The sequence below is a fragment of the Chitinophaga filiformis genome, assembly GCF_021646545.1.
Taxonomy (GTDB): Bacteria; Bacteroidota; Bacteroidia; order Chitinophagales; family Chitinophagaceae; genus Chitinophaga; species Chitinophaga filiformis_A.
Window position 1 is genome coordinate 288,358 of sequence record NZ_JAKIRP010000005.1, and the last position, 57,671, is coordinate 346,028.

The 57,671-nt window shown below is 46.2% G+C and carries 44 protein-coding genes (1 of these 44 running past the window's edge); 21 read left to right on the forward strand and 23 right to left on the reverse strand.

Features of this window, described 5'->3' with window-relative positions:
• Positions 1–85: 85 nt before the first annotated feature.
• Together L3C95_RS15730 and L3C95_RS15735 are read right to left on the reverse strand one after the other, a co-directional pair.
• Positions 86–973 carry a hypothetical protein gene (locus L3C95_RS15730; protein ID WP_236388972.1) on the reverse strand — a complete coding sequence of 296 codons (888 nt, stop codon included), beginning with the start codon at positions 971–973 and terminating at the stop codon, positions 86–88.
• Between the two features lie 678 nt (positions 974–1,651).
• Entirely contained in the window at positions 1,652–2,050 is a 399-nt protein-coding gene (locus L3C95_RS15735) for a hypothetical protein (protein ID WP_236388974.1), read from the reverse strand.
• 223 nt (positions 2,051–2,273) lie between these two features.
• Here L3C95_RS15735 and L3C95_RS15740 point away from each other — a divergent pair, with 223 nt between their 5' ends.
• The gene (locus tag L3C95_RS15740) at positions 2,274–3,311 is read left to right on the forward strand and encodes a hypothetical protein (protein WP_236388976.1); all 1,038 of its coding nucleotides are present in this window, start codon (positions 2,274–2,276) and stop codon (positions 3,309–3,311) included.
• A gap of 132 nt (positions 3,312–3,443) precedes the next feature.
• Here L3C95_RS15740 and L3C95_RS15745 read toward each other — a convergent pair whose 3' ends face one another.
• Positions 3,444–3,770, reverse strand: coding sequence for a DUF4870 domain-containing protein (locus L3C95_RS15745; protein ID WP_236388978.1), 327 nt, complete (start codon positions 3,768–3,770; stop codon positions 3,444–3,446).
• 294 nt (positions 3,771–4,064) lie between these two features.
• Here L3C95_RS15745 and L3C95_RS15750 point away from each other — a divergent pair, with 294 nt between their 5' ends.
• Positions 4,065–5,789 carry a LuxR C-terminal-related transcriptional regulator gene (locus L3C95_RS15750; protein WP_236388979.1) on the forward strand — a complete coding sequence of 575 codons (1,725 nt, stop codon included), beginning with the start codon at positions 4,065–4,067 and terminating at the stop codon, positions 5,787–5,789.
• A 28-nt stretch (positions 5,790–5,817) separates the two neighbouring features.
• Here the strand turns inward: L3C95_RS15750 and L3C95_RS15755 are convergent, their stop codons facing one another.
• The 4 genes from L3C95_RS15755 to L3C95_RS15770 all read right to left on the reverse strand — a co-directional run bounded on the left by L3C95_RS15755 (position 5,818) and on the right by L3C95_RS15770 (position 11,337).
• Entirely contained in the window at positions 5,818–6,825 is a 1,008-nt protein-coding gene (locus L3C95_RS15755; RefSeq protein ID WP_236388981.1) for a WG repeat-containing protein, read from the reverse strand.
• Positions 6,826–6,976: 151 nt separating this feature from the next.
• Positions 6,977–7,546, reverse strand: a complete 570-nt coding sequence (locus tag L3C95_RS15760) for a hypothetical protein (protein ID WP_236388982.1) — start codon at positions 7,544–7,546, stop codon at positions 6,977–6,979.
• A gap of 394 nt (positions 7,547–7,940) precedes the next feature.
• Positions 7,941–8,825, reverse strand: a complete 885-nt coding sequence (locus tag L3C95_RS15765; protein WP_236388983.1) for a RimK family alpha-L-glutamate ligase — start codon at positions 8,823–8,825, stop codon at positions 7,941–7,943.
• 22 nt (positions 8,826–8,847) lie between these two features.
• Complete coding sequence (locus L3C95_RS15770) at positions 8,848–11,337, reverse strand: glycosyl hydrolase family 95 catalytic domain-containing protein (protein WP_236388984.1); 2,490 nt, start codon at positions 11,335–11,337, stop codon at positions 8,848–8,850.
• Between the two features lie 551 nt (positions 11,338–11,888).
• On the opposite strand from L3C95_RS15770, the gene L3C95_RS15775 reads away from it, so the two are divergent.
• Both L3C95_RS15775 and L3C95_RS15780 read left to right on the forward strand, forming a co-directional pair.
• Complete coding sequence (locus tag L3C95_RS15775) at positions 11,889–15,974, forward strand: two-component regulator propeller domain-containing protein (protein ID WP_236388985.1); 4,086 nt, start codon at positions 11,889–11,891, stop codon at positions 15,972–15,974.
• A gap of 11 nt (positions 15,975–15,985) precedes the next feature.
• The gene (locus tag L3C95_RS15780; RefSeq protein WP_236388986.1) at positions 15,986–16,546 is read left to right on the forward strand and encodes an SMI1/KNR4 family protein; all 561 of its coding nucleotides are present in this window, start codon (positions 15,986–15,988) and stop codon (positions 16,544–16,546) included.
• Positions 16,547–16,604: 58 nt separating this feature from the next.
• Here L3C95_RS15780 and L3C95_RS15785 read toward each other — a convergent pair whose 3' ends face one another.
• Positions 16,605–17,681, reverse strand: coding sequence for a WD40 repeat domain-containing protein (locus tag L3C95_RS15785; RefSeq protein WP_236388987.1), 1,077 nt, complete (start codon positions 17,679–17,681; stop codon positions 16,605–16,607).
• A 176-nt stretch (positions 17,682–17,857) separates the two neighbouring features.
• Between L3C95_RS15785 and L3C95_RS15790 the strand changes: the two genes are divergently transcribed.
• Complete coding sequence (locus L3C95_RS15790; RefSeq protein WP_236388989.1) at positions 17,858–18,328, forward strand: VOC family protein; 471 nt, start codon at positions 17,858–17,860, stop codon at positions 18,326–18,328.
• Between the two features lie 61 nt (positions 18,329–18,389).
• Here L3C95_RS15790 and L3C95_RS15795 read toward each other — a convergent pair whose 3' ends face one another.
• Together L3C95_RS15795 and L3C95_RS15800 are read right to left on the reverse strand one after the other, a co-directional pair.
• Complete coding sequence (locus tag L3C95_RS15795) at positions 18,390–18,560, reverse strand: hypothetical protein (protein ID WP_236388991.1); 171 nt, start codon at positions 18,558–18,560, stop codon at positions 18,390–18,392.
• Entirely contained in the window at positions 18,550–19,077 is a 528-nt protein-coding gene (locus tag L3C95_RS15800; RefSeq protein WP_236388993.1) for a hypothetical protein, read from the reverse strand. Before L3C95_RS15800 ends, L3C95_RS15795 begins: the two co-directional genes overlap by 11 nt.
• A 594-nt stretch (positions 19,078–19,671) precedes the next feature.
• Here L3C95_RS15800 and L3C95_RS15805 point away from each other — a divergent pair.
• The 8 genes from L3C95_RS15805 (at position 19,672) to L3C95_RS15840 (ending at position 29,685) form a co-directional block, all read left to right on the forward strand.
• Positions 19,672–22,527, forward strand: a complete 2,856-nt coding sequence (locus L3C95_RS15805) for a TIM-barrel domain-containing protein (RefSeq protein ID WP_236388995.1) — start codon at positions 19,672–19,674, stop codon at positions 22,525–22,527.
• Positions 22,528–22,633: 106 nt separating this feature from the next.
• The gene (locus tag L3C95_RS15810) at positions 22,634–25,747 is read left to right on the forward strand and encodes a SusC/RagA family TonB-linked outer membrane protein (protein WP_236388997.1); all 3,114 of its coding nucleotides are present in this window, start codon (positions 22,634–22,636) and stop codon (positions 25,745–25,747) included.
• A gap of 18 nt (positions 25,748–25,765) precedes the next feature.
• Positions 25,766–27,331, forward strand: a complete 1,566-nt coding sequence (locus L3C95_RS15815) for a RagB/SusD family nutrient uptake outer membrane protein (RefSeq protein ID WP_236388998.1) — start codon at positions 25,766–25,768, stop codon at positions 27,329–27,331.
• Between the two features lie 26 nt (positions 27,332–27,357).
• Complete coding sequence (locus tag L3C95_RS15820; RefSeq protein ID WP_236388999.1) at positions 27,358–28,122, forward strand: hypothetical protein; 765 nt, start codon at positions 27,358–27,360, stop codon at positions 28,120–28,122.
• 219 nt (positions 28,123–28,341) lie between these two features.
• Positions 28,342–28,794: a DUF6934 family protein gene (locus tag L3C95_RS15825; protein ID WP_236389000.1), complete on the forward strand. Its 453-nt coding sequence runs from the start codon at positions 28,342–28,344 to the stop codon at positions 28,792–28,794.
• Positions 28,795–29,031: 237 nt separating this feature from the next.
• Positions 29,032–29,241 (forward strand): hypothetical protein, encoded by a 210-nt coding sequence (locus L3C95_RS15830; protein WP_236389001.1) that lies wholly within the window; start codon positions 29,032–29,034, stop codon positions 29,239–29,241.
• Positions 29,242–29,264: 23 nt separating this feature from the next.
• Positions 29,265–29,462: a hypothetical protein gene (locus L3C95_RS15835; protein ID WP_236389002.1), complete on the forward strand. Its 198-nt coding sequence runs from the start codon at positions 29,265–29,267 to the stop codon at positions 29,460–29,462.
• Positions 29,463–29,484: 22 nt separating this feature from the next.
• Positions 29,485–29,685 (forward strand): hypothetical protein, encoded by a 201-nt coding sequence (locus L3C95_RS15840; protein WP_236389003.1) that lies wholly within the window; start codon positions 29,485–29,487, stop codon positions 29,683–29,685.
• A 170-nt stretch (positions 29,686–29,855) separates the two neighbouring features.
• Here the strand turns inward: L3C95_RS15840 and L3C95_RS15845 are convergent, their stop codons facing one another.
• From L3C95_RS15845 to L3C95_RS15855, 3 genes are all read right to left on the reverse strand, one after another.
• Positions 29,856–32,894 carry a carbohydrate-binding protein gene (locus L3C95_RS15845; protein WP_236389004.1) on the reverse strand — a complete coding sequence of 1,013 codons (3,039 nt, stop codon included), beginning with the start codon at positions 32,892–32,894 and terminating at the stop codon, positions 29,856–29,858.
• 489 nt (positions 32,895–33,383) lie between these two features.
• Positions 33,384–33,770: a hypothetical protein gene (locus tag L3C95_RS15850; protein WP_236389005.1), complete on the reverse strand. Its 387-nt coding sequence runs from the start codon at positions 33,768–33,770 to the stop codon at positions 33,384–33,386.
• Positions 33,771–33,866: 96 nt separating this feature from the next.
• The gene (locus tag L3C95_RS15855) at positions 33,867–35,873 is read right to left on the reverse strand and encodes a glycoside hydrolase family 19 protein (RefSeq protein ID WP_236389007.1); all 2,007 of its coding nucleotides are present in this window, start codon (positions 35,871–35,873) and stop codon (positions 33,867–33,869) included.
• Between the two features lie 105 nt (positions 35,874–35,978).
• Here L3C95_RS15855 and L3C95_RS15860 point away from each other — a divergent pair, with 105 nt between their 5' ends.
• From L3C95_RS15860 to L3C95_RS15890, 7 genes are all read left to right on the forward strand, one after another.
• On the forward strand, positions 35,979–36,839 hold the full coding sequence (locus L3C95_RS15860; protein ID WP_236389009.1) for an alpha/beta hydrolase: 861 nt from the start codon (positions 35,979–35,981) through the stop codon (positions 36,837–36,839).
• Positions 36,840–36,961: 122 nt separating this feature from the next.
• Positions 36,962–38,212, forward strand: a complete 1,251-nt coding sequence (locus L3C95_RS15865; RefSeq protein WP_236389011.1) for a PAS domain-containing sensor histidine kinase — start codon at positions 36,962–36,964, stop codon at positions 38,210–38,212.
• A 14-nt stretch (positions 38,213–38,226) separates the two neighbouring features.
• Positions 38,227–39,285: a response regulator gene (locus tag L3C95_RS15870; RefSeq protein ID WP_236389013.1), complete on the forward strand. Its 1,059-nt coding sequence runs from the start codon at positions 38,227–38,229 to the stop codon at positions 39,283–39,285.
• 87 nt (positions 39,286–39,372) lie between these two features.
• A complete protein-coding gene (locus L3C95_RS15875; protein ID WP_236389014.1) occupies positions 39,373–39,756 on the forward strand; it encodes a hypothetical protein in 384 nt (127 codons plus the stop codon).
• A 94-nt stretch (positions 39,757–39,850) separates the two neighbouring features.
• Positions 39,851–40,285, forward strand: a complete 435-nt coding sequence (locus tag L3C95_RS15880; RefSeq protein ID WP_236389015.1) for a MauE/DoxX family redox-associated membrane protein — start codon at positions 39,851–39,853, stop codon at positions 40,283–40,285.
• A 90-nt stretch (positions 40,286–40,375) separates the two neighbouring features.
• Positions 40,376–40,594: a hypothetical protein gene (locus L3C95_RS15885; protein ID WP_236389016.1), complete on the forward strand. Its 219-nt coding sequence runs from the start codon at positions 40,376–40,378 to the stop codon at positions 40,592–40,594.
• Between the two features lie 58 nt (positions 40,595–40,652).
• Positions 40,653–41,714 (forward strand): hypothetical protein, encoded by a 1,062-nt coding sequence (locus L3C95_RS15890; RefSeq protein WP_236389017.1) that lies wholly within the window; start codon positions 40,653–40,655, stop codon positions 41,712–41,714.
• Here L3C95_RS15890 and L3C95_RS15895 read toward each other — a convergent pair.
• The 8 genes from L3C95_RS15895 to rmuC form a co-directional block, all read right to left on the reverse strand.
• A complete protein-coding gene (locus L3C95_RS15895; protein ID WP_236389018.1) occupies positions 41,708–43,060 on the reverse strand; it encodes a RagB/SusD family nutrient uptake outer membrane protein in 1,353 nt (450 codons plus the stop codon). The genes L3C95_RS15890 and L3C95_RS15895 overlap by 7 nt on opposite strands.
• 12 nt (positions 43,061–43,072) lie before the next feature.
• Positions 43,073–46,312, reverse strand: coding sequence for a SusC/RagA family TonB-linked outer membrane protein (locus L3C95_RS15900; RefSeq protein WP_236389019.1), 3,240 nt, complete (start codon positions 46,310–46,312; stop codon positions 43,073–43,075).
• A gap of 52 nt (positions 46,313–46,364) precedes the next feature.
• The gene (locus L3C95_RS15905; protein WP_236389021.1) at positions 46,365–47,588 is read right to left on the reverse strand and encodes a FecR domain-containing protein; all 1,224 of its coding nucleotides are present in this window, start codon (positions 47,586–47,588) and stop codon (positions 46,365–46,367) included.
• 50 nt (positions 47,589–47,638) lie between these two features.
• Complete coding sequence (locus tag L3C95_RS15910; protein ID WP_236389022.1) at positions 47,639–48,157, reverse strand: sigma factor; 519 nt, start codon at positions 48,155–48,157, stop codon at positions 47,639–47,641.
• A 136-nt stretch (positions 48,158–48,293) separates the two neighbouring features.
• Positions 48,294–48,674 (reverse strand): response regulator, encoded by a 381-nt coding sequence (locus tag L3C95_RS15915; protein WP_236389023.1) that lies wholly within the window; start codon positions 48,672–48,674, stop codon positions 48,294–48,296.
• Positions 48,675–48,695: 21 nt separating this feature from the next.
• The gene (locus L3C95_RS15920) at positions 48,696–52,295 is read right to left on the reverse strand and encodes a response regulator (RefSeq protein ID WP_236389024.1); all 3,600 of its coding nucleotides are present in this window, start codon (positions 52,293–52,295) and stop codon (positions 48,696–48,698) included.
• A 14-nt stretch (positions 52,296–52,309) separates the two neighbouring features.
• A complete protein-coding gene (locus tag L3C95_RS15925; protein WP_236389025.1) occupies positions 52,310–52,993 on the reverse strand; it encodes a basic secretory family protein in 684 nt (227 codons plus the stop codon).
• A gap of 73 nt (positions 52,994–53,066) precedes the next feature.
• A complete protein-coding gene (rmuC, locus tag L3C95_RS15930) occupies positions 53,067–54,485 on the reverse strand; it encodes a DNA recombination protein RmuC (protein WP_236389026.1) in 1,419 nt (472 codons plus the stop codon).
• A 301-nt stretch (positions 54,486–54,786) separates the two neighbouring features.
• On the opposite strand from rmuC, the gene L3C95_RS15935 reads away from it, so the two are divergent.
• Positions 54,787–55,392, forward strand: coding sequence for a porin family protein (locus L3C95_RS15935; protein ID WP_236389028.1), 606 nt, complete (start codon positions 54,787–54,789; stop codon positions 55,390–55,392).
• A 90-nt stretch (positions 55,393–55,482) separates the two neighbouring features.
• Here L3C95_RS15935 and L3C95_RS15940 read toward each other — a convergent pair whose 3' ends face one another.
• Together L3C95_RS15940 and L3C95_RS15945 are read right to left on the reverse strand one after the other, a co-directional pair.
• Positions 55,483–57,180: a DUF885 family protein gene (locus L3C95_RS15940; protein ID WP_236389029.1), complete on the reverse strand. Its 1,698-nt coding sequence runs from the start codon at positions 57,178–57,180 to the stop codon at positions 55,483–55,485.
• An 8-nt stretch (positions 57,181–57,188) separates the two neighbouring features.
• Positions 57,189–57,671, reverse strand: the end of a protein-coding gene (locus L3C95_RS15945) for an NAD(P)/FAD-dependent oxidoreductase (protein ID WP_236389030.1). 765 nt of this gene lie beyond the right edge of the window; 483 of the gene's 1,248 nt are visible here — the last part of the coding sequence; the start codon falls outside the window, past its right edge — the gene reads right to left on this strand; the stop codon is at positions 57,189–57,191.

A 57,671-nucleotide genomic window follows, 5' to 3' on the forward strand; every position in this document is an offset into this window, starting at 1 on the left:
ACCATTTTGGGGACAGATGTATAGTGTCAACCAGCACTGGTATATTAATATATTAATATATTAGTGCTAATTGACACCATTAGTTTTACTTGACTACCTTCAGGTATTCAAATTTGTAAGTGGCATATACCGACCCATTACTCCTATCAATACATTTTTGTTCAACCGGATACGGGAAATCTGGCAGGTATTTATATTCAAAGCTAACACCTTTGGGATACCAAAGATTAAGTGTTGCATGAGCAATATCAACTTTTATCGGGTTATGCTTTGACACAGTAAACGCAAATGGTCGCATTCCTTTGTATTGTATCTCCAAAAATGCTCTCGCAAAGTAGGGACTATTTTCTATGATTGGCCATATCGGATTGATGGTTGTATCATATGAGAATACCTCCTCATAGTGAAAATCATATTCCATGTATTGATTTCTGAAGTATTTCCGGTTGTAAAACCTGGTCAAGTCATTTCCTTCCATTGTATACAGGGAGTAGTCCAGCGTCTGAAGGGAAAGCCCGGGATAAAGTGTCGTATCCTTATCGCCGGTATGAGTGATCTTGTCCGGACGAATAATTCCCATATGCGACCTGAGCTGATCATTAACATACACTAAAATCGTGTCGGCCTGGTACACAACTTTACCGTCAGTGGCTAATTTATTGTCTCTGAGTGTATAGGTCAATTCCCGGATAACTTGTGCTGCTGCGTTGTATTCATAATCGATCCGTTGCCCGGGATTTACGGTCGCCGTGTCGGAAAGAGAGTATATATAAATACTCTTTATCTTTTTATCAGCGTCATAATCGATCCGCTGAGCAAGCTTTCCATCAATGTATAAGTCTCTGAGCAAGTTTGTCTGGACACTGTCCTTAGGAATGATATCTTCCAGGCCCGCATTGCTACATGAAGTAAAAAACGTTGCCAAAGCACAAGCAAGCCATAGGAATACAGGAATACGAATAGTTTTGATCATAAATATAGGTATAGGATATTACGCTGATTATATTGCAAGTTACAACATTTATCCGCATATCCGTGAGGTAAGCTTTCTGCCGGAGGCTGGACAGGCCTTATTAATTTGCTGCTAATCCTCGTCGTGTTACGGATGACGTTTGTCAAAGTGCATGACCGTGGTCTTAAAGATTGTTGTTGATTTTTTAACTGTTCTGCGAAAACTACTTCTCTGTGCAGTACAAACCTTTGTTTAATCTCACTACTATCATTACCATTAATCGCAAACACCTCAATGGAAATAGAATCTGGCAGTGATATCCCCTCAAGATTCTTATATACACTGTACGACGACCAACACCCACTAAAGCCTCTAATAGCCCAAACGTTTCCATAGTCCTGCAGTCCGTCTCTAGTGATAATAACCAATTGCGATCGACAACAATTGATTACCTTTGGACGCAAAAATTTGTCTCTACGCCGAAATTGCTTTTCAATAAATACGGAATTGATCTTAAACCCGTTGAGTAAACTATCAGTGGAAGTATACTCTGCTAAAAAGGTGTTATGTGACTTAGACTCCTCAACCGAAAAGCTCATTTGTGGCCCAGGCCTATCATTAATACTAAAATCACAGGACGTTAGCATAAAAACTGTCCACATGGTTAACAACAGATATCTAACTTTACATTTCATGTTTTCAAGGGTTTGCAGAACGAGTAACGCTGCTCACCGGTTTACGTACCTCTATACGTAAAAAAGAAATGTAGTTAAAACCGGCCGCTATAAAAACCAACCCAACTACTTGTGCTTTCAGCGAGCAAACGCAATATATACCGAACAGTGCGAGTATCAGTCCCATGCTGGCTACTCTTAAATTTGTGAGTTCAACATTTTTGCCAGAGATGCGGATCGTCTTTTTCGGGAAACGGAACCGCTTACTAAAATCTGTCCTATAAGTCAGGATGACATTGATAATGGAGCAGCAGGTGATCAGGCCAGCTACCAGAGATGCCTGTACTATTGTAAAGTCAATAAAAAACACAGCAGCCTGTGACAGGAGTACGATAGCTAGGGCAATGTACAGATAGATCTTCATCGGGTGTATTGGTTAATGCCCGAAGCTACATCTATAATTTGAAAAAACTATGCGTTTACGTCGGTAGGCAGGATACCGTCGTGTACTGCTGTCTAAATATTTGGTCGAATACATTAAAATTGAACAATAGAGCCCTTTATGTGACAGCGTCGGCAGACCGTCATTGATCTTATCGAAACACCTTATATTTGTATGCCCGCGCCTATTGAAGCGCATATACCCTATGATAATCAGAAAAATAGCAATTCTCGCCCTGCTGCTCTTGTCTGTTTGTGAGATCAGCACTGCGCAGACAACTATAACATTTGAAGTGCCGGAAGGAAAAAATGTGATTGACAGCATAAAGATCCAAAGCTTCACCAATAACAAAGAATGGACAATTCCCTTTACAAACAACGTCCACATATCATTTCCGGAAAAATACCCCGACTTATATACGTTCCGTTATGTTGAAGGGAACAAGACGCGAAAGAGATGGGAGTACTGGATAGATACCGGCAACATTAAAATAGTAGTAAAAGGAGGCGACGCTGGTGATTCGGCCTATAGGACTGTAACTGACACGGTAATTGGATCACCGCTTACCTATAAAGCCATTGATTTCTGGAAGCAATATCGTTCCCTCGTGAATGCAAATGATACTGCTGCACTAAACGAATATTTAGTGCGCACCTACAAGGAGAACATGAACAATCCCTTCTCCTTTGTTGCAGGAAAGCATTTCTATGAATGTCATTGTGGTGCGTTTACACAGATCAGTTCACTTGATGAATTGCAAAACGATATTATCAAAGAGAATGCTTTTTATGCATTGATGCTCCGCAACAGACTCAGGAGCTTTCAGTTCTCGTTTATCCATTTTTTTAATGAACAGTCTTTTAAAAAAATACGTGGAGGAAAGACAAAAGGTCGCTTCCGGCGCTCAAATCCGGGCATTGTTTTTTTTCTGAACACCAAGACACCAACCTCTCTTCAGGAATTAACGAACCTCGAAAAGGCACTTCCACGCATCATCTCTGAAGAAATTTATTTATTGATTGCTGTTAACAAGGCTCATTATCCAGCATGGAAAAACAGATTGAAGAAACTTAAATTTAAGAATATTATTCTGGTGGATGGCGATGCTCTTTTAAAGCAAACAACATTCTATCCCCTTACGAAGTTCTATTTTATCGAGTTCGGCAGCATGATCACCGGCTATTATGACTCCTTCGACGACGTGAAAAAGATCTATTCCAGCCATTATGAAGGTTCTCTGTAAGAGAAGTGATGCATTCGCTGATACATCTTTTCATAGCAAGAGCCGGTCAGTTTCCCGACCGGCCCTTTCAGCTATTATGTACACGACAATTAGAGGGGTTAACATCAATGAGTGCCAGACCTGCTGCCTCAGTTATAGGTTAAACTTCCCCTCCACAAACTTACCTATCAATGGTATAGGGCGCTGCGCCTCGTTGGACGCTGTGATGATTCCCATCAGCATCAATACAAACGGGCACAGCGAAATGATATAGAACAAGGTGGCCAGTGCAGGCAGTATTCCTACCAGTATACCACTAACAATGCTCAACACTATAGAAAAGATTATAATGCCTATTGATTGGGTAAGGTGATATCCCACCAATGGACTTTTATCGTTGGACTTACGATATGACAGATAGGCAACCACCCATCCGATAATAGTGATATAGGCAACTATGGCCATTGTGCGGTTCGTCATGATATGATGTTTTTTTGTACGCTGCAAACCTAGTCAGTGTTGCAGTGAAAACCATAAAAACAGCAGCTACAATGAGGCTACATGAACAACCGGAAGCGTCTACAAAGCGTCTACGAAAAACTATAACTTATATGATTTTCAATTGGTTGGTATTTTACCCCTTTTTTAAACCTGATTCTTTTCCCTATTTTTGAAGGGATGTTACGACGTATCATAACCATATCATTATTAATCTGTTTACCTACACTTACGTTTGCCCAACAACGGTATAGGGATTCTCTTGAACAAAAACTTTTGCAAGCCAATTTGTCAGGCTACGAGAAAGTGATGGTTCAATGTAAGCTGGCAAGAGCCTATTTTGAAACGGACCTTGACAAGGCCATCGCGCTCACAAACAATGCAGCCAATGCTCCCGGAGCAGATGCGAAAGCCTGGCTCTATGCCACCCGGATACACCTGCTTGTACAAAAAAAGAATAAACCGGCTGCATATGCCGCCCTGGATAGTGCGCTTCTTTATGTAAGCCAGGCGAACGATTCCCTGGCGAAAGGTATGGTCTGGCTGAGGAATGGATGGCTGGATATTATTGATAACGAAAATGATCTTGCTGCGTCTAAACTGCTGAAGGCGGTGGATTGCTTTAAGACACCCGCCGGAGCGCCTTATGCAGCGCTCAGCTATCACTATCTCGCCAGCATTTATAGTTACGGGACAGATACCGCCAGACAGGGAAATTATGCGAGAGAATGTTATGTCCAGGCACTGAAGAGTGGCGAACCGGATGTATTGAACACCGCTTACTACACCATGGGGCAGTATTTCCATGACTGCTATAAACTAAACAACCGCCAGCCATTGCTTGATTCAGCATTATCTTACTATAACAGATCAATTGCGCTTAGCAACCATGAAAGTGGCCGGATAATCATTCGCAGCAATACTGCCGCTGTTGCACTGAATACGGCCAATATCTATTTCCAGCATTACCCATCTTCTTTCCGGGACAGTGTATACCGTTATCTGGACATTGCCGAGCAGATTGCTACGGCAACCCGGCTCACCGAAATACTGATCAATTGTTATGGCATGCGTAGTGAATATGCCCTCCGGAATAACAGGGTAAACGAGGCAGAACAGCTGCTGTTGACTGCACTCAGCGAAACGGAGGGTTCCGCGGTTAAAATGCCGCTCACCCGGTCCAGGATATATCGTGCACTGGTAAGAGTGGCAGAACAGAAAGATGACCCGAGACTCGCCTTGTCATACATGAAAAGTTATGTATCCAGTAATGAAGAAGCGTTTAACCAGGAAAAGATCAACAATGCCCAAAAAATAGATGCACGATACCGCACAGCACAACAGGCACAAAAAATTGCCCTGCTGGAGCAGGAAGCCGCTTTCCGGGAAAAACGTAACCTCCTTTATATTGGCCTGGGGGCTGCAGGCATTGCTGCTCTCTCCTTCCTGCTGATCTCTTATAACTACAAGCTGAAAGCATCTATGCGGAAGCAGGAACTGATAGACAAAGAGAAGGAGGAAGTCATTCTGAAGGTGAAACTGCAGGAAGCAGAAACTAATCAGCTGCTGGCAGAACAGGCACTGTTACGCGAGCGGCAGCAGCGGCTTGAGAAGGAACTGCTCGCAGAACAACTGCAGAAGGAGGGGAAAAACCAGATCATGGAAATACTGGCCGATAAGGATACCAGCAGCAGTGAAGAGATCAAAAAACTGATCAAACGTCAGCAACAACTGGATGAAGAATATGAAGACCACAAAACTGACTTTGTGGAGGTCCATTCCAGCTTCTTCGAACAGCTGCAGCAACGCGCCGGCAATTCCCTTACAAGACTGGACATGAAGTACTGCTCCTATATACTGATGGGACTATCCAATAAGGAGATCTCAACACGGCTGAATATAGAGCCCAAAAGTATCAGGATGGCCAGATACAGGATCAAACAGAAATTAGGCCTCGGAAAAGATGATAGCCTCGATAATTTTATAAAAACTTTAGGCTAAGGCAGATCAATTATGTAGCCGTCAACATTCAGAACCTGGAGAGATATTCCTCCACGTTGAACCGGTTCGGCATATGCGGGCTTTTTTCGAGAAAATCTCTGCACGATTCCAATTCTTCCTTTAGCCATACCTGGTAAGGTTTTATCTCATCGAAATAATCGATGTGGAACCACTCCCCTTTTTCATTTACCAGGAAGCTCATATTATCGTGTGCGTTATAGCCCTTACTCCAGTCGTAGGCCAACAACCTATAATAAGGGAATCCTGCGTAAGGCCGTTCAACTATTTCAAACTGAAGCCGGGCCTCACGTCCTTCCACAGGACCAGCATAATTTACGAAGGCTGTTTTGCTGAGTACTTCCTGATGGTTGAAGCTGTCCACCAGCTGTTGCTCAAAGGCGGAATAATGAAAGGGGTAAGGCAGATATTTTCCATCTACATACTGGTCCTTTTCGGAAGAAGGCTTGTCTGAAAGTGCTACTCTTTCTCCCTGGCTATTGATATAAAATTCATCAGTGGCACCCCTTGACTTTAAAGGCGGATGCTCACTGTCTGCTGCCCGGTCCCAGTAATAGGAACCTGCACCAGCCTGCGCATAACCATAATTAAACGGCGTAGCCCAGCCCCATTGAGGCCTGATCAGTATTTCGCCGCGGCGGTTTACAAAGCCAACTTCGCCGTTTGCTACGCAGCGGGAAAGGCCTTCCTGAAAATAGTCGGGGCCGTTATCAAAAAATAAGGGATGGTACAGGAATTTACCCTGCCTGTTGAATGCGTCTCCATAGCTTTCAGCTGCTGAAGAATCACTCCTGTTGAAGTCCATCATAAAGATGATCTCACCCTTTATGGCTGATGAATCAGTCACACCCATATCCCTGTAGCGGGCAGGTATAATGATTTTACCGGCGCCGGTTTTAACCCCTAAGAGCGAATCAGCGGGATTAATGAAATAGTATAAGTGATCTGCAACCTGGGCAGCTACCCGGATGGTACTGAATATAAAGGCCAGGCAGACAAAGAATGATCTCCTACTCATATTTGAGATAGTTAATATGATGCCACAAAGATATCTTCTCTGACCGGTTGCAGGTAATTCAGTAGCACTACAATGAGACTACGGATCAAAACGTAGCGTCTATAAAGTGTCTACAGGCAGGATTATTCGAACGGGGGGGGCCTATGTCAGTTTACAATACCCTTTCTTCGAATGTCTGGTTGCCGGGCAGGTCTTCCGCCATGGCGCGCACCTTGCCTCCTATGTACTCAGGATTGTCATTCCGGGCAGTATAAATCCATTCTATGCCATTTCTGCCCTGTAATGCGTTCCCCTCTTCAATCAGAGTTCCATCGGCCGTATAGATGCTTACAACGACCTGGTACACCCTGAAGTCGTCGGTAGCACGAATACTGATCTTTTGACCCGCTTTCCCCGTGTATTCGTTTGCCTTAAGCTCATGGATCTCCGGGGCGTTGTAATAGTCTTTTATGGCCAGATTATGCGCATTCTGGCCCGGTTTCGCAACGGCCTTGTAGGCGGCTACCATATCAGGGTCGTCCTTTACTGCGGCGGCATAATCAGTTGCACTGGTGAACCTGGACTGCACGTCCAGCTGTTTTGGGGAGAATTTGTAGCGTTTTCCTTTTTTAGCCCTCGCTTTACCCAGGATGGCCTGTCCTGCTCTTTGTGTTACGGTCAGCTGTCTTCCGATAGTACCGGATACCTGGGCTAACAGGAGGTTATTTTTAGCTCTTGCCATATAATTGGTTTTCAGGCGTTAACAAGAATAAGATAGTTGATATAGCAATATACCAAACATGGTTGACTTCGGCAAATGTTCGTTTACAATGGTATACTTCTTCGCTCATGTTTTTATATCTCCATATCGCTATACCATCATCTGGATATCACTTTAGGCTCATATGTATATCGATTCGATATAGAAATGACGGTGAAGCGATATGGAAATGCCGGTAAAGTGTTATGTATGTGACGGTATCAGGATATTGAAGAAGTGAGACAAGACACTTATCCAAAGGGGTTTGAAGCGAATTCAAGCCCTTTTGCCACCTGGTTGCCGGTAGCCTGAAAAAGCAAAAAGGGCAGGCTGCATAAGCGCAACCTGCCCCTGAGAAAATGAATGATGTGTATAATCAACTGACTATCATCGTTTCTTCCAGTGCTTCCAGATAGTTCTCAAAGCTCCTCTCTTCAAATGCGGTATAAAGCAAAGGCTCTATCAGTTCCAGCTCCATTAGGGCCAGCTTACCATCTACCAGCACACCGTCCACACGCGTATATAGCGCATCCGCCGCAAAACGGCGTACCAGGGCTGTTGCATCTTTGATCACGGCTGCATCAGGCTGTACGCCATGGATAGTGGCGCCATATTGCGGCTGTACACGGAAATCGCCTTCCTTTGGCTTTTTCACGATCGCATGACTGAAACGGCCACCAAAGAAAACGAGCGACCACTCCCCTGCATGGATCTCCTTTAAGAACGGCTGGGCAATAAAGGCTTCCTGCCGCAACAATTCATTCAGGGGATGCTTTTCCAATTCCGGATCTCCTTTCACCAGGGTGAAGGTATTCTTTGAACCTCCGCTCACACAGGGCTTTACTATGATCTTATCGGTACCCAGACGGGTGAATAAAGTTGAAAGATGCGTTGTAGTATCCTTTTCGAGGAAGACGGACGGAATGATATAAAATCCTGCCTCTTCGATCTCTTTCAGATAATGTTTATCAGCATTCCATAGGACCATCTTCACCGGATTCAATAAGCGCACTTCCAATGCAGATAACTTGTGCAGCCAGGTTTGGAATTCCTCCAGCCTGTTATGATAATCATAAGGCGATTTCAGGATGACGAGATCGTAGGAAGACCAGTCGGCCTGCGGATCTTTCCAGTCTTTTGCTTCCGCCGTCCAGCCACGGGCGTTAAGACTTTCAAGTAGTTTCCGGTCTTCATTCCTGGCCATGTCAAACAGGTTGGCAGGATCTTCACATATCAGTGCTATTCTTTTGTTGTCAGGCATAGTAATTTGTTTCTGCATTACATTATTCTACTCCTTGTAAAATATATACGCCACCGGCGCTGGTCTTCAGGGCATATGGATAACCGGTGGATGGATCTTTTGGTTTCATCGGCGCCAGTTGCGCGTTACCAGTAGCTTTCAGACGATGTTTTGACACGAGATAACAGGTGCCTGCTCTTGTTGCATGCACAGTCACTTTAGTGATCTTTCCTTCTTTCCAGCTCATATCAATTGTATGACCATCAAATGCCAGTAAGCCTTTTACTTCACCGCTGGCCCAGCTATCAGGAAGAGCAGGCAGCAAATGTATAGCATTTGATTGTCCGTTCAGCAACATTTGTGCAATACCGGAAGTTCCACCGAAATTACCATCTATCTGGAAAGGCGGATGCGCACAAAACAGGTTAGCATAAGTACCACCGGCATCATGCATGTCTATGGCGCCTTTACCTGTAAGGGTTAACAGCTCGCGCAATAATTTATACGCATGATTGCCATGTTCAAGTCTTGCCCAGGTATTGATCTTCCATGCCTTGCTCCAACCGGTGCCACCATCACCTCTGATCTCCAATGTACGTTTGGCTGCATTGGCCAGTTCGGGCGTTGCTGACGGTGAGATCTGATCGCCCGGGAAGAGACCATATAAGTGCGAAATATGACGATGCTCCACCTCTGCAGCAGGCCAGTCGTTATACCATTCCTGCAGGCTGCCGTCTTTGCCGGTCCTGAAAGGATACAGGCGGTCGGCCGCAACCTGTAAAGAATCGCGCAGCGTATTGTCTACCTGCAATACTTCACCGGCTTTGATCACGTTATTGAACAGTTCACGAATGATGGTCATGTCCATGGTAGTAGCAACAGACACCGCTTCACGGGTACCGTTTTCCAATACAAACACATTCTCCGGAGAAGTAGCGGGAGCAGTAACAAGATATGCGGAAGCAGGATCTTTTACCAGCCAATCCAGGCTGAAAAGTGCCGCAGATCTCATGATAGGATATGCGGTATCTTTTAAGAACTGTACATCGCCTGTATAGCGATAGTGCTGCCAGAGGAACTGACATAACCAGTTACCTCCCATCATCCAGTTCGCCCATTGCGGGTCCCCTTTGCCAATATCACCTACCGGATTGGAGATGGCCCAGATATCCGTATTGTGATGTGCTACCCATCCGCGGGCATTATAAAAATTGCGTGCAGTATGCTGGCCAGTTACTGATAGTTCTTTCAGCAACTGGTAAAGTGGTTTTTGCATTTCCATCAGGTTACACACCTCTGCCGGCCAGTAGTTCATTTGTGTATTGATGTTGATGGTATAATTGGAACTCCACGGTGCGCGTAATTCTTTATTCCAGATGCCCTGCAGATTGGCAGGAGCTGCCTTTGTACGAGAACTGGCGATCAGCAGATAACGGCCAAACTGGAAGTAAAGGCTTTCCAGTGCGGCATCCTTCCCTCCTGCTGTATAACGCCGCAGTCTTTCATCTGTAGGCAATGCGCTCTGGTCGGCGCCATCCAGCCGCAAAGAAACTCTGTTGAAGAAGGAATGATAATCCTGCTCATGACGTTTCAACAGATTGTCGTACGACAATGCCGCTGCTTTTTTCAGATATCCCTCTGCCAGCGCTTTTTCATCCAGGCCTTCACTATCCGGACATTTGTTATAACCGTTGAAGCTTGTGGCAGCTGTCAGTAACAGTGTCACTTCAGTTGCATTCCTTACGGTAATCCCAGCAGTATCTGTTGTAATACTACCATCGGGACCAACAGCACGCATACGCAGTTCATAGCGCATGCCGTTGCAACTGCCGGGAGCTTCATATTTAATGGGCTCTTTATTGTAACCTACATAGTTAGGATCTACATGAGAAGGCGCTTTACCTCTCATCGCGATCTCCTTCTTACCCGTTACCATGTTACTATATCTCAGCTGACTGGAAGTGGATGCGGTAAAGTTCAGCTGTCCTTTTTTACTCGCCTTCAGCCGTATCACGATCACCTGGTCGGGTGCAGAGATGAACATTTCACGGGAATACGTAACACCACTGCTGGTGAAACGGGTCACTGCCTTTGCATCTGCAATATTGAGATCGCGGTAATACTGACTTACAGCGGTATCTTTCAGTTGCTGCCGGATGCGCACATCTCCCAATGGCAGGAAGGACTGGGAATAAGCTCCCTGCATCTTCCGTAAAAGACTATCCGCTTCATGATACTTCTCTTTGAACAACGCTTCTCTCACAGCAGGCAGATATTTCGCTGCGCCGGGATTGATGTTGTTGTTGACAGGTCCGCCGGACCATAAAGTAGCTTCATTGAGTTGAATTAACTCTTCACTGGTACCACCAAATACCATAGCGCCCAGTCTTCCATTACCTAATGGTAAGGCCTGGGACCATTCCACGGCCGGCTCGTTATACCATAATTTTAACTTATTATCCGGTTGCTGTGCCCGTAAGTGCATTGTTCCTGCAGAAAGTAATGACAGCAAAATGAGACCAGTTCTATTCATACACGTGAAAAAATAAAATTATTGTCGAATTAACAAGTTCCACTTTTTTAACCCTAAATGCAAACGATTGCGAAAAAAAGAGAGCAAACCTTTGGTTATCACTTATAGGGGTATTACATTTGTTGTGTCAATCATATATTCCCGGGATCGGATATTAGTTACCTCCAGTTGAAGTGAATGAATGAAATCATCCCGGAAAATAGCTGATCAGCCAATATAAGCTCAAACATCCAGCGAAAATTTCATCATAAAGAAATAAAAAAGTATTACTAGTTAGCTTTTATCGTGGGAACAGGTTTTGTGAGGTAGATGTATGTCCAGTTTTATGTCTAAATCTGGTCAGATGAAGACAGGTGAAATGGGCAAATTCTTTCAACTACGGCCATGATGGACTAACTTGAAAAGTATTGAACTCTTTATGGACCTGAGTACCATAACGTGGAATTTTAGCACAAAGGTCGAATTCTTTCGACCTTTCTTTTTTTATTTACCTTAGAGGGCTATATTGTAGAACAGACATTTAAAATTCTATATCCGCGTTAATTACACCAGTGGACAAAAAACTATTTATTCTATTCCTGCTGGCATTCCTGCCCGCCTTACTAAGAGGACAAACAAGCGCGTCGCAATACCAGCTGACCAGGATAGATATTACTCAGGGACTTTCAGCGAACCAGGTCAATTGCATCCTGAAGGACAGTCGCGGGTTTATGTGGTTCGGCACCATGTCGGGCCTGAACCGTTACGATGGCTACAACTTCAAGGTGTTCCGCCAGGACCTCAGCGATTCCACTACCCTTTCCGACAACTTCATCAGCGGTCTCATGGAAGGCCCGGATGGCCTGCTATGGATCACCAGTCGTAATGGCCAGAACATCTATCATCCTGATAAAGGGAATTTCCAGCGCGACATCCGGCCTGTACTCCGGCAGTATGGCATTCCCGGGGACTCCGTGAGCCAGATCCTGAAAGACAAGGCAGGCATCTATTGGTTTGTTGTACCGAAAAATGGTTTATTCGGTTATACACCTGCTACACATAAAGCCACAAAGATACAGTTCAAAGCCGCAGAGAACAGTCCTGTTGCTACGCTTGCAGAAGACTCAGCAGGCAATATCTGGATACTGCATGCAGATGGCCTTCTGCAAAGAATGGACGGCCGCAGTCACCAGATCGTTTACCAGGTACAGATGCCGGAACAGAACGGTAGCAGCAAACAGCAGGACTACCAGATGATGGCCGACAAGGACAGCGATCTCTGGATCTTCAGCAATTCTGATGTACAGGGCGTCTATTATTATAATCAGCGCCAGGCCACTTTTACACACTACAACCAGAATACCGGTACAGTAAGGCTCAATACGAATATCGTGCGCGGCGTCGCACAGGATAACCAGGGCCTGATCTGGATAGGTACAGACCATGGCGGATTGAATATCATTGATAAACACAGGCAATCGATACAGTACCTCCTTAACAATAGTGAAAATCCTAAAAGCCTGAGTCAAAATAGTATCAATGCCCTGTACCGTGATAACTCCGGTATTATCTGGATTGGTACATATAAGAAAGGTATCTGCTACTATCACGAGAATATTGTTAAGTTCCCTTTGTACCAGCACCAGGTATTTGCCGCCAACAGTCTTCCCTACGATGACGTTAACCGTTTTGCGGAAGATGCAAAAGGCAATCTCTGGATAGGTACCAATGGCGGTGGATTGATCTACTTTGACCGTCAGCATAATACCTTTAAACAATACCTGCATGAAGCGGGCAATCCTAATAGTCCCAGCGGGAATGTGATCGTGAGCCTTTGGATAGATCGTGCGCAGAAATTGTGGATCGGTTCGTATTTCGGCGGACTCGATTGTTTTGACGGCAGCCGTTTTATCCATTATAAAAATGATCCTGCCGATCCCAATAGCCTTAGTGATAACAACGTCTGGGAGATCTTCGAAGATAGCCAGCAACGGCTGTGGGTAGGTACATTAGGCGGAGGATTGAATATACTGGACAGAGCGACCGGCAAGTTCCAACGTTTCGTTAGCGGAGCATCCAATACCATGCGATCGCTTTATATAGCAGCCCTGCTGGAAGACAGGGCCGGCAATATCTGGATAGGTACTGCTGATGGCATGGATGTCATGAACAAAGCAGGTAAGTTCACGCACCATGGTACTGTTGATAAACAACCGGATGGTCTGAGCAATAAGAACGTTATCTGTATGTTCGAAGACAGCCGTGGACTGATATGGATAGGCACCAGTGAAGGGTTAAACCTATATGATCCGGCAACGAAGAAGATACGCATCCTGCGCAGGGGAAATGGCTTGCCCGACAATACGGTGCTGAACATCCTCGAAGCGAAGGATAAAACATTGTGGATGAGTACCGCCAATGGTATCTCCAATCTAAGCATACAAGGGCAATCGCCGGACTATGTCTTTCACTTCAAGAATTATGATGAATCTGACGGATTGCAGGGAAGAGAGTTCAATGAAAATGCTGCCTTAAAGACCAGCAAAGGAGAGCTCATATTTGGCGGGGGTAATGGTTTCAATCTTTTTTATCCGCATTCCATTGCTATTAATCAGAGTGTGCCGCCCATTGTATTTACTGACTTCCAGATCTTCAATAAAAGTATGGAACCCGGTGAAACTATTAACGGGCGTACATTGTTGGAGCAATCTATCGCACAGACCAAACGCATCACGTTAAAATACAGGGAGAATGTATTCTCCATTTCCTTTGCTGCATTGAATTATTTTCATCCAGAAAAGAACCAGTATGCCTACATGCTCGAAGGCTTCAATAATGAATGGCTGACAACAGATGCTAATCTGCGTAAAGCCACTTATACCAATCTCGATCCCGGCGACTATACCTTCCGCGTGAAAGCATCCAACAATGACGGCGTTTGGACGCCTGCTCCGGTGGAATTACATATCACTATACTTCCCCCTTTCTGGAGAACGCCGCTAGCATTTATATTGTATGCACTGCTTATTATCGGAGCGCTGATACTGGCCAGAAGGATCGTGCTGGAAAGGGAAAGGCTACGTGCACGTATTGAGCAGGAGAAACAGGAAGCGCAGCGTATACATGAACTGGATGCGCTAAAGATACGCTTCTTCACGAACGTGAGTCACGAATTCCGTACGCCACTGAGCCTGATCATCACACCACTGGAGAAGATACTGGGTAAAGGGCTGGAGAATAATTTACAACAGCAGCTGGTACTCGTGCAACGTAATGCGCGCCGCCTGCTCAATCTCGTAAACCAGCTGCTTGATTTCCGTAAGATGGAAGTGCAGGAGATCAAATTGTACACCAGTGAAGGAGATATTGTGGCCTTTATTAAAGAGCTGACCACCTCCTTCTCCGATCTCTCGGAAAAGAAACAGATACACCTGGATTTTCATAGCAGCATCAAAGAGCTGAACATGCTATATGATCCAGACAAGATAGAAAAGATCATCTTTAACCTGTTAAGCAATGCCTTTAAGTTTACACCGGAACAGGGAAATATTTCTGTGGATGTACAACTACAGCATGGGTCAGTGTTGGCGATTATGGTTAAAGATACCGGTATCGGTATTCCTTTGGAACAACAGGAGCGGATCTTCGAAAGGTTCTTCCAGCACGACATTCCCGGCTCTATGGTCAATCAGGGAAGTGGTATTGGATTGAGTATTACACGTGAGTTTGTGAAGCTGCATGGCGGCACCATCTCTGTTGATAGTACACCTGGTATGGGTAGTTGCTTTACCATTCAGCTGCCTGTACAGGGTATATCGGGCAAGCCTGTCACCACGGCGCCGGAAACAACTGCGATCATGTCTGCGGCTCCTGTTACTGAGACCGCCCCTATAACATATAGTGGTAAAAAACCGCTGCTGTTGCTGATAGAAGACAGTGAAGATTTCAGGTTCTACCTGAAGGATAACCTGAGTGCTCACTTCCATATTATCGATGCGCCGAATGGACAGATAGGATGGAATATCCTGCAGCAAACGGTTCCCAACCTGGTGGTGAGCGATGTGAACATGCCGGAAATGGACGGCCTGGAGCTTTGTCGCCGGATACGGCAGCAGCAACGCCTGGCACATTTACCTGTCATCCTGCTTACAGCGCGCGCCTCAGAAGAAGATCAGCTGGAAGCCTTAGATAATGGAGCTACAGACTACATCACGAAACCATTCAACTATGAGGTATTGTTGTCGCGCATCCGCAATATCATTACGCAACAGGCATCACTGAAGAAGACTTTCCAGCAGCATATAGACGCGCATCCGGAAGAAATAGCCATCTCTTCACAGGATGAACTGTTTATACAGCAGGCCTTGCAGATCGTCGAAAAGAATATTTCCAACCCGGATTTTTCTGTAGAGGAACTGAGTCGCGAACTGCATATGAGCCGGGTATCGGCATATAAGAAACTGTTGTCACTTACAGGAAAGACGCCGCTTGAGTTCATACGTTCCATCCGTCTGAAAAGGGCGGCTCAGTTGCTGGGTAAAAGCCAGCTGACGGTAGCGGAAGTAGCGTATGAAGTAGGATTCAATAATCCTAAGTATTTTGCGAAATATTTCAAACTGGAATACGGCGTATTGCCTTCAGCATATAAGAACACTTAAAACCGACTTCTATGCAAGCATTTCTCAACAAACTGGACAGTCTGCTGGCAAGCAAGAGAGCAGCTTATTATGCTACTTTACAACCGGGACTTTCGACGGAAGAAATAACAGCACTTGAAAAGGAGTTTAATGTAACGATCCCTGCAGACCTTCGGGCACTATACCAGTGGAAGAACGGACAGCGTGATGATTCTTATGAGGCATTTGTCAACAATTCCATGTTCCTGTCGCTCGAACATGCCCTGGCCACCGCAAAGGAACATACTGCCATGATCGGAGAAGATTTTGAGCTGGAAAACTGGTGGCATCCGGCCTGGATCCCCATCTTTGACAATGGTGGCGGTGATTGTATCTGTTATGATACTGCGGGTGTGTTTACCGGCATCAGGGGGCAGATCATCGAGTTCTGGCATGCGGATAATGACAGGAACACTATCGCACCTGATCTTACTACGTTTATCATTTCACTCAATCAGCTCTATACAACTACTGCTGCGGAAGATTTCGATGAATATTTTGAAGTGAAGGCGCCCGAGGGCTATCCCAAGGGGAATTATGCCGGAGAAAGCTAAACAAAGTGAATACAGCGGATAATATCCGGCATGTGATGATGCGAGAGGAACTGAACAATCAGAGAAGTATTTCAGGGAGGTTGTATGTTCTTACTTCGCCGGAGTTGTGCGTCAATAATAACTGACGTTGCTTCGTCAGTGTAACGGTGACAATCTCTCCTGCATAATCGATCACTTCATTGGGCTTAGTCGTAGGCCGGCCGGCCATATCGTAGGCCCTGATCTCACAACCTTCAGGAATGAGCTCTCCGGTGCAGCTCAGACTTTCCCTGTCTATCAGCAATAACCTGCCAAAGCGTGTGAATGCGAGCAGCGTCTTATCGTTCACATACAATACAACATATTCAACACTGTCGCCATCGTCTGTAGTCGGGTATTCATTCCTTTCTGCGAACAGCTCGTCACTTTCCAGGACAGCGGTCTTTTTTATTTCAGGAAACGAGAACAATCCGATCCCATCTTCATGATGCGGCGCTGTCACAAATTCTTTTCCGTCAGGAGAAAAGCTTCCCATGATCTTGTCATGGCACTCAGATAATTCTTCGCAGCTGATCTTCCCATCCTCTAATCGCACCCGGTAAAATAAACTGGCATCCTGTCCGGCAGCTGCCTCAACGATCATCGCTTTTGTATCGGGTGTAGGATAGAACATGTAGTTGTAGTCCTGGTTTCCATCCATCATCCAGGTATCTACTACTTTAAAATCGCATGCTCTGACTGTATATAAGATGTCATTCTCCAGCGCAGAACTGCCGGGTATGATAAACCAGATCAGTTGTCCGTCGGATGAGAACGCGCAGGGCGATCCCAGGAACTTACCCCATGGCTCATGCGGAAGAGCCCACAACAAATTAGCGTCGAGGTCTAATATGCGTATCGTCTCATTACCGGAAAGGGCCATCATCTTTCCATCAGGGCTTGCAGTGATCATGCAGTTGACGTAGTTGATGGTCTGTGCCTGCAGGTCTTTCTTCCATACCTGATTGAATGATTTGTCCAGTCGGATGACGTGTGGATCTTTATTAAAATTGAGGAGGTATCCGCCATCAGCCAGCTCTGTTATACAGATGGGATTAGCTTCCAATGCTAACCGTTGCTGGATATTGAGTGGTATTTGTGTAAATGTATTTCCCATATCTCGCCGGTGATGCAAATTAACGGTTATATTCGAAAGTTTATGGCTCAGTATGGTATATCATGATGAAAATTAATACTGTCCTGATCGCCCCTTTAAGAAGTCCTCTTCACACCGCTTTTGTGCCGATTTCTGAAGGTAAGTTTGTTCTATCAACGCACCTAAAAAATTCTGTTATGCAAAAGATCACTCCTTTCTTATGGTTCGACACCCAGGCGGAAGAAGCAGCAAAGCTGTATACTTCCCTTTTTAAAAATTCATCTATCGGAAAGATCAGCCGCTATCCCCCGGGTGTTCCCGGACAGGAGGGGAAAGTAATGACGATAGAGTTCACACTGGACGGGCAGGACTTTATCGCCCTGAATGGCGGACCTCATTATTCTTTTACACCTGCGGTGTCTATGTTCATTAAGTGTGAAACGCAGGAGGAAGTAGATAGATTATGGACAGCGCTTACGGAAGGCGGTTCTGAGGACAGATGTGGATGGCTGAAGGACAAGTTCGGCTTATCCTGGCAGGTAGTGCCTGACGGTTTACAGGAGTTACTGCAGGATAAAGATCCCGGCAGGGCACAGAGGGCCGTAAGCGCCATGATGCAAATGCAGAAACTGGATATAGCGGTGCTGGAAGAAGCGGCGGCGGGATGAGATGATATAAAAAAGCCTGCCGGGTTAATGCGGCAGGCTTTTATTTTATTTAAGCATACGTTTATATCTCTTTCAAAGTCTTTTTTGACTTTATGGATTTTACAGCTTTAGCAGCCTTAAATATCCTGGCGGTTCTATTATCATGATATTTTTTACTGGCCTGGGATCTTTCCTCCTGTACACCAATAAAACCAATTTCGTCAAGTTTATAATAGTTGTTATTATTTCCCATTGAAATAGTCTTTAAAGTACGAATTTACTAATTTTCTGGCAGCTGGGGTGAATATCCCCAATCTTCTTCCATAAATAATTTCTGCCCCCAGTGTATCCATATAATGCTTTACGAGCTGAGTTTTCGCTGTAAATGCAATGTGCCCTTCAAATCCAAGATCAAAACTTGTTTTACACGCAAAGGCGACCAGATTGCCGGCCACTCCTGCATATTTTTTATTTGGTCCCAAATTCTGCGGGGCACTTTCCAGCAGGTGCATTTCAATATACCCTTTTTTTATTTCAAGGCAGGCCAGTCCCTGAATAACGGTATCCCCCCTGATCATCAATTTGAATACCTTGCTGTTTTCTCTGTCACATTCAAACTTCCAGTTAAAAATCCAACCTCTTTTTTTTAAAACGTCCCTGATATCTTTTTTTGATGCCTCGTCGAGAATAGTTTTCTTTTTTATCCCGGTGGCAATTTCTTCTATACAATCAGTTATTTTGTCAATAAAGAAACAGTTTTCTATTGTCATTTGGATTAACACTTAATTACTTCCTTAATGGTGGTTTGTTTACTTAGCGATATTACGAAACCTCAAATTGCTACCAGTTAATGAGAAGTTAAAGATTTGAAAATTATCATATAACGATCCCATTTAATCAATTTAAATTTCAATACACCAATAAAAAGCTAATTAATCCGGCAGGCTTTTTATCTTCCCAATACGTTATTTATCCAATCCTCATTATGTTTCGTCTATTATAACAGTCAAAATTGAACCGGATTCTCTTCAGCTGGCGCTTGATGCTTTCACAGAGGTTACAAGACTATACACCTCAATCCTTTAACAGGGAACAAAAAATAAAACATGACAAAGTCAATCAATGACGGAGCATCCCATTATCTTATTTAGCACACCCGAATTAACAATTTATACCCTTTCCTTTATCAAATCCTCCCATTCCCACTCCCCGGCAGTTAACATTTACACCCCTAATCACAAACAATACCGTCCCCTTGGTCTTAAACTGGACTGCTAAATTTGTCTCAACACGTTAGCAATAGAAACTATTAATAATATATTCTATCAGCTGCCAACAATAATTATCAGATCAATTCCATGGATATGAAGAAAAAGAGACTACTCCCGGTCCTGGCATTTACCTTTTGCATGCAGTTCTGTTATGCAGGAAAAATTGAAAGATTTAAGGATGGTTTGCTCGTACGGTTAGAAAAAAGTACTGCCGGAGGAGTTAAACAGGTAAGATTACAGGTAATTACTGACAACATTATCAGGGTAACTGCCAGCCCGGCAGATTCCATTTCCGGAACGCCCAGCCTTATGGCTGTTGTAAGCGGCACCCGCGAAGTGAAATGGACCAGCGAGGAGAAAAACAACCAGGTTACATTAAAGACAGGCACATTAACCGCCAGCATTGATCTGACTACCGGAGAAGTGGTATTTAAGGACCTGAAAGGCCAGGTGATACTGCAGGAAAAACAGGGTGGCGGTAAGACCTTCACCCCCGCCGTGATTGATGGGAAGCCACTTTACAAATTACAGCAGGTATTTGAATCGCCTGCCGGAGAGGCTTTCTATGGACTGGGCCAGCACCAGACAGGGTTAATGAATTATAAAGACCAGGATGTAGACCTCACCCAGTACAATTCTATTGCGGTGATCCCCTTCCTGGTATCCAGCAAGCATTACGGTATATTGTGGGATAACTACTCTATTACCCGTTTCGGAGATGACAGACCATATGAAGAGCTGAGCAGCCTGCAGTTATCCGACAAAAACGGCAAACCCGGTGGCCTGACCGCTACCTATGCCATGCGGAATAAACCAGACAGCATCTTCCTGCAAAAACAGGAGTCACTGATCGACTTTACCTTTCTGCCTGATCTGAAGAAAATGCCTGCAGGCTATCCGATGGGGAAAGGCATTGTTACCTGGGAAGGTGACATCAGCTCTCAGACCGGCGGACAGGAAAAATTCTATATGATGGCTTCAGGTTACACCAAAGTATGGATAGACGGGGAATTAAAACTCGACAAATGGAGGGAGGGATGGAATCCCGGCCCCTCTATTTTCCGTCACCAGCTGGAGAAGGGCAGGAAACACAGACTTAAAGTGGAATGGATCCCGGAATCTGACCAGGCGTTTGTTTCTGTTAAACATCTCTCTCCTACCCCTGCAAAGCTGGAGAACAAGGCAGCGCTGACATCAGAGGCGGGCGAAAAGATAGACTACTACTTTGTGTATGGTCAGCACACAGATGATGTCATCAACGGCTACCGTACCATCACCGGTAAAGCTACTATTGTTCCAAAATGGGCATTAGGTTACTGGCAAAGCCGCGAGCGTTACAAAACACAACGTGATGTGATCAGCACTGTGCAGGAGTTCCGCAAAAGACAGATACCGCTGGACAATATCGTAATGGACTGGTCTTACTGGAAAGAAGATGCCTGGGGTAGCCAGGAGTTTGATCCGGCGCGTTTCCCTGATGCAAAAGGCATGATAGATTCCCTACACAATATTTATCATACACACTTCATGATATCGGCCTGGCCTAAGTTCTATAAAGACATTCCGAACTACACGCTCTTTAATGACAAAGGCTGGCTCTATAAACAAAGTATTAATGATGGTATCAAGGACTGGATTGGCCAGGGATATGTGTCTACTTTCTATGATGCATTCAATCCAGGCGCCCGTCAGCTGTTCTGGCAACTGCTCAGCAAACACCTGTTCAGCAAGGGTGTGGATGCCTGGTGGCTGGATGCGACAGAACCCGATGTGCTGTCAAACGCTACTATCGACTACCGCAAACAACTGATGAACCCTACTGCGCTGGGGCCATCTACGCAATACTTTAACACTTATGCCCTCCTGAATGCAAAAGGTATTTATGAAGGTCAGCGCAAGGAAAAGCCAGACCAGCGCGTATTTATTCTGACACGTTCAGCATATGCCGGCATGCAGCGCTACGGGGCAGCTACCTGGAGTGGCGACATTGCCTCACGCTTTGATGAACTGGCAAGACAGATACCTGCAGGATTGAATTTTGGTTTGTCTGGTATGCCTTACTGGACAACAGATATCGGAGGATTCTATGTAGAAGATAAATATGACCAGCCTGATCCGCAGGGAGCTGATCTGCAGGAATGGAGAGAACTGAACACCCGCTGGTTCCAGTACGGCGCTTTCTGCCCCCTGTTCCGCTCGCATGGACAGTATCCTTATCGGGAACCGTTCAACATTGCAGCTGAAAATAGTATCGAATTGACGTCAATGATCTATTATGATAACCTACGTTATCGTTTGATGCCGTATATTTATTCTATTGCAGGACAAACCTATCATCGTGGTTACACCATGATGCGTGCGCTGATCATGGATTTTGACAAGGATACTGCTGTCAGGAGCATTGGTGATCAGTTTATGTTCGGTCCTGCATTGCTGGTAAATCCGGTATATACTTATAAAGCTCGCAGTCGTAAACTATATCTCCCTGCCAACACGGGCTGGTACGATCTTTACAACGGCACTTATACTGAAGGTGGACAATATATTACCGCGGAAGCTCCGCTGGACAGGATCCCCTTATATGTAAAAGCAGGCAGCATTGTTCCTTTCGGTCCGGCTATGCAGTACACTGCACAGCGTCCGGCCGATACGATCACACTTTATGTATATAAAGGTGCCAGCGGAAAATTTGCACTCTATGAAGATGAGGGTGTCAATTATAATTACGAAAAAGGGCAATACAGTACCATTAACCTCACATACGATGAAGCTGGCCAGACGCTGACAATAGGCAAGCGGGAAGGTAATTTCCCCGGCATGTTGCAGCACAGGACCTTCCGTATCGTGAGCGTAGGAAAAGATAAACCAGTGAACATGGATTTCGACAACAGGAATGCAACCGTCATTCCGTATGATGGTACAGAGAAAAAGATTTCATTAAAAAACTAACCACGTACATGACAATGAAGAAGTTTTGACAATTGACACGTTGTGAATTGTATTCACGTATGACCATCAGATAAAAACATCCCGTAACTACTAACATTCTAACATTATGAAAACTGCTTACAAAATCAGAGATTTTGTGACTGCCTGCATGATCCCCGTTTCATGCGGATTAAGCAGCGTGTTGCTGATGACGATGCTGTTGCCCGTCAACGTGGCAATGGCGCAAACAGCCAAAAGAGCGCTTTCCGGAAAGGTAACAACCGGAAAAGATAACAGTCCTTTGCCAGGAGCCAGCGTACGTATCAAAGGCACCAACAATGGCGCGATTACTGACGCTAACGGTAGCTTTAACCTGCAGGTGAGCGACAGCGATTCACTGGAAGTAACCCTTGTCGGTTTCACCAAACAGGTGATCTCTGCAAGAGGTAAATCGGCGCTCACTGTAAATCTTTCCGAAGGTGCTACCGGACTGGACGAAATCGTGGTAGTAGGTTATGGCACCGAAAAGAAAAAACTGGTGACCGGCGCTATTGACCATGTGAACACACAGCAGCTGGAACAGAACCACGCGCTTCGTGTAGATCAGGCCTTGCAAGGACAGACACCCGGCGTACAGATCACCGCTACTTCGGCTCAACCGGGAGAAGGCATGAAAGTGCGCATCCGCGGTACAAGCACTGTTGGTAACGCTGATCCACTATATATTGTGGATGGTGTACCTACTTCTGACATCAGCTACCTGAACGCTTCAGACATTGCAGCGATGGATGTACTGAAAGATGCGGCATCTTCCGCCATCTATGGTGCAAGGGCAGCAAATGGTGTTGTGCTGGTGACTACGCGTAAAGGCCGTGCAGGCAATATGAAAATGTCTTACGACTCCTACTACGGTATACAGAATCCTTCACATAAAGTATCTGTGCTTAATGCACACGACTATGGTGTTATCATGAACGAGATGGCGATTAACTCCGGTTCCGTTCCTTATTTCACTGTGGATCAGCTCAGCAAACTAGGTAAGGGTACTGACTGGCAGGAAGCGATGTATAATAAGAAAGCCCCCATGCAGAACCATTCCCTGGCATTTGCAGGCGGCAATGAGACTTCTGTGTTCTCTTCTTCCGTTGCCTACACAAAACAGGAAGGTGTCATCGGTTTGAAGAACCAGTCACAATACGACAGGCTCTCTTTCCGTATGAACAGCGAGCACAAAATGTATAAAGACATTGTGATATTCGGTGAAAACCTGACCTACACGCAATCCCGCAAAAGAGGTGTTGGTGTGGGTAATATCTACGGCAACGCTATCCGCTCTGCGTTCACAGTAAGTCCGCTGTTCCCTGTATACAATCCTGATGGTAGCTACGCTAAATCTACATTCAACGTGCAGGAAGCTAACCCGGTGGCAGTAATGGACTATCAGAACCAGAACAAAGCCAAGACTGACCGTATCATGGGTAATACCTACCTGCAGGTATCTCCTGTTAAAGGACTGACCTTACGTACAGACTTCGGTATTGATATCAGCAATACAGATTCAAGAAGTTATACGCCGATATACAACCTGTCTACCAACGTGGTGAATGAGCACTCCCGCGCTACACAGGGCATTTACCGCACACACACCTGGAACTGGGATAACACCCTCAACTACCAGCGTGATTTCGGTAAGCATAATGTAGGCGTACTGGTAGGGATGAACTCTAACGAGACAAGAGCTTCCTACCTGAACGGTTACAAACAGGACCTGACCAAAGAAGGTCTGGATAATGCCGTTATCGACAACGGTACTACAGACAGTACACAACGCATCTTCGGTGCGGACAGTTCTGCCACACTCTATTCTTATTTCGGACGTATCAGCTATTCTTATGCTGACAAGTATATGTTCACCGCTGTGGTAAGATCGGACGCGTCTTCCCGCTTCGGACAGAACAACCGCAGAGGTACGTTCCCTTCCTTCTCTATTGGCTGGGTACCTACCAATGAGGATTTCTTCAAACTCTCCTGGCTGGACTTCCTGAAAGTACGCGCAGGCTGGGGACGGAATGGTAACCTTCCTACGGGATATTATCAATACCTGTCTACCATCTCTACACAATACCTGGGTTATTATTTTGGTAGCGGCGACCTTCCTTATATCGGTGCAGCGCCTATCAAGATATCAAATCCAGATCTGAAGTGGGAAACTTCAGAACAGGCTAACGTGGGTATCGATGCAACGCTGTTCAGAGACTTCAACCTGACAGTAGATGTATACCGCAAGACAACAAAAGACTGGCTGGTACCAGTGAATGTACCTGCTGTTTCCGGTGCATCAACAGTGCTGATCAACGGAGGTAATGTACGCAACCAGGGTGTGGAGGTTTCCCTGGGCTACAATCATACCTTCCATAATCTGACAGTGGGTGTGAATGGTAATATCGGTGTGAACCGTAATGAGATCACCGATATCCCCAACCGGGAAAAGATCATCAACGGATCAACAGGCATCACCTTCGCAAGTATGCCGGAATTTTACCGCGCACAGGTAGGCTACCCAATGGGTTATTTCTACGGATATAAGACGGCAGGCATTTTCCAGAATGAAAATGAAGTAGCTTCTTATGTAAGTAAAGACGGTAAGAAGATACAGCCTAATGCACTCCCTGGTGATGTTCGCTTCCAGGATCTCAATGGAGACGGTGTGATAGACAGCAAGGATGAGACGCAGATCGGTAATCCTTATCCTAAGTTCACCTACGGTCTGAACGTCAACCTGGGGTACAAAGGATTCGATTTCTCTGCTTCACTGTATGGCAACTATGGCAACCAGATCTGGGATGGAACACATGATTTCTCCAGCCCGCTCAGCAACTACAGGACAGAAATACTGGGCCGCTGGACTGGTGAAGGTACTTCTAACCGCATCCCACGTGTTACAGATGGCGCTGAGCTGAACCAGAACTGGATCCGTTCTTCCGACCTGTATGTACACAATGCGTCTTTCCTGCGTATAAAAAGCCTGAACCTGGGATATGATTTCAAAAAGGTATTACACACATTGCCTTTACAGCAGCTGAGATTATACGTTTCTGCCACCAACCTGTTCACCTTTACTCCTTACAAAGGCGTAGATCCTGAAGTAGGTTATGGTCCTACCGGATGGGCTTCCGGCATCGACCTGGGTACTTATCCGCAACCAAAGACAGTACTGGTTGGTCTGAACGTTAAATTCTAATCCGGTAAATCAATCCACATGAAAAAGATCTTCGCATCCATTATAGCAATTGCACTCTTTGCTGCCTGCAGCAAAGACTTTCTGGAGCTTTCGCCTGTAGACGAACAGACGGAGTCTTCCTTCTACCAGACACCGGCACAGGCTTTACAGGCGCTGGTGTCTGTATACAGTCAACTCAATATCGGTGACTATGACAATATTCACCTGGTATCGGAAATAGCCAGTGATAACTGTTTTGGCGCCGGCGGTACTTCCGACCTTGTATGGAAACAGTGGGACCGCTTCCAGGAAGCATCCAATATGAACCTGGGCCTGTGGCAGAGAGGTTATACCGGCATTTACAGAGCCAATGTATTGCTCTCTAAAATAGACGGCGTTAACTGGGGAGCAGATACCACGCTGAAAACCACTTACAGTGCGGAAGCCCGCTATCTGAGAGCGTACTTCTACTTTGACCTGGTGCGTGTATTTGGTAATATTCCACTGGTTACCAAACCGCTCACTGTTTCCGAGTATAATATACCGCAGGCGGCTCCGGCTGACATATATAAACTGATAGCCGAAGACCTGCAATACGCAGCCAATAACCTGCCTGCTACCGCATATCAGGGTATCTCTCCCAACAACTACGGCCGGGTAACCAAATGGGCGGCGCAGGCATTGTTAGGCCGTGTATACCTGTACTACACCGGTTACTATAATCAGCCGGACCTGGCTGGTACTGTTACCAAAACACAGATGATCAGTTACCTGGACAACGTCATCAATGCAAGCGGACATGGACTGGTAGACAGCTTCCCCCGCCTGTGGCAGGCATCCGGAAAGTCTTTTGTGGGAGAAGACAACAAAGAAACTGTATGGTCTATCAAATTCACCTACAAAGGCCTGGGCAACTGGGACCAGCATAATGGTAACCGCATGCAGGTGGATATCGGTATCCGTAGCCAGGTGATTGGCCCTTACTACAAAGGATGGGGCGCCGGTACTGTGACACCTAAATTATGGAATGCCTACGATGCGACTGATACCCGCAGAGGCGCCAGCATCATTTCCATTGAGGATGAAAACCTGACAGCTTATTCTGTCGGTGACCAGGCACAGTACACCGGTTATTTCTGGAAAAAATATATGCCGTTGAATGATGGCAATGCCGATAGCAAGGGAGGCAACTTCCAGATCGACAACTATTTTGATGATGTTATCATCCGCTATTCAGATGTACTGCTGATGGCAGCAGAACTGAATCTTGACGTTGATCTCTCCAAAGCGCAGAACTACTATAACCAGGTGCGCGACAGGGCATTCCTGAATACCACCAGCCGCAAAACACTGACCGGAGATGCCAATGGTAAAAAGCTGATCATGGATGAACGCCGCCTCGAATTTGCATTGGAAGGACTACGCTACTGGGATTTACTGCGTCAGGGCGTAAGCGTTGCTAAAGCCGCTATTGACAATAGCAACAGCGATAACCAGTTCAATGTGACTTTCCGTGCGGAAACACAGGGGCTGTTTAAAATCCCTGAACAGGAAATCAATCTGTCAAGCGGTGTTTATAAACAAAATGCCGGCTGGTCTAACTAATGTCCAATCATTCAAAAAACTGCATTATGAAAAAGTTTATCGCCTTATCCCTGCTTGCATTATCGGCTATGCTTGTATCGTGTACAAAGGAAGATGAAGAGAGCCTTGGCGGACCATCCATCGCTAAAAGCGATGTGAAGTTTTCCGTTACACAGGAACAGGGACACGACAATATAGTGATGTTGAACAGCCTTACGCAAGGTGGTTATATCCCCTTCTGGGAATTTACGGGAGGTTTCTCCAAGAAGAAACAGGATACTATCAATCTGCCCTTTGCAGGTGACTATATCATCCGTTATACGATCTATACACAGGGAGGTCCGTTAACAGATTCCAGCAAGATATCTGTGTCTGAAAATGATCCTGAGTATTTTTCCAGTCCTATGTGGAACCTGCTGACCAATGCACAGGATGGCAAAACATGGGTATGGGCATCTGACATCCCCGGTGGCATCTGTTATGGTAATGGTTCCGGCGGTGCAACAGCACCTGAATGGTGGCAGAACGGTATTGCCTATCTGACAGAAGAGGGAGTAGCCGCTGATGAAATGACCTTCGATCTGAAGGGTGCGAAAAACTACACGTTTACGCATGAGGGTGCATCAACGAAAGCAATATTTGAACTTGATACGCTCAATAAGACTTTGAAGATAACAGGTAGTGATATCAGCCTGGGTAATAAAGTTACTTACGTCATCGTAAAACTTACTGCCGACGAACTCACACTGGCACAGCAGGGTGATGGCTGGAGGAACATCTGGATGTACAAAAGGAAGGGATTTAATTATTAGTTTACGGGAATTTAAGATGGAAGAAAAAAGGGATGAGGTTTCGCACTTCATCCCTTCTTTTTTGGAAAAAGTTGAGAGAAAATTTTGAGAACTGAAGAAAAGGTGTAATTTAGTGATAGAGACAAACGCCACCCCTGATGATCACACGTCAGGGGTGGCGTTTTTTTTATAGTGATATGTTCAGAATAAAAACCATTGTTTAAGATAAATACCTGTGAAATGCATTTAGAACATTATTTGTTTAGGTTGACTTCAAAAACCCAAAAAACGACCGAGTATGAATTTATAAGTATTGGACCAAAGGGAGAAATTAAGAAGACAGTACGATTTATGAAGATAAGCCGCGATTTTTATAATCTCTCATTTGGAGAAATGGATGAAAAGACTAAAAGAATTATTGACAATGTAAATTCAGGCAATAATGATCATGAGATGATATTGACGACTGTGGCTGCAGTGGTTGAAACTTTTACTATTAATCACCCGAATTCTTTTATATATGTTGAAGGTAGCACTCCTTCAAGAACAAGATTATATAGGATATGTATTACAAAATACTGGATTGATATTACTAATCAATTTAAAATTTTCGGACTCCAAAATAATAGATGGCAGAGCTTTATACAAAACAAATCATATAATGCATTCCTCGGTACAAGAAATCATTCATAACAATAAATAACAAAAATCATTCATGGAAAATGTAATCTCAAAAAAGCAAAAAAAGGGTCACCGCAATTTTGGCCATCGACTGCGCACAATCACGCTTGAGGAAGCTTCAAATTGTCCTTTTACAATGAAAAAACACAACGATGCAGTAGCTATGCTAACCAAGTATCCCATTCCTGAAGAGATACTGCATAGAAAGAAGCAGCAAATGAATAATTCCAGATACTAAACCAATCATTTATGAAAAAAGTAATCTCAAAAAGACAAGTAGTGAGAATGAGTAATTGGTCAAAAAAAGCTACCGCATTGGACTCGCCACTGCATCAAACAACGCCTGAGGAAGTTTTGGAAAAAGGCCCTTTTATAAGAAAAAAATACGAAGATGCAGTAGCCACATTGAAAAGATGCCCTTTTCCGGAAGAACTGTTGTCGAAATCTGGCAAAAAATAAATTCTCTCATTAAATCATTATGTATGGAAAATGTAATCTCAAATAAGCAAGCATTAGGAGCTCGTAAATCTTTTAAAGAGCGTAGTAACGCAGAAGATCCAATGGACGATCTCGCTTTTGAAGAAGCGTTGAAGGACCCATTTACAAGGAAAAAATACGAACGGGCAAAAGCCACATTGGAAAGATGTCCATTTCCAATGGAACTATTGCGCGAAAAATAATCCAATCATCAAATGATCATTCATGGAAAATGTACTCCTAAAAAAACAAAGAAAGAGAACTGATGAGTTTTTAATAAAAAATAATATTATGGTCGAAACACGACCCGATATGACGCTTGAAGAAGTTTTGGCAATATGCCCCTTTACAAGGAAAAAGCATGAGCAGGCAAAAGCCACTTTGGAAAGATGTCCATTTCCTATGGAACTATTACATGAGAAATGATCCGATTATTAATTTATCATTGATGGAAAGTGTAATCTCAAAAAGATAAATAGCAAAAAAGGGGGCGTGATTATTAGAACGGCTAAAACATGGCCGTGGTTGAAATCAGTAATGCAATAATAATGGGATATGCTGTTTGGAGACAGCATATCCCATTATTAAATTATCAATTACAATTTCACAAACGTTTTCTGCACACGTTTCTGATTTACATTAAAACTAATAACATACACACCAGAAGGCAGATTGCTCACATCCAGTACATTGTTATAAGCAGGTACAGTAAATTGCAATCCTGTCACCTTGTTGTAAACAATATATGTCCCCTTCCCTCTCGCCTTTAGTTCACTCAGATCAACTGTTAATACACCAGCGGTAGGATTCGGGTAGATATTTACAGCGATATCTTTATCAGTATTAGTAACAGGTGTAAGTGCCAGTGTTGCAGCTTTATTGCTTGAATCCTGCGTGGCTTCAAACCAGTTAATGTTCCAGCCACCGGTACCTGCAAAGATGCGTAATACCTGGTTTCCTGCCGACAGGTTTACATTAGCGGATAAGGTCTGCCATGTCTGCCAGCCACCTGTTGAAGGAATGTTTACCGTAGCCAGGGTATTAGTACCAGCACGTAACTGAAGCTGTCCGCCGCCGGGGCTTGCCACTCTGTAATTGAATTTATAGGTACCTGCAGTCTGCACTGTCACTTTGTAATCCATCCAGTCATTTGCATCGATAAAACCTACATCCTGTGAGCCATTCACATCGCCGGTACCTTCCAGTTGAATGCCAAACATGGTATCGTAGTCCTCCGCTTCAATACGGCCTGGTAAACTGAAGCCGGCCTGTGGATTGTCATTGCTGACGAAGTTCAGGTAGTTCAGGTTAAAGCCATCGGTGTCCATTATAATACGCAGGGTTTGTCTTCCTGTAGTCAGCACAGGCGTTGTTACATTTACTGTCTGGTATACCTGCCAGTCGCCAGTGTTGGGCACGTTGATAGCACCTGAGATATTTTTACCATTCAGTTCTACATGGAAGCTTTTCTGCAAGTTGGGTGATGCTACACGCGCCTGTAAGGTGTAAGTACCCGGTTGAGTAACATTCACTGAATAAGATATCCATTCGCCGGCAGACATACCACCAACATCGTATCCGCCTTCACCACATCCTTCTACGTCTACGCCTTCATTGGGACGGTATTGTCCTGAGTGGTTATTGGCATCAAAATCATTGTATGCGATATTTTGTCCGCCGAGGTCATAGTCTTCTGCTTCCAGTTTGCCTGGCAGGCTAATAGGGATACCTTTAAAAGGAGTACCACCCTGGATAGCAAAGATGACTGTTTTATTGCCAGTACCACTGATGTTTGTAGCGCTGAGCGTTGTACTGAAATTGCCAGCCTGCGTAGGTGTGCCGGTGATAAGACCTGTGCTGGTGTTAATGTTCAATCCGGGAGGTAAGCCTGAAGCGCCGAAGCTGGTCGGATTGAAAGACGCCTTTAATGTATCAGTGAACGGTAAAACGACAACTCCTTTTACAGTATCTGCGTGTTGTATTACCGGTTTGTTGACACTAAAGTTCAGGTAGTTAATATTAAAACCACCTGCGTCTATTATTACGCGCAATACGTGTTTACCTGTCGGCAGTACCGGCGTGATAACAGTAGCAGTACCCCAGGTCTGATAGCCGTTGGTGTTAGGCACTACAAAGGGTCCGGATATATTTACACCATCCAGCTCCACATGAAATAGGCCACCAACACCGGGAGCAGCCACACGGGCCTGCAGTGTATAAGTACCAGGCTCCGTTACATTTACGGTGTATTTGGCCCATTCTCCTGCAAATGTGTATCCCTGGTCATAGCCTCCTTCTGAACAGGCTTCCAGGTCTACGCCTTCAGATGGCCTGAACAGGCCACCATTGTTGGAGGCATCAGTATCATTGTAGGCGATGCCCTGACCACCTTTGTCATATTCTTCGGCTTCAATTTTACCGGGTATAGCGAGTGGGCTGCCATTGTAAGGTAACTGTGCAGCGGGTATATTAACGGTCAGCAGCAGATTTTTTGAGGCAGTACCATCTGTGTTAGTGGCAGATATGGTTACATTGAAAACGCCCGATGACAAAGAACTTCCGCTGATCACGCCAGTCTGCGCGTTAATGGAAAGACCTTCCGGCAGACCGGTTGCGTTGTAGCTTTGCGGCGAATTGGTTGCAGTGATAGTATACTGAAAAGCCACGCCGGCTGTGGTAGTAGCTGATCCGCCACTGGTAATAGCGGGGATCAGCGGGCCAGCTGATGTACGGGCTGATACGGTGTTGGAGTATACGGAGGTACCGATAGAGATGGTAGCCGATACTCTGTAATAATATTTTGTAGTGGCGGTCAGGCTCACATTCTGATAACTGGTAGTGTTGGCAGGAACGGTAGCAATGTCTGTCCAGGTAGTGCTGTCAACACTACGCTGGATCCTGAAATTGGTTTCATTCGTCCTGTCGGTCCAGTTCAGATTGATTTGATTTTTTGAGATAACAGTAGCCCTCAGATCAGTGGGCGCCGCCAGTTCTGCGGCTATCACTTCTGCAATGCGACGAGCGCCGGTAGCATTAGGATGAATACCATCGCTCTGATACCAGTCAGGATGATTCTGTAATGGTGTATTCAGGTCGATGAGGTGCACATTTTTCTGTGCTGCAATGATCCTTACCAGGGGGATAATCTCTTCAGAGATCACCCTGTTGTCCAGACCGAAGTTACCTGAATAGGCTGGGATGGGCAGACAGATATAGATAACCGGATGCGATGGCAGGGACCTGAAGGTATCGATCAAACGGCTGTAATCATCAATAAAATCAGCTTTAAGCGCCCAGTTATTAGGTTTGCTGTCGTTAGAGCCCAGTTCAATGGTCACGATGTTAGGATTAAAACCGAGGGCAAGCGGATAATTAGGCCGCTGTACATAGGGAAAATCCGCCTTTACCAATAAGGTAGAACCGCTCTCGCCAAAGTTACCCACGTTCCAGTTGCTGCCCAGAATAAGGCCCACCTGACTGGGATATGCCTCTGATGGCGCTACACCATATCCGGCAGCCACACTGGCGCCGATACAGGCTACTTTGACCTGTGCAAAGCTGATGGCTGGCAATAGAAAAGTAATGGCAGTAATAAGTAATACGCCTACACGTTTTTGTTTTAAATGTCGTAACATTTTGAAGGATTGAAATTTGTAATGGTTAAATGATCGGGTTATAAAATAAAAGCACTCTCATTGTTACTGAAACTGGCCAATTTCAATATTACTTACATTAGCAGCTGATTGCAGGTATAGCGGTTACACGGTTTCTCGAACACGGTTTTCGATATGGCGGAAGGCGAATTTAGGAATATAATCCGTTATTTGAATTATGCGGCAGGAAAAATTATATTAAAATAACAACCGTATAAAAGAAGGGAGAGTCAAAGGGAAAAATATAAGGTCTTGAGAATCATTTGAACGACTATTCGTCTGTAAAGGGTCAGCATGTAAGGGGATGTTGGAAAAATAAACGAAGGCTATGAAAAGCGTCTATACGACCTATATCACCACGTATCCGAATAAATGTAAGGGGGAATGTATCGAAATAGCGAAGGCGCTGAAAAGTAACGATCAAGACTCAAGTAAAAAGGGCTGCATCAACTCTGACGCAGCCCCTTCTCATTATTTAATAACTACTGTATCTATCTGATATTCATTTTCTCCGGATACAAATTTCAGGTAATAAGTACCAGGTGTTTTTTCTGTCAGTTTGTAGGATGCTTTCCTTTCGGGAATATCCATAGTACACATACAACCTTTATATATTGCTTCTACAGCGATCGTACGTGTATTGCCGCTTTTCTTTTCATTGAATTTATGAAACTGTCCGCAGCCGCTGTTTACGTTAAAATAAACGGTAGTAGCGCCATCTGTACCGGATGATGCTTTATCGATCCTGGTAACATTGACTTTCTCATACTTTACGCAATCCTGCGCAGGTGCATTCTTTTTGTTACATCCGGCCATGACAATTACAGCCAGGGAAATAAAGGTTAATGGTTTTCTCATGAAAATTAATTTAAGCCCCTTCCCTGTTTATGGAAAGGGAACTGTAACAATAACGCATGAGATATGCCTTTGGTTACAGCTCCCCGGAAAATTACCTTATTTCAGTCTCACGATCTTGCGGGTTCCAATCACACCTAACCTGCCCTTATCTGCCTTTAAGATCCATACGCCGGCGGGTACGTTGCTGATGTCCAGCTGTACCTGTTGCGGGCCCTTGCCGGCAGGTATAACCACTTGTTGCAGTACAATCTGGCCTGTTTTTGTATTCACGAGTGACAGCAACAGTTTTTCTGTGCCGGCGTCTACTGCTACACTTAGGGTATTGCCTGTAACAGGGTTCGGATATACGTTCAATGATCCCTTGGTGATAGTGGTCTGATCTGCTACCGGTACGAAGGCGGTAGTCACACTTGTAATAGCAGCAGTACAGTTACTTACGAATGTCCATGGTTTGCCATCGCCGCTATTCAGGTCGGGTTGATCTCCCTGTGTCCACCATTTAGCCTGATAGATCTTATTGCCATATGCCACTTTGTTACCTGCGAGATAAATACCACCGGCTGTCCAACCGGCTATGCCGTCGCAGGGCTGACCGGTACCACCACCATCGCCGCCATTGCCATTGCAGGTACCTACGATAGCCCAGGTAGTATTGGTACCCGGTACATCGCCACTGCCGGCCCACCATTGGTTGCGATAGATCACGTTATTGTACTTAACGATGTTGCCGGCAGTTTCATAGATCTTTGAAGACTCCCATGCCGGCAGGGAAGCACAACCTTCAAAGGTCTGTGTGTTCCATATTGTAAATGAGATGGTAGTGACGATGGAATCTTTACCATTCCTCAAACCAACAGCGGTAGCGGTGTGTGCACCATAAGCTGTGGGCGTCCATTGTACGCTGGTACCTGCTAGTCTGAGTCCGCCGATCTTGATAAATGTCTGTGTAATCTCGTTCCGCGGATCGCTTTTGGATACAGCCAACGTAACAGGCGCTAAAGAAGTTACGCCCATTATGCCGTTGGACGGTGAGGTAAACGTCAGCGCTGTGATCTGGGAACATTCGGTATTATCAATAGTGAACCGGGGCATAGTAGCGCAGCCACAGTTAGCGGCATTATTACCACCGTTCAGTTCCATACTCACCTGTTTGATGCCGGTATAACGCTGATAGTGACCGATGCGGCCGAGTACTTTGGTGTTCTCCGTACCGCTGCCGCATTCAATACCACCGTTGATAATGTTGACGGTAGCGCCAAAACCCGGTTTAAGGCCTGCGGCTGTCTGGGCAGCCGTTGGCGTCCATTTGCCGGGGACCATTACATCATGGCAGGAAGGTTTCGGATACTGTTGCGCCATCCAGAACCAGATACCTGTTTCAAAAGCGATCACGCCATCCTGGATCACTTTCTCAGGGTTGGCCAGCAATACGTTCTTATCGCCGAAGATGAATTCACTTGCCTGTCCGTAGTTATAGTTATAACTCAGCTGTATAGGACCACGGCCGTGATAGGATTTGCCGGGAGCAGGCGGATACATGGCATCGTCGATACGGTATCCGATGTTGCTGGTTCCTTCATATCCCACTTCTTCGCGGAAATAAAGTCCCCATGCGTATTGTCCGCCGGGAGCCGTAGGCCAGCCTCCGGTAGTCTCCTGGGAGATGTTGGCGAGAAATGCCATCAGCTCTCTTTTGCGGGCGGCGAGATCTCCTTCACCTGCAAATGTGGCGTAGTCGATCGTTTCCCGGATAATTGCATTGGGGGAAATGTCAAAGTCAGCATCTTTACGGATCACCACTGTTGCGCCGGTGGTTTTGTCCACGCGGGTCAGTTTGTAAGCGTTGGTAGCACAACGTCTTTCTGAAATGATCCTGATGTTGGACATCTGTCTTACGGCTTCTGTAAAGTTCGCATAAGAGTAAAAGTCCTTAGCGGGAGTGCTGGGAGGTATACCGCTACCTGACCGGTCATCGGGGTTGTAACGATGCGGGAATAGTACATCCCAATCCGCGCTTGTAATCACATCAGTGATGGTCTGGGCCTGGGCTGCCGACATGCAGCATAATAACAGGAAGGTTACGATGAAACGTGCTCTTTTCATAGATAGAGGATTTGGTACCTGGGCGGTACGATGATTATTTTGAGTCGCTTCAAATATAAGAATTCCTGATTCTTTATTATTTTGTTTGCCCAAACGATCCTCGATATGAAAAATCTATTTTATACACTCGTCTTATCAATAATATCTATGCAGGTTCTGGCTCAAACGCAGGAAAAGGATATTATCCATTTATGGCCGGGGGCAGTACCCGGTGAAACTGGTCCTAAAAAACCGGCAGTTCCCACAAAGGATACCAGTAAGGGTGTAACCCGTCTTACCGATGTAACCGATCCGTTGATGCAGGTATTTACACCGGAGAAAGGTAAAGCCAATGGCGCTGCGGTGATCGTATGTCCGGGTGGGGGTTACCAGATCCTTGCTATTAACCTGGAAGGCTATGAAATAGCTCATTGGCTGAAGGAACAGGGATTTACGGTCTTCGTGCTGCAGTACCGCGTACCACAGAAGCAGGAAGGAGCTTTGCAGGACGTACAGCGCGCTATCCGTATTGTGCGGAGCAGGGCGGCTGAATGGCAGCTGAAGACGGAAAAGATCGGGGTATTGGGCTTCTCTGCCGGCGGTAGCCTGAGTGCCCGGGCCAGCACCCTGTACAATAAACATACCTATGCTCCTGTTGACGCCAGCGACAGCGCCTCTGCGCGGCCTGATTTTGCGGTGCTGATCTATCCAGCTTATCTTGACCAGGGCCCTAATCACAGTATTACACCTGAACTCCGGATAGACGCTTCTACCCCTCCGACCTTCGTGTTTGCCACTGCGGATGATTACTATGGCAACAGTGCGCTGGTTGTAACAGGCGCCCTCAGAGATGCCAGGGTGCCGGTAGAATTACACATGTATGCTGAGGGAGGACATGGCTACGGGCTCAGGCCAGGCAACAAAGCCGGACTGGCCTGGACGACGCTGGCGGCCAAATGGCTGCAGCGGAATGTAAGGGAAAAATAAACAACATGAGCATTATCATTCCGGCGGGTGACCACCATCATATGACCGTATGTTCCTGAAGAGGAATTTTACAGTCTATAAAGTATATTTACCGTGTATTCTTTTCATTGTAAATATATAGTATGAAGAAGTGGTTCAATAAGCTGAAGACAATGCTCCCAGGTAACAGTGTTTACAAAAAGGAATATAATAAAGAACTGCAGCGCTTCGAGGCGCTGTTCAATTATGCCAGTATTGGTATACTTGTTACTAATCAGCAGGGCCAGATCGTACTGATCAATGATTTTGCACTGACTCAATTCGGATATGACCGGGACGAACTGGTGGGAGCATACATTGAGCAGTTACTGCCCAAACGTTTCCGTGAACGGCATGTGGGCCACCGTAACCATTACAACCATCATCCGCAGAGCCGTCCTATGGGTATAGGGCTGGATCTTTTTGCTGTCAGGAAGGATGATACGGAATTTCCCGTAGAGATCAGTCTAAGCCAATATGAACATGAGGAAGGATCTTTCGTGATCGCCTATATTAATAATATTACCGAAAGGAAAAAAGCTGAGGAGAAGATAGAGAGGCTGAACAATGAACTGGAACATAAGATCAGTGAACGTACGCAGCAGCTGACCAACGCTCTTGAACAGCTGGAGCATTCCAAACAGGAAGTGATGGCGGCCCTCGATAAAGAGAAAGAGCTGAGTGAACTGAAGTCGCGTTTTGTGTCAATGGCATCACACGAGTTCCGCACTCCGCTCAGTACCATTTTGTCGTCCGCCTTTCTGGTGAACCAATATACCACGGAGGCCGATCAACCTAAACGCAGCAAACATATCCAGCGGATCATTTCTTCCGTTACATTACTCACGGAAGTACTCAACGACTTCCTTTCTGTGGGAAAAATAGAAGAAGGCGGTGTACAGGTGCGCAGCAGTACATTTGATATTGACATGCATATCAATGGTACTATCCAGGAACTGCAGGATATTGTACAGGAAGGACAGCAGATCGTATATGAGCATCAGGGTCCGGCTTCGGTGCATCTTGACCCTTCCCTGCTGAAACATATCCTGTTAAATCTGCTGGGCAATGCCATCAAATTCTCTGGGAAACATACGGTTATAAGGGTGCGTACTGAACATACGGGAAATAGTGTAATATTGAAGGTGAAAGACGCCGGTATTGGTATTTCCCAGGAGGACCAGCAACACCTTTTTGAACGTTTTTTCAGGGGCGCCAATGTAAGCAATATCCAGGGAACCGGTCTTGGCCTGCACATTGTGAGTAAATATGCAGAACTGATGAACGGAAACATTGCCTGTGAAAGTGAGCTCAATGAAGGCACTACCTTTACGGTCACTTTCCGGCAAGTATAACTAAACGAATGATAATGAAAACGATCCTCCTGATAGAAGACAATGATGATATCCGGGACAATACCGCCGAGATACTCGAACTGGCCAATTATAAGGTATTGACAGCCGAGAACGGCAAAACCGGGGTAGAAATGGCTTTAGAGCATCTGCCGGACCTGATCGTATGTGACATTATGATGCCGGTGCTGGATGGGTACGGTGTATTACATTTGCTACAGAAACACCCTGAGGTGGAAGATACGCCATTCATTTTCCTTACTGCGAAAAGCGAACGCAGTGATTTTCGTAAGGGTATGGAAATGGGTGCAGATGATTATATTACAAAACCTTTCAGCGGTACTGATCTGCTGAACGCGGTAGAAAGCCGTTTAAAAAAATCAGAACTTAAAAAACAAGTATTACCTGCGGATATGGAAGGAATACAACAACTGCTGCTGACTGCTACAGGCACCAATCCTCTGAAAAAACTAATGGAAGAGGGCAACACAGACAAGTATAAAAAGAAACAACTGATCTATCAGGAAGGGAACAGACCTACCAGTCTTTATTTTATTGAGAAAGGCCGTGTTAAAACATACAAGGTCAACAATGACGGTAAGGAGCTCGCGGTGAACCTATATAGTGCCGGCGAATTCCTGGGTTACGTGGCCTTGCTGGAAGGCAGTAATTACCATGAGAATGCGGAAGCACTGGAAGCATGTGAACTGACTGCTATTCCCAGGGAAGACTTCGAAACCCTGATCAATAATAACCGCGAAGTAGCACAGCAATTCATCAGGCTACTGGCTAAAAATATCACCGAGAAAGAACAGCAGTTATTACATCTTGCCTACAGTTCCCTGCGCAAGAAAGTAGCAGAGGCACTGCTCTTCCTTAAGAAGAAATACCATCACGTTACTGACCAGCCGTTTTCAATTGATATATCGAGGGAAAACCTCGCGACTATTGCAGGTACGGCTACGGAGTCGATGATCCGCACACTGGGCGATTTCCGGGATGAAAAATTACTGGAGATAAAACAAGGTGTGATCACCATCCTCAACGAACAGAAACTGGCTAACCTGGTCAATTGATGACAAAAATCATTTTTTACGCTGATGCACGTCCTGTGTAGCGGGCAGGCAACTATCTACCTTTATGTAAGATAAGATAGTTTTGCAATGGAAGATCTGCTTAATGAACTAACGGCATTCAGAAAACAACTGGCGACGCTTGAGAACCAGAACATCGCGCTGAAAATACAGCTTGCACATATATTACAATATCATTTCGACCGCTCCCTGCTGGACAGGCTGGAATATTTTCATACAGCATTCCTCCAGCTGGATACCCGTTTTGAAGCATTGAAGAGTGAGCTGGCCCTGCACCAGGCCTGGCTGGCAGACCCGGATATGAATAGCATTAACTACGACAATATACGTGCACATCAACTGCATATATGGGGTAAACTTAACACGATGGAGACGGATGTACATAAACTGAAATCCCTCTTCAGTGATTATTTGCAGGAACACTTCCCCAGCGTCGCTAAATCAATATTATAAGTTACCACATTATTATTTCATACTTTAAGTACTCTGATAAAATACTTTAAATGATTTAGAAATTTATCCTATATTGGTGACGCGTTATTATCCTATGTCAAGAAAACTGTTGTTGGAGATCCTTTCTGCTTTATTGGTATTTCTTTTCATTTATACCAGTATAAGTAAGTTGCTGGATTATGATACTTTCCGAAGGCAACTGGGACAATCGCCATTTATCACCTTATACGCTCCTGTAATTGTATGGGCATTGCCCGTGGGGGAATTAATTATTGCTGGCTTTCTTTTATTTGCGCGCACACGACTGACCGGATTCTATCTTTCATTCTTCCTGCTCAGTCTTTTTACCTTTTACCTGGTGGCTATGCTGAGGCTTAGTTATTTTATTCCGTGTTCCTGCGGAGGTGTATTACAGCATCTTTCATGGAACGCACACATTGTCTTTAATATCATCTTTGTCATATTTTCAACTATTGGGGTACTGCTGCAGGATAAAGACCAACAGACACCTGCACAAACAACTCTCTGAGTTCTGAATCTGAACCAACCGGCATTAATATAGGGGGAGCCGAAAACCTTCAGAACAGAGTAGGCATGAATTACATCTAATAAACACACCATGAAAAAGACACTATCTTTAGCGTTCTTCGCTGCCCTGTGCGCGGCCGGGACTGCTTTAGCTGGTAAGCTGAACGCGGATCCGCAATGGATGCTCAATGACGACACCATTGTGACCGGCACATCTACCCAGATTAAAGTTCTCTACTGCCCGGGGCCTAACAATGTACAATGTGCAGTAAGCCTGGATGGTAATGCTACCATCGTCAGAAAAACATGATTACCTGTTACAGCGGGAAGCCTTGTGCACGAGGCTTCCTGTAATGCCTTCAAGTCCTATGAAAAAACGTATTTATTACCTTGCATCGCTGTTACTGGCGGCATTCTTAATTGTTGTTATACTCGTTTATACTTCACCTTCGCCGAACAAGCAACCCAATGGATTCAGCCGGTCATACCTGCAGACTACTCCTCTTACACCTTATATGGCCATTCCTACACATGACCGGATACTGGACATTGCAGGGAATGACGACAGTACTTTTTACTTTTCTACCAATGATCCCGCTGTTATGCTCTCTGCCTCCATGGAAGCGGGATGCCGCATAGACACCTTTCACATTGCACTGCGCCAGTCTCTAAAAGATTCCATGGATAGTTACTTTTTTACTGAAGTGAACAAAGGTGAATTCTTTGTTTACGCATACAACATTCCCGCTATCAGTAAAACAGGCCGTACAGGCTCCGGCATGTCTGGCCTATATGCCACATTCCCGGCAGGCGGCTTTTCGCAGGCACATGTACTACGTGATGGTAAACATATCATGCTGCGTAAACTGGACATCAAAGAGAAAGACCAGTTCTTTACGCGTGTAACACTTAACGGCGATAACATACTTACAGGAAGCGGACTGTCAGCAATACGACGCGATGGTGGCATGAGCACTGATGGTTCCTTGAATTATGACAGGATCAGCGGATTATTCACATACCTTTATTATTACAGTAACAGATACGTCACCTTCGACAGTGCCATGCACCTGATCAGTGAAGGTACTACGATCGATACTTTTACCGTATCACGCTTCAACATATCTGCTACGATGGCCACTAAAAACGTTTATATGAACCAGGGGCCAGACCAGATGGTGAATGGATTCAGTTGTGTACATAACGGCGTGATGTACGTACAGGCCAAAATAAAAGCAGATAATGATGATGACAGATTATTTCATGAACATTGCGTGATAGATCAATATGATCTGCATACAAACAGATATAAGGGTAGCATCTATCTTGATATTCCGGTAAACGCAAGGATCAATCAGCTGTTTGTTTATAGAGATAAGTTACTGGTACATTGTACAGACAGTGTATATGCTATAAAGATCGCTTATTGATATCCGTTATTCTGTGAAAGGCGGGGATTCCTGTTCCTTTCTTCCTGTGGAATAGGATACAGTGCTGCAGTTGATTTCCAGCCTGGTTTCATGGCCTTCATCACTTCATCCAGGCGGCCGGTACGACGCAGGCTGAACCAGCGGTCGCCCCATTCCGTAAACAGCTCCATCCTTCTCTCCCGCTCTACCAGTCGCAGGCAGGAATCTCTTATTGTAGCATCCGATAAAGCAGGAAGTCCGGCTCTGGTCCGTAATACATTCAGATCGGCAATGGCATCACGGATATTGTTCAGGTGTGCCAATGCTTCTGCACGGATCAGGTATTGTTCTTCTATGCGTAATACCATCAGGTATTCTTCCCTGCCTGCTACTGCGGCTGTTCTGTTCCTGTATTTATAACAGTTGTAATAAGTCGCGCCTCCGTAAGAGAACGATCTTGTCCAGCTGTCCTTTCTTTTATCTGCAGGTTCAAACGACTGCATGAAATCTTCTGTAAAAGGATAAAACGAGAAACTGCCTTCGGATGGAAGAAATGTTTGTCCTAAAAAGGTATAGCCTTCATTTCTCCATATCTGTAAAATAGCGGGACGGCTGTCACGGAGGAACACACTATCTGCAGAGATGAGCGGCGTATAGCTTCCTGCATTGATCACCTGTGAGGATTGTACGATGGCTTCCTCCCAGTTGCCTCTTTGCAGATGAACCCTTGCCAGCAAAGCGATGGCCGCCCATCTGTTGGCCCGCACTTTTTCGCCGGTGGCGTAATAAACAGGCAATAACTGGCTGGCGTAATTCAGATCGGTGATGATCTGCGCATACACAGAATCTACCCCTGTGCGTGGTGCAAGTGCCGTCTGGTTGACATCTGTAGTAGTGAGCAGTGGCACATCGCCCCAGCAGTTCACCAGGTAGTAATAACAGAATGCGCGCATGAATATGGCCTCTCCTTTCAGTTGCCGGGCCTTTTCGGCTGACAGTCCGCTGGATGTGGCCAATCCCTCCAATACAGCATTGGCGCCGTAAATTACTTTATAGACCTCTCTCCAGGAAGATAACAGAGGAGCATCTGTGGGCAGGATAGCATTATTTACATAGCGCAGGTGAGTACCATTGAATGTGTTCAGTTCATCGGCTGTCATACCGTTGATAACAGGTAGAATATTGCTGGCAAAATAGCTGGAGAGTGAATAATACAGATCCGCGACTGCTGCATCTGCCAGGGCATCACTGGAATAAACTGATCCTGCCGGTATTTCGTCGGACGGTGCATTTACTGTGATCAGCTTTTTACATGAAGTGATCAGCAGCAGAATGAAAATAAAATAACTTCTACGATAATGTAGCATGGCCTTGTCAGCTTAAAGCGTTAACTGAATACCGCCTGTAATTACTCTTAATATTGGTACAACAATCTGTGTTTCCGGATCTGCACCTTTATATCCTGTTATTGTCAATAAGTTTTGTCCCTGCAGATAGACCCGGCATAATTGCAGGTGTAGTTTCTTCAGCACAGACGCCGGCATGGCGTAGGCAAGCATCATATTCTTCAGGCGCAGGTAGGAAGCATCATCATACACGGCGTTGGACAAGAGCAGCGTGGTATTGAGATCATAAGCGACACTACCCGCTGTAGCAGTAGCCCGCGGCACATCTGTCACATCACCGGGCTTACGCCAGCGTTGCAGGCTTTCTGTCAGCTGATTGGCAAAGTCGCCGGGTTTGACTGCTACTGTTACGCCCTGCTGTTTGATGAACTGCCAGAAGAAGCCCAGGCTGAAGTTCTTATACTGCAGATCATTCTGGATACCGCCATAAAACTTAGGGTCCATGTTAGCGATGGTCACGAAGTCGTTCAGACTCGAGAGGCGGCCATCGTGATTGATATCTTCAAACTGTGCCAGTCCTGTTTGCGGATCTACTCCCGTGAAATGATATCCTCTTACAATGTTCAGTGACTGCCCGAGTACATAGGCGTTCGCATAAGATGAAACGGACAGGTCGTGGAATTTCTTCAGTTTATTGGTAAAGAAAGATATGTTAGCGCTGGTAGTCCAGGTGAAATCTGTTTTGCTGAAATTCCTGCTGTTCAATTCAAACTCCCAGCCTGTATTTTCGACCATTGCAGGCAGGTTGGCCTGATAACTGGTGAACCCTGTCATGGCGGGCAACTGGTATCCTACCAGCTGATTACTGCTACGGTTACAGTACTTGGCTGCGGAGAAGAACAAGCGATCCTTCAGGAAACCTAATTCGATAGCGGCCTCCATTTTACGGTTCTCTTCCCAGCTATATCTGTTGTTGACAATGCGTAAAGGTCTCAGGGTATTATTACCCTCGTAGTTGCCGTTGCTGCCATAATTTTTCATGTACTGGTAGTCGGCTATCTGGTCATTGCCGGTAATGCCTCCGCTGGCTCTCAGTTTTCCGTAGCTCAGCCAGGATAGTTTCTTCATAAAGGGTTCCTCTGTAAAGATCCAGGCGAGGCCTACAGAGCCGAAATCGCCGAACTGGCGTCCGGGTCCGAAACGGGAAGAACCATCTCTCCGGTAACTGGCATTGAAAAGGTATTTGCTTTGCCAGTCGTAGGTAACGCGTGTGAAGAAGGAAACATACCTGTACAGCGTATAGTTATCCGGCTTATAGATGACGGTATCGGCGCCATTAAGATCATGCATGGCCGATTCACTGGCATATCCCTGTCCGGTCGCTAACGTGCCATTCCTTGAAGTCTGTTGCCAGGTACCGCCCATCAGTGTGTGCAGGCTTCCTTTGGCTATACGCAGCACATAATCCGCCTGCGGCTCCACAATAAAGGAGCGCCGCTTATTTTCGGCAGTACGTATAAAACTCGTGGGCGCATTATTGGGATGCTGTGATGATTGCGGAAATGAGAAGAACTGCTTCATGCGGATATCTGCCAGACCCAGACTTGTTTTCAGCTGCAGCCCTGGTAGTAAGCGGTATCGCAGTACCACATTACTTAGCATATTTCGTGTATTACTGTTGGACTGCTGGCGGAAATAGGCCACGGGGTTATCGAAAGACGAGCCCCAGAATAAACGTCCTGCTGAATCGTATAATGGGTAATTGGGCGGCAGGTTATAAAAGGGAAAAATGTCGTTGGCGATACTCTTGTTCCGGTCTGCCACAAAGCTGGCGGTCAGGTTGACCTCCAGCCGCTGTTCCGGATGGTGGTGCTGCAGGCTGATATGGACACCTTCCCTGTTATATCCGAGATCGGTAGGCATGACGGTGCCTTCGCGGTAAAAATTACTGCCCACAAGAAACGTATTGTAATTACTTCCTCCGGAAAAGCCTGCCTGTACGTTGGTAATAGCTGCTGTTCCTCCTGTGAGTTCTTTGAACCAGTTTATATTCTGTGTAGTGTCCCACAATAAGAGATCGGGCGCACCGGCTGCTGTTGGCTGTACCCCATCATTGGCAAATGCCTCTCTGCGAAGGGCCAGATAATCGTGAATGCCGAGCATGGACATATTGCCGGCTGTAGTGCCGATGCCTGTGCGCACATTCATATCCAGTTTGCCTCTTCCGGGCTTCCCTTTCCTGGTAGTGATCAATACTACGCCGTTGGCTCCACGGGAGCCATAAATGGCCGTAGCATCCGCGTCTTTCAGGATGTCGATACTTTCTATGTCGGCAGGGTTGATGCTGTTAAAAGGGCTGATACGCCCTGCAGCGCCAAACAGGTCTTCCGAATTGTTCAGGGGGGTAATATCAAACGGAACACCATCTACTATGAACAGGGGATCATTACCGGCAGCAATAGAATTCCGTCCACGGATATACAATTTGATCTGAGCACCCGGGAGTCCGTTGGTGCTGGTGACCTGAACACCGGGCACCTGTCCCTGCAGGGCAGCTAATGCATTGGCTACGGGTTGTGCGGCCAGCTGTTCTCCGGTGATCCTGCTTACAGCGCCTGTCAGCAGGCGGCGGCTGCTGGAGCCATAGCCGATCACCACTGTGGCATCGAGGGTATTGACTGCTTCTTTCAGGTGTATTTCATGCAGGTGTGTGCCGTTCAGCGTAGTATCAACAGGGGCATAACCCAGGGATGAAATGCGTAGTAATGCCGGCCGGGCAACTTCGAACAATTCGAACTCGCCGTTGTTGCCGGTGGTGACGCCACGGGAAGTACCTTTTATGACGATGGTAGCACCGGGAACAGGCTGGTCGTTCACATCGGTGATGCGTCCCCGTATGGTTACCCGTAATGTATCTTCTTTGGTCTGTGTTAATTTGCCTGTTTCAGTGATCTGCAGGTATATTCTTTTTCCCTGTTTCAGCCAGGTGATATTCCTGTTCCTGAGTACATGGGACAATACTTCTTCCCATTGGGCGTTTTTATAATAAAGGGTTACTTTCTCTTTACCATCGATGATGGCGTTATCGAATACAAAATAATAGCCTGTTTGCCGGGCAATACTTTTAAAGACATTGTTGAGGGGAATATTCTTTCCGGTAATAGTAACCCTTGGGCTGTCTGCAATCTCCTGGGCTACAACAAGGGTAACCGGGGACAACAGGCAGCACAACATCAACAGCATACAGATCGCTTTACAAACAAGCTTTACCATTCCTTAGATTTATGGTATACAGATCATAGTTGGCTTTCTACACGATATGACTTTATTTTGATCTAAGATATATCTTATCATCCGTAATACGATAGGTTATACCGGATGTTTTATCAAGGCTTTCCAGGAAGTCGGTCACAGGTTGGTTCCTTTCAATTACACCCGTGAGCATTTTATTGGCCAGTAGCGGATCTTCAAACGACAGTTGTTTTCCATACCAGTGGAATAGTATAGCATCCAGGGTTCCCAATGGCTTGTTGTAATAAACATATTCTCCTTTGCGCCATGCCAGTGTGATGGCTTCGTCGAAAATACCGGTTTGCTGGCTGTAGCCTTTCCGGTAGATGGATTCGGTACCGGGTTTCAGTACAACACCTTCATCCTCTTCCACCTTTGTCATAACGCTACCCTGTACAAGGGAAGTTACCACCATTGAGTCAGCGTAAGCATTGACGTTAAAAGCCGTCCCCAATACCCTGACGGATGTTTGAGCCGTATGTACGATAAAAGGCTGACTGGCATTGGCGGCAATATCAAAATAGGCTTCCCCTTCCAGGTATACTTCTCTGGTTTTGCCATCGAATGAAAAAGGAAAGCGCAAACGGGAAAATGCATTCAAATGGACCGTAGACCCGTCGGATAACACCACTTTGTAGTCTTTGCCGGTGGGCACGAAAAGCGTATTCCAGCCTTTTCTCTGTTTCCCTGCAGTAAAGGAAAGCAGGCCGGCTCCGGGGTGTAAAAGGGCTTCTTTTGTATTGATATCGGCACCTGCCTGACCTGACAGCCGGATGGTATCTCCGTTGTCCAGCAATAACTTCATATCTCCCCATACGGGTATATCACCGGTATTTATGGCGATGGCATTATGGGGTATGGCAGACCTGTCTCTCAGCAGCCAGTATCCCCCGGCGGCTATGAGCAGCAGGGTCACTGCGGCAGCCAGCCACCATCTGTTGCGGCCGTTGGGCATTGAGGAGGGATCCTGCATGTTGACCACAGGGGTATCGTCTGCCGTCACCAGGGTCAGGTTAGGCTTCTTTTCCTGGTCGGCGTGTAAGAGGGACAATACGCTGCTCCAGGCCCTTTCATTATGAAGGTCATTCATAAAATCGGGTCCGGCCACATCGCGGGCTCCTTCCAGTTCTTCGAGGCAACGGCGCACGTTGGGATCTTCCCGGGCAGCCTGCTCGAGGTACTGGTTGTCTTCGTCGCTGATATCGCCACTCAGCTTTTCCAGTATTAACTGAAAGATATGTTCCTCATTATAACTCATGTGGGAAATACATAGTTCTTACATTACGGGCCATAGGTTTCGTTGGCATTTCATAGTCTTATCTGAAACATCAGGGCTTTAAGGGCTGCTTTACACTTGTTTTTAAACGCCTTGATGCCTTTTCTCAGTATAGATGATAAGTCCAGCGGATATCTTTTGTCTGAAAACAATGATAAACTGACACCTCCACTATGTACCAACGCCACCTGTCTCTTATATTGCATCAGGTACCCGGGTAAAGGTAATACAACCTGCTGCATCAGTAAGAACCCCGGATCATTGGATAACCGGTTGTCGGATTGACCTCTTTTAAGAATGTTGACACAACTGTTATGTACCATCCTGTAGAAATATCCTCCAACCGAATGTTCTATTTCCAGATATAACTTCTCTTCCCAAACCTGCACAAAAACATGCCGCACCAGTTGTTCTGCCTCTTCCATGTTATTCAGCATCATACGCGCTTTCAGGCAGAGCGGCTTATAATATTTCATGAAGAAGTACTGATAAGCTTTGATCTCGCCCTCTTTAAGCGCAATCAGCATTGCCGAATCATCCATGTGCTGCATAAGAGTTGTTTTGGGATACGTTAACAGTTGTTAGCGTAAATATCCGTTTTCCCGCAGCGCAAAAGCGTTAACTACATGTTAACACGTACATCTTACACTTTACTTCACAGCTGAAAGATACTTAATATTTGGTTCATCACATATGGAATTCATTTTTTAAGAGATCCAGCAAAATGTCCTGGTCTATGGGTTTGGGGACATATGCCGCTGCTCCGGCTGCCAGGCATTTCTCCCTGTCTCCTACCATTGCCTGTGCTGTTACGGCAATTACAGGAATATGGTCCAGGGAGGGATTTTCCCTGAGCCGTGCAATGGCCTCATAACCATCCATTTCCGGCATCATCATGTCCATGAGGACTACCCCGATATCGGGTTGCTCTTCCAGCAGCTGTAAGCCTGTCTGTGCATCCGTTGCCGTGATGCAGTTGAACCCCTTCGTTTTCAATACCATGCGTAAAGCATAGATATTCCTGTTATCGTCGTCAATGATCAGCACTTTTTTAGCGGAAGGTTCCATACTCTTTCAGATTCTTAATGATCAACTTCTGTTATTGTCGTACAGCCAGACGCGCAGCAGGGACACCAGCTGGTCTATATCCACCGGTTTGGAGATATAGTCAGACGCGCCGGCCCTGATACATTTCTCCCTGTCGCCCAGCATTGTTTTGGCCGTAACCGCCAATATCGGCATATGTCTGTATTTAGGCGATTCCCTGATCATCCTGATGGTTTCATAACCATCCATTTCGGGCATCATCATGTCCATCAGGACGATGTCTACCTGCGGATTATTTTCCAGCTGCTGGAGGGCTTCTTTACCGTCCAGCGCTGACAGGATATGCATCTTATGCTGTTCGAGGGCTTTGGTGAGGGAGAAGATATTACGCACATCATCATCTGCTATCAGCACGGTTTTTCCCTGCAGCACTTCTTTCAGCGGCGCCTGTTGTTTCCTGCCTGGTTTGTTATCTGCTCTTTCCTCTACCAGGTGCAGGAAGAGGGCTACTTCATCCAGCATGCGCTGATAGGAATGCGCCGTTTTGATGACGATAGAATCTGCATACTGGCGGATGCGGTTCTCTTCTGCGCGGGAGAGGTTCTTTCCTGTAAAGATGATGATAGGCAGGTTTTCCAGTCCCGGGTTACCTTTTACCGTTTCCAGCGTCTCATAGGCATGCTGGTCGGGCACTCCCATATCCAGGATGACACAGTTAACATCCTTTTTCTGCAGGGCAGTTACGCTGCTGCTGATATTGCCGGTGATCTCTGTGCTGACGTTAAAGTTCTCCAGGAAATAGGCCAGCGCCTGTGCATGTTTAGGATTCTCTTCCACGATCAGGACCTTCTTAGGATTACGGGTCAGGGCGTTTTCCAGCTGCTGGAAGATACGCGGGATCTGATCGAGGGCCAGTGGTTTATCAATAAAATCCACTGCTCCTCTTTGCAGGCTTTCCTTCTTTGCGCCAAGGGAAGAAACGATATGTACAGGAATGGGCCTGGTAGCGGGATTGGACTTCAGCGCTTCCATCACCTGCCATCCACTCTGCACAGGCAGCACAATATCCAGGAGGATGGCTGACGGCTTATAACGCTGTGCCATTTCAATGCCATGATCGCCGCGTACGGCCACAATGCCTTTGTAACCGCGTTTACGTGTAAAGTCAAGCAGGATGTCTGCATATTTCGTATCATCCTCCACGATGAGGATCACCTTATCGTTAGCCTGCAGATTGTGGCGGTCGTCCGGTATTTCTGCCGGTATTTCTGTTGCGATATAATCGTCTTTTTTATCTCCTCCCATTACGGCATCCCGCCATACTTCTTCCGCCTGTTGCCGGGTGGGCGGAGCAGTTTGTTCTTTTTCTGCCTGCGGATGAACGGGGATGGTCACAATAAACTCACTGCCTTGTCCCGGCTCACTCTCCAGGCGGATCTCACCACCCAGCAGTTTGGCCAGTTCCCGGCTGATGGAGAGTCCCAGTCCGGTTCCACCGTACTTGCGACGAGTAGAGCCATCGGCCTGTTGAAAGGCTTCAAAGATGATCTGTTGTTTATCTGCCGGTATGCCGATGCCTGTATCTTTTACGCTGAAGCGGATGAGTGCAGCATTTTCCGGAACAGCAGCCACGCGCAGGGTCACCATTCCCCTGGCGGTAAATTTCAGGGCGTTGGACAGGAGGTTCTTGAGGATCTGTTCCAGGCGCATCTTGTCGGTTTCTATCAGCGCAGGCGCCTCGGGTTGTATATCTACCTGCAAAGCGAGGTTCTTTTCCCGGGCGATAGGAACGAACAATGCCTCCATGTCGGTACAGATCTCATGCACGGGCACAGGGGCAAATTCCAGGTCCATTTTACCGGCTTCTATCTTGGAGAGGTCAAGTATCTCATCTATCAGGTTGAGCAGCCCTTTACCGGAGCTCTGGATCACCTGGGCAGATTCTACCTGGTCGGGATTCAGGTTATGGTCATTGTTTTCGGCCATCAGTCTGCTGAGTAGCAGAATGGAGTTTAAAGGCGTACGCAGTTCATGCGACATATTCGCGAGGAACTCTGACTTATATTTCGTGCTGATCTCCAGCTCTTCTGCTTTCTTCTGTATTTCCAGGTTACGCTCCACGATCACCTGGTTACGGTCTTCCAGTAAGCGTGAACGTTCTTCCAGCTCCTGGTTGGCCTGTTGCAGTTCTTCCTGCTGTACACGCAGTTCTTCTTCTGAGGCCTGGAGTTTCTGCGCCTGGGCTTCCAGTTCCGTGTTAATATTTTCCAGTTCTCCGTGTTGCACCTGCAGTTCTTCTGATTGTGCCTGCGTTTCTTCCAGCAGTTCCTGCATACGGCGACGGTTCTCTGCAGTGGTAATGGCGATACCCACGTTATGTGTTGCCGCTTCGAGAAAGGCCAGCTGACTATGATTATACGGATGCAGCGAGGCCAGTTCCAGTACGCCCTTCAGATATCCTTCATACAGGATAGGTACGGCTACAATATTCGCCGGGCGGATCTCACCGGCGGCATAACTGATGGTAATATTTTCGGCTGTAACGTCTTTTAGCAAGATGGTTTTGGTACTGGCTGCACATTGTCCGGCGAGCCCCTGACCAAGCGGAATAATTCGGCGGTTTTCTGCCGGCACAAAGGCAAAGCTGCCTGTCAATTCCAGTGTGTTGCCGGAGTTAGCCAGATAGAGCACGCCCACCTGGCTGGCGGTATATTCTGAAAGGAATTCAATGATATCTCCCGCCAGGGTATTCACATCTTTCTCTCCCACCATGCGGTTATTCAGGCCCGCCATACCTGTCTGATGCCATTCCTTATCTGCCAGCTGGTTAAAGGAGGTTTCCAGGGAGGCGGCCATTCTGTTGAGGGAAAGGGACACGCCTCCCAGCGCATCCTTTTCTTCATCGTTTACACGTATACTGTAGTCGCCAGCCGAGATATTTTCGGCGATGCTTCTGATAATATTTATACGACGGTTTATCTCCCTGTCCTTTCTTTCCAGGGCATCCTGCAACTGAGTGCGTTCATCATAGTCGCGTTTAACACGGGCATAGAAAACAGAAGTGATGAGCAGGGCTAACAAGGCCGCGATCACTATGACGACCGGCGTATAGGCGGCAACACGGTTCAGCGCCTTGGTGCGGGTGTCCAGCAACTTCTTTTCACGATCTTCCATCATACCGACAAGTGCGCGGGCATCCTTCATGATCATCCGCCCTGCCTGCAGGGAGTCAAAACTAACACTCTGCCCGGTCCTGCGTGCGTTGATGGATCCCTGCAGCAAGGACTGCCGGCGTGCCATCAATGATTGCAGCTTATCGAGTTCGAACTGGTGTTGCGGGTTGTCTTTCGTCAGTTCCCTGATAACTTTCAGGTTAGCCTGTACGCTGTCATATGCGTAGTGGTAGGGTTCCAGAAAATCTTCATCGCCAGTGAGCAAGTATCCGCGCTGACCGGTTTCTGCGTCCTTCATGAAAGACAAGGTGCTTTCGAGCCTGTAGATCACGGCATTGGTATGATCTACCCAGAAGGCGCTTTGCAGGAGGTTGCGGATACTAAAAAAAGAGGCGACGGAGCTCACGATGAGCAGTAACAGTGATAGTCCAAATCCAATCAGCAGATTTCGTTTGAAGGTAGCTTTCATCCTTGATCAGTTTATCATATAGCCGGGTTGGCAGCATATTCATTCCACAATTCGTCGAGTGTGCTCCCGGTCAGTTTTTTCCAGATCTTATCTGTGTATTTTTTGCCACGCATTGCGGCATCCAGTTTCTTCACAAAATCTTTATTCTTGTTCTTTTCCACCCACACAAAGAAACGGGCGGTGATCCTGTAGCTCTGTGTGTAATGTTGTTTCGGTTTAAAGGCTGGCAGGGCCCATTTTGCGCCTGCATTGTCTACGCCAAATTTGTAGCGCACATAGTCGGCAATGCCTTCGGTGATCCACCCGGGGCCTGCATCGCTGGGATAGGCCTGTACCACGTGCATGGCCTCATGCGTGACCACGTCGATGTCTCCCGGGTGTGCACGGAACCAGGCGGGATTAAAGACGATCACGTCTCCGCTGGTAGCGGCTACACCTTCATAGCCGGGGTCAATCACGAAGCCTACTTTTTTAGTTGCTTTCTTGTTGTATCGCGCAGCTTCCTGCGGATAAACCTGAAAGAAAGCGTCTATAAGCCGTCTTCCCACCGCAGTATCAAAATCGGGCGACTTATTCGTGTATTCGAGCGTATAACCATCACGGGCGATCGTTTGCGGAGGCTCCTGTGCGTATGTCAGGGCCGGCAGTGTGCAAACGGACAGGCATAACAAGCCCATAGTTCTTTTCAGACCTTGCATTGAGAATACCATTAATTTACGTGGTTCTTGTTAAAGCAATATAAATCAGGGACAAAATAATCAATATTGCTGCTTAGTCCTGCTCTTTTTCCTCCAGCGGCAATTCTTCTGTTTGAACACCTAAACTGCGTATGCCCGTTTCCACTGGCTTTGCTTCCGGCAAAGTCTGCTTCAGTGCCGGCCCAAGGTTATACAATTTCCGTGCCTGTGGCATAAAGCGGCTTTCGAGTGATGCTACTGCATCGTTATAGTGGCTGACTGCCATTTTCAGACTGCTGCCTACGTTTGTGAAGTGTCTTACCAGCACATTTGTACGGTTATACAGTTCGATACCGGCGTTGCGGATCTCTTCAATATTGGCCGCTACGTGTAGTTGCTGCCACACAAAACCTACGGTACGCAGTAGCGTAATGAGCGTAGTAGGTGTGGCAAATACCACCCGGTTGCGGATGCCATCTTCAATAAGTGCGGGTTCTGCCTGTAATGCCGCGCCGAAGGAAGATTCGATCTGCATGTACAGGATGACATAGTCGGGCGACTGCTGCCACTGGCTCCAGTAGGCTTTTGCGCTGAGTTTCTTCAGGTGGTCTTTCACAGCGGCAGCGTGCTGATTGAGCAACAGCCTGCGTTCTTCTTCATCTTCTGTTTCAAATGCCCGCATGTAAGCGCTTAAAGGCACTTTGGAGTCTACTACGATTGTCTTCCCTTCCGGCAGGCGGATGATCATGTCGGGGCGCAGCACGCCTTCATCTCCATTCACCGATACCTGTTCACTGAAATCGCAGTGTTCTGTCATACCGGCAAACTCCACAACGCGGCGTAAGGCAATCTCTCCATAGCGGCCGCGTATGTGAGAGGTTTTGAGGGCACTGACAAGGCTATGGGTTTCTTTCTGCAGCTTTTCCGTGCTTTGCTGTACGCCCAGGATGAACTGGTTGATCTGGCCATATTGCTGCTGGCGGTTGCTTTCCAGTTGCCGCATGTTTTCATCAAAGCGGTGCAGCGTTTCGGATAATGGTTTTACCATAGCATCGATGGCCTGCTGCCTCTTTTCCAGGTCTCCTTTGGCGTCTGTGAGCTGCGTTTCCAGGGCAGATTTTGCCAGGGCTACGAAAGAAGAATTATTGTGTTTCAGTGCTTCTGCCGAGAGGGCATTAAAAGCATCTTTCAGTTTCTCGTTGGACTGATCAATAAATTCCTGTTGTTCGCGCAGACGGTTTTCCATTTCACGGAAGCGGGCTTCCCCGTTGCTTTCTATTCGGATGCTCTCTTCCTGCAGGATCTGCAGGCGGGCATTGAGTTCATCAATAACGGATTGTTTGTCCTGCACCTCCTGCCGTAATGTTCCGGCAATCTGGTTTGCTGAAGACAACTGTGTTTCCAGAATGGCTATGCGGGTCTTTAACTGGTGACTCCTGCTGACAACCTTTATGACCGCTGCCAGGGCGGCACAGGCGATCAATGCGAAGATAATAACGATAAGATGGTCCATATGTGACCACAATGTTACTCCAAACAATAATAATAAAATAAAAAAAGAAGGGAATTCTACCGGCGGCAATAACAGACGCTTTTTTGCTTTTCGTCGACAATTATGGAGGTTCTATCCTGTTTGAACAACAGGCAGTTAAACCCTGACAAGGAAACTATATCTAAGAGCTGACAAACTTTTAAGGCCATATTAACTATGATCTTGCATGAATTCCGTATGTTTGCCCGCAAATTTTTTAGCCTGAATTGCGTGGCAACATACGTAATTCATTTTTGATTACTGTAATCGTCAAATAGTATCTATGAAAAAAGGATTATTACTGGCAGGGATATTAGCAGTCATGACTGGTACTGCAGCCAATGCACAGCGTCTGCATTACGGGTTGAAGGCAGCTTTATTGCTCTCCAAGATGACCGGCGAAGGTTTAAAGGAAAGCCTGACACCTGGATTCCAGGGAGGCGCTTTCTTTGAATTTGACCTTACTAAAGACAAGAAATGGGGTATCCAGCCGGAATTGCTTTTTACACAGATGTCAGCTAAAAAGGGTCCAGATTTCGCTAACAAGTATGTAACCTATCACAACACCGAAGGAAAGGACAAGATTAAAATAAGCGCTGCAACGATTCCTTTACTGGTACGTTACACACCGATCCCAGCCATTACGCTGAACCTGGGTGCTCAGTACACTTACATGTACTTCATTGACGAGAACCTGCTGAAAGCCAACAGGGACGCGTTCAATAAGAGTGATGTAGCTGCTGTTGCCGGTGCACAGGTAAATGTAGCTAACGTACGCTTCTTTGGCCGTTATGCATTGGGCCTGTCAAACCTCAACGCTATTCCGGCGCCTAAGTACGAATGGAATTCTCACCAGGTAACAATCGGAATGGGTGTAGCTTTTAAATAGACTATTTCTTCATCAGACTAAAAAGAGGTTATATCAAAATTGATATAACCTCTTTTTATTTATGCCAGGTAGCTCCGGCGAAATGATATTCTACAGGTTGTAAAAATGCCAGGTGGCTTTAAAGTCCTTTCCGATCAGTTTATTGGTGAGGATCACCCTTACCATTTCCACCGGCAGCGCGTTTTCCTTCATTACGGCATCATGGTACTGCTGATAGGTCATTTTCCCACTATCTACGAGCTCTTTTTTCAGCGCCATGAACTGCAGACCGCCAATCATATAGGCAACCTGGTATAAGGGGCTGTAATCGCCTTTAAATGAGCGGCGCACTTCACCTGCCGCATTTGCTCTTTCATGCCCTACCCTGTCTACCAGGAAGTCGATACATTGCTGGGGCGTCCATTTACCCAGGTGATAATTCAGCGAAAAGATGATACGTGCGCAGCGGTGCATCCGCCAGAACAGCATACCGATACGGTCTTCGGGCGACTGCGGGAACTTCAGGTCCCATAGCAGCATTTCCCAGTACAGTGACCATCCTTCTATCCAGAAAGGCGTCCAGAAATTGCGGTAGATCCGGTAGCGGTTACCCATAAACTCTTCCAGGGCATGGCCGGCAAACAGTTCATGGTGTACCGTTGCTCTTGAAAAGTGGGGGTTATTTCCCCGCATGCTCATCAGCTTATCGCCTTCTTCCATATCGTTGGTGGGATAGGAAATGCTCAGCTCTTCTCCTCCTGTAAAGAATGGATTGACCAGCTGCCGTTCGGGCGTCATCATGATCATACGCCAGGTTTCTTCTGCCAGTGGCGGGATGGTGATGAGGTTTTTGGTCTTCAGGAAGGCCATGGACTCATCGTATATTTTCATGATGGCATCCGGCTGCTCGCCTGCCGGTACGTAAGTGTTCTTTACTTTTTCGAGGGCTTTGTGCCAGTCTTTTCCGAAGCCCATCTCCTGACTGGCCTTCAGCATTTCTGCGTCGCAGAAAGCGAATTCCTTATTGGCGATCTCAATTAATTCTTCCGGTGAGTAAGGGATCAGTTCATTCTGCAGCTGCCGTACCAGTTCTTCCCTTCCTATCGGAGAGCCTACGATACCACTGCCATCATCCTTCCCGCCGGGCAATGTCTTAAGTTTCTGCTGCCATACGTTGCCGTAGGCTTTGAGCGTACTGTCCAGCTTTTTATAAGGCTCAGGGATCCACCAGGTGAACTGCGGGTCGTATCCGTTATAGAATTCGTACACACTATGAATGGCTTCCTGCAATCCACGGGTAATACCGGCTCCTCTGCGTAGCAGGTACATATCGATACCGGTGGCAGTGTTCAGTTGTTTTGCTTTATCCTGGAGGGCGAGTGACATATCCCGGAGGGTGGTTGCCAATGCCTGTGCATCCTGTTTAGTACCGCGTCTTCTCAGCTTTTCAGCTGCGTATATTTTGTCGGCCAGGGGGAACCAGGAAGACAGTTGTTTATACTGGCCGGCCTGTTCGTCCAAAGCACGTATTGCCTCCTGTAATTTCATGCGGAACAGTACATAATCCACCCGCTCTTCCACGCCCAGTTTATCGAAGTTGAAAGCATTCAGCTGTTGCAGGTAATCAGCGTTGAATGTTTTCAGTCTTTCGGTCCTTTCGGGCGAATTATCGATCTGGTAAAAGCGCATCAGGCTTCCTCTGTCAGCTTCGTAGTGCGACAAAAGTACTGAGATGTCTTTCTCCTGTGCAACGGCGATACCAGCGCTCATGCACCATCCTGTTACCAGGCAGCAAATAAGTCTTTTCATAAGTACGTTTAACTGAATCTTTCTACTTTAAAAGGAGTGATATCCATAGAAGCCGGAACATGTGACACCAGTTCGCTGACCAGCTTACCGGTAGCGGCACCCAGGCTGATACCCAGCATGGAGTGTCCTGTTGCTACGGTCACATTCGGGTAACGTTCCATAGTACCTATATGTGGCAGCCCATCTGCACTGCAGGGGCGGTAACCATACCATACCTTTTCCGGCGCGGGTAACGGAATATCATATGCCGGAAAATATCTTTTAACGGAAGCAAGGATACCTTCCACCCGCTGCATACGTGGCGGTGCATTGAGCCCGGTGATCTCCATCGTTCCACCAAAGCGGATCTTATTGCCATTCATGGGCGAGATAGCCACTCTTGCTTCACTCAGGATCACGGAATGCCTGACTTTGTACGGCGCATCTTCAAAAGTAACAGAGTAGCCCCTGCCCCCCACCATAGGAATGTTTAATCTCAGCTGCTGCGCCAG

Bases quoted from the DNA above. Each gene is read 5' to 3' on its own strand.
- L3C95_RS15730 (WP_236388972.1), bottom strand. From the start codon at position 973: ATGATCAAAACTATTCGTATTCCTGTATTCCTATGGCTTGCTTGTGCT.
- L3C95_RS15735 (WP_236388974.1), bottom strand. From the start codon at position 2,050: ATGAAGATCTATCTGTACATTGCCCTAGCTATCGTACTCCTGTCACAG.
- L3C95_RS15740 (WP_236388976.1), top strand. From the start codon at position 2,274: ATGATAATCAGAAAAATAGCAATTCTCGCCCTGCTGCTCTTGTCTGTT.
- L3C95_RS15745 (WP_236388978.1), bottom strand. From the start codon at position 3,770: ATGACGAACCGCACAATGGCCATAGTTGCCTATATCACTATTATCGGA.
- L3C95_RS15755 (WP_236388981.1), bottom strand. From the start codon at position 6,825: ATGAGTAGGAGATCATTCTTTGTCTGCCTGGCCTTTATATTCAGTACC.
- L3C95_RS15760 (WP_236388982.1), bottom strand. From the start codon at position 7,546: ATGGCAAGAGCTAAAAATAACCTCCTGTTAGCCCAGGTATCCGGTACT.
- L3C95_RS15765 (WP_236388983.1), bottom strand. From the start codon at position 8,825: ATGCCTGACAACAAAAGAATAGCACTGATATGTGAAGATCCTGCCAAC.
- L3C95_RS15770 (WP_236388984.1), bottom strand. From the start codon at position 11,337: ATGAATAGAACTGGTCTCATTTTGCTGTCATTACTTTCTGCAGGAACA.
- L3C95_RS15780 (WP_236388986.1), top strand. From the start codon at position 15,986: ATGCAAGCATTTCTCAACAAACTGGACAGTCTGCTGGCAAGCAAGAGA.
- L3C95_RS15785 (WP_236388987.1), bottom strand. From the start codon at position 17,681: ATGGGAAATACATTTACACAAATACCACTCAATATCCAGCAACGGTTA.
- L3C95_RS15790 (WP_236388989.1), top strand. From the start codon at position 17,858: ATGCAAAAGATCACTCCTTTCTTATGGTTCGACACCCAGGCGGAAGAA.
- L3C95_RS15795 (WP_236388991.1), bottom strand. From the start codon at position 18,560: ATGGGAAATAATAACAACTATTATAAACTTGACGAAATTGGTTTTATT.
- L3C95_RS15800 (WP_236388993.1), bottom strand. From the start codon at position 19,077: ATGACAATAGAAAACTGTTTCTTTATTGACAAAATAACTGATTGTATA.
- L3C95_RS15805 (WP_236388995.1), top strand. From the start codon at position 19,672: ATGAAGAAAAAGAGACTACTCCCGGTCCTGGCATTTACCTTTTGCATG.
- L3C95_RS15810 (WP_236388997.1), top strand. From the start codon at position 22,634: ATGAAAACTGCTTACAAAATCAGAGATTTTGTGACTGCCTGCATGATC.
- L3C95_RS15815 (WP_236388998.1), top strand. From the start codon at position 25,766: ATGAAAAAGATCTTCGCATCCATTATAGCAATTGCACTCTTTGCTGCC.
- L3C95_RS15820 (WP_236388999.1), top strand. From the start codon at position 27,358: ATGAAAAAGTTTATCGCCTTATCCCTGCTTGCATTATCGGCTATGCTT.
- L3C95_RS15825 (WP_236389000.1), top strand. From the start codon at position 28,342: ATGCATTTAGAACATTATTTGTTTAGGTTGACTTCAAAAACCCAAAAA.
- L3C95_RS15830 (WP_236389001.1), top strand. From the start codon at position 29,032: ATGAAAAAAGTAATCTCAAAAAGACAAGTAGTGAGAATGAGTAATTGG.
- L3C95_RS15835 (WP_236389002.1), top strand. From the start codon at position 29,265: ATGGAAAATGTAATCTCAAATAAGCAAGCATTAGGAGCTCGTAAATCT.
- L3C95_RS15840 (WP_236389003.1), top strand. From the start codon at position 29,485: ATGGAAAATGTACTCCTAAAAAAACAAAGAAAGAGAACTGATGAGTTT.
- L3C95_RS15845 (WP_236389004.1), bottom strand. From the start codon at position 32,894: ATGTTACGACATTTAAAACAAAAACGTGTAGGCGTATTACTTATTACT.
- L3C95_RS15850 (WP_236389005.1), bottom strand. From the start codon at position 33,770: ATGAGAAAACCATTAACCTTTATTTCCCTGGCTGTAATTGTCATGGCC.
- L3C95_RS15855 (WP_236389007.1), bottom strand. From the start codon at position 35,873: ATGAAAAGAGCACGTTTCATCGTAACCTTCCTGTTATTATGCTGCATG.
- L3C95_RS15860 (WP_236389009.1), top strand. From the start codon at position 35,979: ATGAAAAATCTATTTTATACACTCGTCTTATCAATAATATCTATGCAG.
- L3C95_RS15865 (WP_236389011.1), top strand. From the start codon at position 36,962: ATGAAGAAGTGGTTCAATAAGCTGAAGACAATGCTCCCAGGTAACAGT.
- L3C95_RS15870 (WP_236389013.1), top strand. From the start codon at position 38,227: ATGAAAACGATCCTCCTGATAGAAGACAATGATGATATCCGGGACAAT.
- L3C95_RS15875 (WP_236389014.1), top strand. From the start codon at position 39,373: ATGGAAGATCTGCTTAATGAACTAACGGCATTCAGAAAACAACTGGCG.
- L3C95_RS15880 (WP_236389015.1), top strand. From the start codon at position 39,851: ATGTCAAGAAAACTGTTGTTGGAGATCCTTTCTGCTTTATTGGTATTT.
- L3C95_RS15885 (WP_236389016.1), top strand. From the start codon at position 40,376: ATGAAAAAGACACTATCTTTAGCGTTCTTCGCTGCCCTGTGCGCGGCC.
- L3C95_RS15890 (WP_236389017.1), top strand. From the start codon at position 40,653: ATGAAAAAACGTATTTATTACCTTGCATCGCTGTTACTGGCGGCATTC.
- L3C95_RS15895 (WP_236389018.1), bottom strand. From the start codon at position 43,060: ATGCTACATTATCGTAGAAGTTATTTTATTTTCATTCTGCTGCTGATC.
- L3C95_RS15900 (WP_236389019.1), bottom strand. From the start codon at position 46,312: ATGGTAAAGCTTGTTTGTAAAGCGATCTGTATGCTGTTGATGTTGTGC.
- L3C95_RS15905 (WP_236389021.1), bottom strand. From the start codon at position 47,588: ATGAGTTATAATGAGGAACATATCTTTCAGTTAATACTGGAAAAGCTG.
- L3C95_RS15910 (WP_236389022.1), bottom strand. From the start codon at position 48,157: ATGCAGCACATGGATGATTCGGCAATGCTGATTGCGCTTAAAGAGGGC.
- L3C95_RS15915 (WP_236389023.1), bottom strand. From the start codon at position 48,674: ATGGAACCTTCCGCTAAAAAAGTGCTGATCATTGACGACGATAACAGG.
- L3C95_RS15920 (WP_236389024.1), bottom strand. From the start codon at position 52,295: ATGAAAGCTACCTTCAAACGAAATCTGCTGATTGGATTTGGACTATCA.
- L3C95_RS15925 (WP_236389025.1), bottom strand. From the start codon at position 52,993: ATGCAAGGTCTGAAAAGAACTATGGGCTTGTTATGCCTGTCCGTTTGC.
- rmuC (WP_236389026.1), bottom strand. From the start codon at position 54,485: ATGGACCATCTTATCGTTATTATCTTCGCATTGATCGCCTGTGCCGCC.
- L3C95_RS15935 (WP_236389028.1), top strand. From the start codon at position 54,787: ATGAAAAAAGGATTATTACTGGCAGGGATATTAGCAGTCATGACTGGT.
- L3C95_RS15940 (WP_236389029.1), bottom strand. From the start codon at position 57,180: ATGAAAAGACTTATTTGCTGCCTGGTAACAGGATGGTGCATGAGCGCT.